Annotated in this window: 53 protein-coding genes (2 of these 53 only partly in view); 30 read left to right on the top strand and 23 right to left on the bottom strand. The window is 51.0% G+C overall.

Going from position 1 to position 57671, the window contains the following annotated elements; genetic code table 11:
* The 3 genes in view from BZG76_RS02340 to BZG76_RS02330 are tightly spaced (at most 52 nt apart) and all read right to left on the bottom strand, a layout consistent with a single transcriptional unit that may run on beyond the window.
* On the bottom strand, positions 1–605 hold the start of the coding sequence (locus BZG76_RS02340; RefSeq protein WP_077460010.1) for a glycosyl hydrolase family 18 protein. Its footprint begins 2026 nt before the window's first position; 605 of the gene's 2631 nt are visible here — the first part of the coding sequence; its start codon is at positions 603–605; its stop codon lies beyond the left edge, outside the window.
* Between the two features lie 9 nt (positions 606–614).
* Complete coding sequence (locus BZG76_RS02335; protein ID WP_077460009.1) at positions 615–1787, bottom strand: lytic polysaccharide monooxygenase; 1173 nt, start codon at positions 1785–1787, stop codon at positions 615–617.
* Positions 1788–1839: 52 nt separating this feature from the next.
* Positions 1840–4665 carry a glycosyl hydrolase family 18 protein gene (locus BZG76_RS02330; RefSeq protein ID WP_077460008.1) on the bottom strand — a complete coding sequence of 942 codons (2826 nt, stop codon included), beginning with the start codon at positions 4663–4665 and terminating at the stop codon, positions 1840–1842.
* A gap of 470 nt (positions 4666–5135) precedes the next feature.
* On the opposite strand from BZG76_RS02330, the gene rpsF reads away from it, so the two are divergent.
* The 4 genes from rpsF to rplI are packed head-to-tail and all read left to right on the top strand — an operon-like array spanning position 5136 to position 6601.
* Positions 5136–5564, top strand: coding sequence for a 30S ribosomal protein S6 (rpsF, locus tag BZG76_RS02325; protein ID WP_077460007.1), 429 nt, complete (start codon positions 5136–5138; stop codon positions 5562–5564).
* An 8-nt stretch (positions 5565–5572) separates the two neighbouring features.
* Positions 5573–5875: a primosomal replication protein N gene (gene priB, locus BZG76_RS02320; protein WP_021023492.1), complete on the top strand. Its 303-nt coding sequence runs from the start codon at positions 5573–5575 to the stop codon at positions 5873–5875.
* A gap of 16 nt (positions 5876–5891) precedes the next feature.
* The gene (rpsR, locus tag BZG76_RS02315; RefSeq protein WP_021023493.1) at positions 5892–6119 is read left to right on the top strand and encodes a 30S ribosomal protein S18; all 228 of its coding nucleotides are present in this window, start codon (positions 5892–5894) and stop codon (positions 6117–6119) included.
* Positions 6120–6151: 32 nt separating this feature from the next.
* Positions 6152–6601, top strand: coding sequence for a 50S ribosomal protein L9 (rplI, locus tag BZG76_RS02310; RefSeq protein WP_021023494.1), 450 nt, complete (start codon positions 6152–6154; stop codon positions 6599–6601).
* A gap of 60 nt (positions 6602–6661) precedes the next feature.
* Here the strand turns inward: rplI and BZG76_RS02305 are convergent, their stop codons facing one another.
* Entirely contained in the window at positions 6662–7432 is a 771-nt protein-coding gene (locus BZG76_RS02305; protein ID WP_077460006.1) for a DUF481 domain-containing protein, read from the bottom strand.
* A 169-nt stretch (positions 7433–7601) separates the two neighbouring features.
* Here BZG76_RS02305 and BZG76_RS02300 point away from each other — a divergent pair, with 169 nt between their 5' ends.
* Both BZG76_RS02300 and alr (BZG76_RS02295) read left to right on the top strand, forming a co-directional pair.
* A complete protein-coding gene (locus BZG76_RS02300) occupies positions 7602–8993 on the top strand; it encodes a replicative DNA helicase (protein WP_021023496.1) in 1392 nt (463 codons plus the stop codon).
* Positions 8983–10119, top strand: a complete 1137-nt coding sequence (alr, locus tag BZG76_RS02295; RefSeq protein ID WP_108743642.1) for an alanine racemase — start codon at positions 8983–8985, stop codon at positions 10117–10119. Before BZG76_RS02300 ends, alr (BZG76_RS02295) begins: the two co-directional genes overlap by 11 nt.
* 37 nt (positions 10120–10156) lie before the next feature.
* On the opposite strand, the gene BZG76_RS02290 is transcribed toward alr (BZG76_RS02295), so the two are convergent.
* Positions 10157–10588, bottom strand: a complete 432-nt coding sequence (locus BZG76_RS02290) for a secondary thiamine-phosphate synthase enzyme YjbQ (protein ID WP_077460004.1) — start codon at positions 10586–10588, stop codon at positions 10157–10159.
* 229 nt (positions 10589–10817) lie between these two features.
* On the opposite strand from BZG76_RS02290, the gene pgi reads away from it, so the two are divergent.
* Positions 10818–12473 carry a glucose-6-phosphate isomerase gene (gene pgi / locus BZG76_RS02285; protein WP_077460003.1) on the top strand — a complete coding sequence of 552 codons (1656 nt, stop codon included), beginning with the start codon at positions 10818–10820 and terminating at the stop codon, positions 12471–12473.
* 101 nt (positions 12474–12574) lie between these two features.
* Here the strand turns inward: pgi and BZG76_RS02280 are convergent, their stop codons facing one another.
* Positions 12575–13039, bottom strand: a complete 465-nt coding sequence (locus BZG76_RS02280; protein WP_021023500.1) for a chemotaxis protein CheX — start codon at positions 13037–13039, stop codon at positions 12575–12577.
* 29 nt (positions 13040–13068) lie between these two features.
* Positions 13069–13512 (bottom strand): zinc uptake transcriptional repressor Zur, encoded by a 444-nt coding sequence (zur, locus tag BZG76_RS02275; RefSeq protein ID WP_021023501.1) that lies wholly within the window; start codon positions 13510–13512, stop codon positions 13069–13071.
* Positions 13513–13794: 282 nt separating this feature from the next.
* Between zur and azu the strand changes: the two genes are divergently transcribed.
* From azu to alr (BZG76_RS02220), 11 genes are all read left to right on the top strand, one after another.
* A complete protein-coding gene (azu, locus tag BZG76_RS02270; RefSeq protein WP_021023502.1) occupies positions 13795–14241 on the top strand; it encodes an azurin in 447 nt (148 codons plus the stop codon).
* A gap of 97 nt (positions 14242–14338) precedes the next feature.
* Complete coding sequence (locus BZG76_RS02265) at positions 14339–15274, top strand: glycosyl transferase family 90 (protein WP_077460041.1); 936 nt, start codon at positions 14339–14341, stop codon at positions 15272–15274.
* Positions 15275–15461: 187 nt separating this feature from the next.
* Complete coding sequence (dusA, locus tag BZG76_RS02260; RefSeq protein WP_077460002.1) at positions 15462–16490, top strand: tRNA dihydrouridine(20/20a) synthase DusA; 1029 nt, start codon at positions 15462–15464, stop codon at positions 16488–16490.
* A gap of 158 nt (positions 16491–16648) precedes the next feature.
* A complete protein-coding gene (pspG, locus tag BZG76_RS02255; protein WP_077460001.1) occupies positions 16649–16912 on the top strand; it encodes an envelope stress response protein PspG in 264 nt (87 codons plus the stop codon).
* Positions 16913–17073: 161 nt separating this feature from the next.
* Positions 17074–17724 (top strand): TIGR04219 family outer membrane beta-barrel protein, encoded by a 651-nt coding sequence (locus BZG76_RS02250; protein ID WP_077460000.1) that lies wholly within the window; start codon positions 17074–17076, stop codon positions 17722–17724.
* Between the two features lie 213 nt (positions 17725–17937).
* Complete coding sequence (exaC, locus tag BZG76_RS02245; RefSeq protein ID WP_077459999.1) at positions 17938–19446, top strand: acetaldehyde dehydrogenase ExaC; 1509 nt, start codon at positions 17938–17940, stop codon at positions 19444–19446.
* A gap of 141 nt (positions 19447–19587) precedes the next feature.
* Positions 19588–19815, top strand: a complete 228-nt coding sequence (locus BZG76_RS02240) for a thymidylate kinase (protein ID WP_077460040.1) — start codon at positions 19588–19590, stop codon at positions 19813–19815.
* A 141-nt stretch (positions 19816–19956) separates the two neighbouring features.
* Complete coding sequence (locus BZG76_RS02235) at positions 19957–21765, top strand: assimilatory sulfite reductase (NADPH) flavoprotein subunit (RefSeq protein WP_077459998.1); 1809 nt, start codon at positions 19957–19959, stop codon at positions 21763–21765.
* Positions 21765–23480, top strand: a complete 1716-nt coding sequence (cysI, locus tag BZG76_RS02230; protein ID WP_077459997.1) for an assimilatory sulfite reductase (NADPH) hemoprotein subunit — start codon at positions 21765–21767, stop codon at positions 23478–23480. Before BZG76_RS02235 ends, cysI begins: the two co-directional genes overlap by 1 nt.
* Positions 23473–24252, top strand: coding sequence for a phosphoadenylyl-sulfate reductase (locus tag BZG76_RS02225; RefSeq protein ID WP_077459996.1), 780 nt, complete (start codon positions 23473–23475; stop codon positions 24250–24252). The genes cysI and BZG76_RS02225 overlap by 8 nt, the downstream gene beginning before the upstream one ends.
* 267 nt (positions 24253–24519) lie before the next feature.
* On the top strand, positions 24520–25755 hold the full coding sequence (gene alr, locus BZG76_RS02220; protein ID WP_077459995.1) for an alanine racemase: 1236 nt from the start codon (positions 24520–24522) through the stop codon (positions 25753–25755).
* A 63-nt stretch (positions 25756–25818) separates the two neighbouring features.
* Here alr (BZG76_RS02220) and BZG76_RS02215 read toward each other — a convergent pair whose 3' ends face one another.
* The gene (locus BZG76_RS02215; protein ID WP_021023517.1) at positions 25819–26439 is read right to left on the bottom strand and encodes an FKBP-type peptidyl-prolyl cis-trans isomerase; all 621 of its coding nucleotides are present in this window, start codon (positions 26437–26439) and stop codon (positions 25819–25821) included.
* Positions 26440–26564: 125 nt separating this feature from the next.
* Here BZG76_RS02215 and BZG76_RS02210 point away from each other — a divergent pair, with 125 nt between their 5' ends.
* Both BZG76_RS02210 and BZG76_RS02205 read left to right on the top strand, forming a co-directional pair.
* On the top strand, positions 26565–27221 hold the full coding sequence (locus tag BZG76_RS02210; RefSeq protein ID WP_206744402.1) for a LysM-like peptidoglycan-binding domain-containing protein: 657 nt from the start codon (positions 26565–26567) through the stop codon (positions 27219–27221).
* Positions 27222–27627: 406 nt separating this feature from the next.
* Positions 27628–29259: a methyl-accepting chemotaxis protein gene (locus BZG76_RS02205; RefSeq protein ID WP_077459993.1), complete on the top strand. Its 1632-nt coding sequence runs from the start codon at positions 27628–27630 to the stop codon at positions 29257–29259.
* Between the two features lie 56 nt (positions 29260–29315).
* Here the strand turns inward: BZG76_RS02205 and BZG76_RS02200 are convergent, their stop codons facing one another.
* Both BZG76_RS02200 and cpdB read right to left on the bottom strand, forming a co-directional pair.
* A complete protein-coding gene (locus BZG76_RS02200; RefSeq protein ID WP_077459992.1) occupies positions 29316–29783 on the bottom strand; it encodes a GNAT family N-acetyltransferase in 468 nt (155 codons plus the stop codon).
* An 84-nt stretch (positions 29784–29867) separates the two neighbouring features.
* On the bottom strand, positions 29868–31832 hold the full coding sequence (gene cpdB, locus BZG76_RS02195; RefSeq protein ID WP_077459991.1) for a 2',3'-cyclic-nucleotide 2'-phosphodiesterase: 1965 nt from the start codon (positions 31830–31832) through the stop codon (positions 29868–29870).
* A 288-nt stretch (positions 31833–32120) separates the two neighbouring features.
* Here cpdB and cysG point away from each other — a divergent pair, with 288 nt between their 5' ends.
* The 4 genes from cysG to cysC all read left to right on the top strand — a co-directional run bounded on the left by cysG (position 32121) and on the right by cysC (position 36669).
* On the top strand, positions 32121–33548 hold the full coding sequence (cysG, locus tag BZG76_RS02190) for a siroheme synthase CysG (protein WP_077459990.1): 1428 nt from the start codon (positions 32121–32123) through the stop codon (positions 33546–33548).
* 12 nt (positions 33549–33560) lie between these two features.
* Positions 33561–34469 (top strand): sulfate adenylyltransferase subunit CysD, encoded by a 909-nt coding sequence (cysD, locus tag BZG76_RS02185; protein WP_077459989.1) that lies wholly within the window; start codon positions 33561–33563, stop codon positions 34467–34469.
* A 9-nt stretch (positions 34470–34478) separates the two neighbouring features.
* Positions 34479–35903, top strand: coding sequence for a sulfate adenylyltransferase subunit CysN (gene cysN, locus BZG76_RS02180; protein WP_077459988.1), 1425 nt, complete (start codon positions 34479–34481; stop codon positions 35901–35903).
* 145 nt (positions 35904–36048) lie between these two features.
* Positions 36049–36669, top strand: coding sequence for an adenylyl-sulfate kinase (gene cysC / locus BZG76_RS02175; RefSeq protein ID WP_077459987.1), 621 nt, complete (start codon positions 36049–36051; stop codon positions 36667–36669).
* 5 nt (positions 36670–36674) lie between these two features.
* Here cysC and BZG76_RS02170 read toward each other — a convergent pair whose 3' ends face one another.
* The 7 genes from BZG76_RS02170 to BZG76_RS02140 form a co-directional block, all read right to left on the bottom strand.
* The gene (locus BZG76_RS02170) at positions 36675–37577 is read right to left on the bottom strand and encodes a TIGR03899 family protein (RefSeq protein WP_077459986.1); all 903 of its coding nucleotides are present in this window, start codon (positions 37575–37577) and stop codon (positions 36675–36677) included.
* 238 nt (positions 37578–37815) lie between these two features.
* Positions 37816–38313, bottom strand: coding sequence for a DUF3299 domain-containing protein (locus BZG76_RS02165; RefSeq protein WP_077459985.1), 498 nt, complete (start codon positions 38311–38313; stop codon positions 37816–37818).
* Between the two features lie 3 nt (positions 38314–38316).
* On the bottom strand, positions 38317–39576 hold the full coding sequence (locus BZG76_RS02160) for an ABC transporter permease (protein ID WP_077459984.1): 1260 nt from the start codon (positions 39574–39576) through the stop codon (positions 38317–38319).
* Positions 39573–40268: an ABC transporter ATP-binding protein gene (locus BZG76_RS02155; RefSeq protein ID WP_077459983.1), complete on the bottom strand. Its 696-nt coding sequence runs from the start codon at positions 40266–40268 to the stop codon at positions 39573–39575. Before BZG76_RS02155 ends, BZG76_RS02160 begins: the two co-directional genes overlap by 4 nt.
* A gap of 41 nt (positions 40269–40309) precedes the next feature.
* A complete protein-coding gene (gene zrgA, locus BZG76_RS02150) occupies positions 40310–40975 on the bottom strand; it encodes a zinc uptake protein ZrgA (protein WP_077459982.1) in 666 nt (221 codons plus the stop codon).
* A gap of 26 nt (positions 40976–41001) precedes the next feature.
* The gene (locus BZG76_RS02145; RefSeq protein ID WP_077459981.1) at positions 41002–41289 is read right to left on the bottom strand and encodes a DUF2607 family protein; all 288 of its coding nucleotides are present in this window, start codon (positions 41287–41289) and stop codon (positions 41002–41004) included.
* Positions 41290–41388: 99 nt separating this feature from the next.
* Positions 41389–41943, bottom strand: a complete 555-nt coding sequence (locus BZG76_RS02140) for a YtfJ family protein (RefSeq protein WP_077459980.1) — start codon at positions 41941–41943, stop codon at positions 41389–41391.
* Between the two features lie 372 nt (positions 41944–42315).
* On the opposite strand from BZG76_RS02140, the gene BZG76_RS02135 reads away from it, so the two are divergent.
* Positions 42316–42522 carry a DUF1107 domain-containing protein gene (locus tag BZG76_RS02135; RefSeq protein WP_077459979.1) on the top strand — a complete coding sequence of 69 codons (207 nt, stop codon included), beginning with the start codon at positions 42316–42318 and terminating at the stop codon, positions 42520–42522.
* Positions 42523–42611: 89 nt separating this feature from the next.
* On the opposite strand, the gene msrA is transcribed toward BZG76_RS02135, so the two are convergent.
* On the bottom strand, positions 42612–43244 hold the full coding sequence (gene msrA, locus BZG76_RS02130; protein WP_241824026.1) for a peptide-methionine (S)-S-oxide reductase MsrA: 633 nt from the start codon (positions 43242–43244) through the stop codon (positions 42612–42614).
* Positions 43245–43407: 163 nt separating this feature from the next.
* On the opposite strand from msrA, the gene tamA reads away from it, so the two are divergent.
* Together tamA and tamB are read left to right on the top strand one after the other, a co-directional pair.
* A complete protein-coding gene (gene tamA, locus BZG76_RS02125) occupies positions 43408–45111 on the top strand; it encodes an autotransporter assembly complex protein TamA (RefSeq protein WP_077459977.1) in 1704 nt (567 codons plus the stop codon).
* 8 nt (positions 45112–45119) lie between these two features.
* Complete coding sequence (gene tamB / locus BZG76_RS02120; protein WP_158011310.1) at positions 45120–48875, top strand: autotransporter assembly complex protein TamB; 3756 nt, start codon at positions 45120–45122, stop codon at positions 48873–48875.
* A 49-nt stretch (positions 48876–48924) separates the two neighbouring features.
* Here the strand turns inward: tamB and ppa are convergent, their stop codons facing one another.
* Together ppa and fbp are read right to left on the bottom strand one after the other, a co-directional pair.
* Positions 48925–49452, bottom strand: a complete 528-nt coding sequence (ppa, locus tag BZG76_RS02115) for an inorganic diphosphatase (RefSeq protein WP_077459975.1) — start codon at positions 49450–49452, stop codon at positions 48925–48927.
* Positions 49453–49580: 128 nt separating this feature from the next.
* The gene (gene fbp, locus BZG76_RS02110) at positions 49581–50603 is read right to left on the bottom strand and encodes a class 1 fructose-bisphosphatase (protein ID WP_077459974.1); all 1023 of its coding nucleotides are present in this window, start codon (positions 50601–50603) and stop codon (positions 49581–49583) included.
* 259 nt (positions 50604–50862) lie between these two features.
* Here fbp and mpl point away from each other — a divergent pair, with 259 nt between their 5' ends.
* Positions 50863–52236 (top strand): UDP-N-acetylmuramate:L-alanyl-gamma-D-glutamyl-meso-diaminopimelate ligase, encoded by a 1374-nt coding sequence (mpl, locus tag BZG76_RS02105; protein WP_077459973.1) that lies wholly within the window; start codon positions 50863–50865, stop codon positions 52234–52236.
* Positions 52226–52855 (top strand): flavin prenyltransferase UbiX, encoded by a 630-nt coding sequence (locus tag BZG76_RS02100; RefSeq protein WP_077459972.1) that lies wholly within the window; start codon positions 52226–52228, stop codon positions 52853–52855. Before mpl ends, BZG76_RS02100 begins: the two co-directional genes overlap by 11 nt.
* Positions 52856–52926: 71 nt before the next feature.
* On the opposite strand, the gene BZG76_RS02095 is transcribed toward BZG76_RS02100, so the two are convergent.
* From BZG76_RS02095 to argR, 3 genes are all read right to left on the bottom strand, one after another.
* Positions 52927–53358, bottom strand: a complete 432-nt coding sequence (locus tag BZG76_RS02095) for a universal stress protein (RefSeq protein WP_021023341.1) — start codon at positions 53356–53358, stop codon at positions 52927–52929.
* 61 nt (positions 53359–53419) lie between these two features.
* Entirely contained in the window at positions 53420–55990 is a 2571-nt protein-coding gene (locus BZG76_RS02090; protein WP_077459971.1) for a TRAP transporter permease, read from the bottom strand.
* 306 nt (positions 55991–56296) lie between these two features.
* A complete protein-coding gene (gene argR / locus BZG76_RS02085; RefSeq protein WP_077459970.1) occupies positions 56297–56767 on the bottom strand; it encodes a transcriptional regulator ArgR in 471 nt (156 codons plus the stop codon).
* 306 nt (positions 56768–57073) lie between these two features.
* Here argR and mdh point away from each other — a divergent pair, with 306 nt between their 5' ends.
* Positions 57074–57671, top strand: partial view of a malate dehydrogenase gene (gene mdh / locus BZG76_RS02080; RefSeq protein ID WP_077459969.1) — the 5' portion only. 341 nt of this gene lie beyond the right edge of the window; the window shows 598 of its 939 coding nt (coding positions 1–598); the start codon lies at positions 57074–57076; its stop codon lies beyond the right edge, outside the window.

Genomic DNA, 57671 nt, shown 5'->3' with positions numbered 1-57671 from the left:
TTGGGGCCACAAATGGGGATAAAGCCATACAAGATGTGGGTGAGATTCCCCGCGGGCACCTGACTGACATCGAAGTTACGACCATAAATGCCCCATTCGACAAAGTATGCCCCCACCACGGTATCAGGCTGTTTGGGATAGTCATTGTTGTTGGGGTCGACATTCATCGGCAGTGGGTCAAGATGGACGCCGTCGGTGTCTGCGATCACGATGGGTTTGGCGGCACTGGTCGCACACTGACCATCGACGCCCCCTTCACACAAGGCGAGTTTAAGCTGGTGACGACCGCCTTTGTCATAGGGGAAAGTGACTGTTCCGGATTGGGTGCCTGCCGGTAAAGTGCCTTGATTGACCACCTGATCGTCAAAGTACACCTTGTAGCTGTCACCGCCATCACCGGACCAGGCATTCCATTTAATTTCAATTTGGACTTCATCCACGCGCTGCACCAGATCTTTGTACGATCCGCGGCCATATTCATCGACTTCAACAAAAGAATAGTTTTGTGGCTTCCAGTCCAAACTTGGGGTTGAAGGGGCCGCCACGGCGTGGCTGGCGCCCAGTGCCCCAGCAATCGCCAGAGAGAGTAGGGTTATTGGCTTCATGTTTGCTCCTTATTGTGTCACGCGTTGCCAAACAAGGGCAGCGCCGGGTTGCTCGTTTCTAGTCCACCATTTTGCTTGGTAGATGTTGTCGCCGTAGCGCACGCGATCCTTGGCCACATAGACCTCAGATGCGCGCCATGCGGGCAGGTTGCTGGTGGGTTCGTCGGTAGCCGGGATCACCGACAGGTTGAAGCTATAGCTATCGTGATGGCTAAAGACTTGGTTTTGCACCACGTCATCGGCATTAAACTGGATCTCGCCGTGGCGCATCACCCCGATACGCAAGGGCTCGTTAGCTTGTTTTTCGATAAGGCTCGCCAGTGCGTGTGGCCAATTCGCCACATTTTGGTCCGTCAGGGTGAGAGTGACATCCACCACTTCTTGGCCTTGGCGGTTGTGCAAGCGGGCCCGCACGCGATCGCCCAATGCTGCCATTTGTGGATGTGGGACAAAGTATCCTAGCTCGTGCCATTGGGCGGGGGCGGTCTGACTAGGGGTGATGGTGATGTCGGCACAGTTGTAGAAGCCTTCTCCGGCCGGATCAATACGTTGCCAACGGCTATAGAGAATGGCATCACCTTGACGATCGGCGGGCAGGGTCACGGTCATCTCGTAATACCGGTTACCGTCATCGCCAACCACAATGGGCAGGTCGCCAAAGGTGTCGATCTTTTCGAGATCGTCCCACGTCAGCGCATCGGTCGCGCCGTTGTAGTCTGGCTTGGTCAGATAAATTTCCCAAAAGCTTGGGTTGTGCGGTGTGGTGGCGCGAAAACGCACGTCAATTTGCCCATTGCCATCTGGGGTGACTTCGGTCCGTTGCCAATCTGGTGAGGGCAAACTGATCCCGGCTTTATTGGGATCGCCGGCGCCACATAAGTTGCCATCGGTAACGGCCGCTTTCACCGCATCCATATTGCGATAATCCGCCACCAATTGCGCCGATTCATGGTGTTGTACAAACGGGTAGTGCCCCGACTCTAAGAACGCAGCGCGACAGGCGGCGTTAGGGATACCTGACCCATCTGAAGGCCACCAATAGCCCCCTTGCTCATGGCAAATCGCCTGGCGGGCTTTGGGGCTTTCTAAATAGCCATGTGCCATCACCTGTGTACTGCATGCCGCCAATGCAAGGGCGATGGCGGTACGGTAGGAAAGTTGAGTAAACGAAGACTTGAACATAACGACTCCTTAACGGGGGCACGAAGCCCCCGCATTCAAGACCAGAAATGGATTAGAGGCTGCAGACTTGGCGCCAAGCTTGACCACCGGGTGCCGCTTGGGTCCACCACTTGGCTTCCCACACCGCCTCTTGGTAGATAAGTTGGTCGCCACCGCTGGCATGATTGCCCCCGTTAGGCCAGTTGGGGTAGGTACTCAGGCTGGCGATATCGACGTCAGGACACTGAGACTCTCCGCCACTTTGGCTGGTGCTACCGGGGAGCGCAGGCGGAAGGCTTGGATACTCCTGCTTCACCGCATAGCGCTGGCCATTTTTTTCGATGGTGATATTGGTTGGGTTGGTGATAGGCATGTAGTACATCACCTGAGCGTCCAAGGTTTCACCCGGCTTAAAGCTTTGCTCTATACCACCCCATTCGTTAATCAAGGTGATGGCAAAGCGATGATGGGTGGCATCAAACCCGCCGATGTTGTTACCACTGGCATTGCTGCTATCACGCACGACTTCCATGCGCAGCTTTTTCTGGGCGTTCCAGTCAGATTTAAAAATGGCCGAGGTAGACACTGGCACATCAAAGCTGATGGTGGCGCCCGATAAGTCCAGATCGGAGTGGTTGGTAAAGCGGAACGTGGGGCGAATAGGGTAGTTGTCATCGCCCACTGGGAAGTTCAGCGCGTCAAACGTGACATCCACTTGCTCGCTTGGCACTTGGAAGTTGGCGTCGCCACGTTGTAGTGAGTAGTCGCTGCCCGCTTGCTTAAAGGTTTGGTACGCCAGAGAGGTCAGGGTGTCACCCATAAAGTAGGCTTGACGCTGATCATCATAGCGATAATCCCCCGCCAGCTCCCAGAACATCACCCCGCCTAGGCCCCTATTGACCACGTAGTCGACCTTTTCGGCCATCGAGGTTTCGTCTTCCATCGATAGGAATACGCGTTTTTCTTCGTTCCAAACCCACGGCGCTTTGGCGATGTCATCGTAGTAACGCTGATAACTACCAGTAAGGCGATCAGTGGGGTCTTGCTCAGGATCAAGTCCGTATTCCGCCGCATAGGCCGGTAGTTTGCCGTCGAGCAAGTTTTTCACATGCCATAAAGGGTTGGAGCCGGCAGGCACTTCGTTGCCGAGCTCGTCCACATCATGCCAAAGGTTATCTATCCCGACTGCACCGTTGCCGCATTTGTTTTTCTCACCGACACCGGTGCCGGCTGGGCACTCGCTTTGGTTTGGCAATGGCGCGCGTCCCCAAAGGCCTTTGTCGCCACCTTGCACGTCTTTAAAGCCGCGGGTGTAATACGGGATACCGATATTGATACGGCCGGGTGACATACCGCCCATAAAATAGGTGGCTGCCCAGTCGGCATTTAAATAACCAATCCCTTCAAATTCAGGGGTTTGGTAGACATTCCACTGTTTAAGCTCCGAGTCTTCGCCGGTGTCGTACAGCGGCGCTTGATGGCCAACATGATCGTTCCATGCCCCGTGCAGGTCATAGCTCATGATGTTTACGTAATCTAAGTATTGGGTGGTTTGGAAGGTTTCCATGCCGCGTAATAAGTAACCCGATGACGGTGCGGCGATGGTCAGCATATAGTGCTTGTCATCTTGCGCACTGGCTTTATCGAGTGCTTCACGCAGTGACTTCATCAGCACTTGATAGGATTTATTCAAGTGCGCACGACGTAGGTTGGAGTACTCGAAATCGTCAGGGTGGCCAGAGTCTTTCATTGATGATGGGTATTCATAATCAATGTCTAGACCATCAAAGCCATACTGGCGCAAGAAGGCGACGGCACTGTCGGTGAAAGCTTTAATGCCAGCTTGGTTGACGCTGCCATCGGCATTGGTGGTCATGGTGTAGAAGCCACCACTATCAACGCGCTCGCCGTTTTCATCGAAGTAGCCCCCGGTTTCGGCCCAGCCACCCACGGAGATCAGTGTTTTCACGTCGGGGTGCTGCTTTTTATACTTGTTGAGTAAGTTAAAGTGGCCTTTGTACGGCAGGGTTGGATCCATCTCTGCGCCGGCCACGCCCGGCCAGGTCATTTGGGTCGCGGGGTTATCGGGGGCATTGGGATCGCCGATAGACAGTTGGTTGTCCGCGTTGATGTGGGCAAAGGCGTAGTTAATGTGGGTGATCTTGTCCCAAGGAATATCGCTGACTAAATAAGCGGGCTGGCCGTTGGCGCCGTTTCGCCAGCTGGTGAAATAGCCAATGACACGGCGAGGGTGATCGGCGCCCATGTCTTCAAGGCCGTTTTCGTCATACACAGAGCAATACGGCACCTCGACATCTGGGGTGGTGTATAAACCAGCCGGACGACAGGTATACTTATCGCCGCCGGTTTGGTCATCACCCACCACCTGTTGCAATGTCTGGATGTCGGTAGCGCCTTTGTCGTCGGTCACGGTGAGAGTAAATGTAAAACGACCCGTTTGTTCGGCTTGCCAGCGAATGGCGGTTGCTTCTGCACCTTCATACAATAGGGTGTCGCCTTGTGAGAGCGCGAATGAGGTCACTGTGCCATCAGTGTCTGTCCCGGCGAGGGTGAAGATGAGTGTGTCACCAACCTCAATCGGTCCAGACGGAGAGACGGTTAAGGTTGCGGTAGGGGCTTGGTTGACGCTACCAGCGCACTGGCCGAGGATTTTCCACGCTTTCCATTCGCCAGATTGGGTGGCCGGGTCGGCTTGCGTCCACCACCTCGCTTCATAGGCGGTGTTATCTGTTTTTACTTGATCCCCTTTAGTGTAGGTATTGCCATTCTGCCAATCGGATAATGGCTGGCAATCAACTGCAGCGTGTACGCTGGGGCTACTTAATGCGAGCCCTGCCAAACCAAGTGCGACCATACGCGATGGTGTTACTATCTTCATATTTTGCTCCAAAAATTTTTGAAACGAATTTCATCAATACAGTCAGTGATTGATGAGGTCTTCCCCTACGCTTTTTGCACTAAAAACGGCTTTTCCGCTCAAGCATAGGCAWTAAAAAGATTATTTTGGGCATTAACTGCCAAGAAAAGGAGGCGGGAATGTCATAATTTGAGCGTGGGTTCATAAATTAATTATTGGTAAAAAAGAAGTGCATCCATAGCGTGATGTTGGTGGTAATTCGCACATAATTGACAGTTTGCAGGCTTGATTTCTTATTTTTTTTGAAATTGGTCATTCTTTTTCGGGGGTTCATGGAACAACCAACTGATAAAGACAAAATCCGTTTGCTTATGACGCTGCAATTCTGTACTATCTCGCGCCTGATTCTCGGTCTTTTCTTTTCCGTTCCTTGCTTCCGCTGGACGACCGAGCCAATTGTGGAAGCTGATTAATCCGTAAGGAGCAACTCAATGCGTCATTACGAAATCGTATTCATGGTGCACCCTGATCAGAGCGAGCAAGTTGCTGGCATGATCGAGCGTTACACTGCGTCTATTAAAGATGCAGGCGGTCAGATCCACCGTCTAGAAGACTGGGGCCGTCGCCAACTGGCTTACCCAATCAACAAACTGCACAAAGCACACTACGTTATGATGAACGTAGAAGCCGAGCAGGCTGTGATTGACGAGCTAGAAAGCATGTTCCGCTTCAACGACGCAGTGATCCGTAACATGATCATGCGTACTAAAGACGCTATCACTGAGCCATCTGTCATGATGAAGGCTAAAGAAGAGCGTACTGCTAAGCGTGAAGATCGCCCTGAGCGTGAAGAGCGTGCGGAAGCGAAGCCAGAAGCAAAAGCGGAAGCTGAAGCTGAAGGCGAAAACGCAGCTGAGTAATTGCTGTGATGACCAATCGGTTGGAGCTTGCTGGTGTTATCAGTAAAGGTCCGGTCCGTCGCCAAAGCCCTGCAGGCGTTCCGCACTGTCACTTTGTGTTAGAGCATCGTTCCACGCAGGTTGAAGCTGACTTCCCTCGACAAGTTTTTTGTCGTTTATCTGTGGTTGTGAGTGGGCAAGGGTCAACACAACAAACGCAAAATTTAGCTTTAGGTAGCCATATCAAGGTAAGCGGTTTTATCGCTTACCAGACCAGCCGACAAGGCGAGGGAAAATTGGTATTGCATGCCGACACTATTATAGACATTTAGATCAGGAGATAAGCCCATGGCACGTTTCTTCCGTCGTCGTAAATTCTGCCGTTTCACTGCAGAAGGCGTCACAGAGATCGATTACAAAGATGTAGCGACTCTAAAAAATTACATTACCGAATCAGGTAAAATCGTACCTAGCCGTATCACTGGTACTCGTGCTAAGTATCAGCGTCAACTGGCTCGTGCTATCAAGCGCGCTCGTTACCTGGCCCTGCTGCCGTACACTGACAAGCATCAGTAATCGGAACTGTCCAAGTTAGAGAGGATTGAAGAATGCAAGTTATTCTACTTGATAAAATCGGTAACCTGGGTGGCCTAGGTGATCAGGTAACTGTTAAATCTGGTTATGCACGTAACTTCCTTATCCCTCAGGGTAAAGCTGTTATGGCAACCAAAGCCAACATTGAACATTTTGAAGCACGTCGTGCTGAGCTAGAAGCAAAAGTTGCTGAGCAACTGGCTGCTGCTCAAGCGCGTGCTGAGAAAGTTGAAGCACTAGAAGCGGTTGAAATCGCTTCGAAAGCGGGTGATGAAGGTAAACTGTTTGGTTCTATCGGTACCCGTGATATCGCTGACGCTGTGACTGCAGCGGGCGTTGAAATCGCTAAAAACGAAGTTCGTCTACCAGAAGGCGCACTGCGTCACACTGGCGAGTACGAAATCAGCGTGCAACTGCACTATGATGTTTTCGCGACCGTCAACGTGAACGTTGTTGCTATGTAATTAGCAACAAGGTTTCGATAAAAAGCCAGCCTTCGGGTTGGCTTTTTGTTTTTCAGCGGTTTATAACCATTGATAACGAATACCGACCGTGAACATACTGTCGCGATTTTTTAGTCCCGGAGGGACATCTGTCATGTAAGTCTGTTTGCTGGTTATTTTTATCGATAACTTTTCAGTAATGGTCGATGCCAAAGTGAGTGATCCTTCGACACTGGTATTACTGCTCCCTGAAATAATAATACTTCTTCCTTCTAAACTGACATTATCGAGCATATGCCACTCTCCTCTTGCCTGTCCACGTATCACTGATTCACTGACTGAGTAAGGCATGATCAAATCGTCATCATCAATTTCATCGACGTTCGGTTGTTGGTAACGAAAACCTGGGCCTATCTCGGTGCTTAATGTGACCTTAGCGTTTTGAAGCCAGTGATAACCTAAACCCGTTGCCAGCATAAAATCGTCATAATAAGGGCCGTAACGGTCGGCGACATAAGTGGCATTGAGTAGCGCATAGCTTCTGTCACCAAGTAGCATATTAGCTTGCGACTCTAGCTCTGTTTTACGTTTGTCCTCTTCACCATCTTTTTCAACTTGCAACAGGCTAATGCTGGCTTGATAACTGTATTGCTCAACTTGATATTGACCTGTGAGCGCATTATTGATGGTTTGAGAATCTGAGTTACCACCGAGGCGCTGATAACCGAGCGAAATATCGGCTGACCAAGGTGATTCTGATGTTTTATTATCGTCACTTGCATAGGCAGGGACCCCGCATACCATCCAAATTGATAACCACACGGGCTGACAAAAAGACTTCACTACTTTCATCTCACGCAATCTAAGGCGCCGCTATGCTAAGCGCTGTTTGCATTGTGATAGTCAAATTTGGGTTAGAATTCGAGGAGGTCATTCAGCGCTTGGAAAAAAATGTCTCATGGGGCAGCGTCCCACGAGGACAGCGGGTATAATGACCTCCATTAGCAATAGGTGAGTTTTTATGGCAGACAATCGTAAACCCGCAAAAGATCAGCAAGTCGCTAACCTCAAAGTGCCACCACACTCGATAGAGGCCGAGCAGTCGGTTTTAGGTGGTTTAATGTTGGATAATGAACGCTGGGATGCGGTTGCGGAAAAAGTCGTCGGCCATGATTTTTATAGCCGACCCCATCGGTTGATTTATGAATCGACCAAATCGCTACTGGATGAGGGGAAGCCGCTTGATCTCATCACCTTGTCTGAGCATCTCGAAAAGGCGGGAACGCTCGACGATGTGGGCGGCTTTGCTTACTTGGCGGAGCTGGCGAAAAACACCCCGAGCGCCGCTAACATTGTGGCGTATGCCGACATTGTGCGTGAGCGCGCCATGGTACGGAACCTGATCGGGGTGGCCAATGAAATTGCCGATGCGGGCTATGATACCCAAGGGCGAAGCTCAGAAGATTTGCTCGATATGGCGGAGAGTAAAGTCTTCGCGATTGCTGAGTCTCGGACTAGTGAAACCGAAGGTCCACAGCACATTGACTCGGTACTGAGTCGCACCCTAGAGCGCATTGAAGAGCTGTTCAAGTCACCGCAAGACGGGGTTACCGGCGTATCGACGGGTTTTACCGATCTTAATAAGAAAACGGCAGGCTTACAGCCTTCTGATCTCGTTATCGTCGCGGCACGACCATCGATGGGTAAAACGACCTTTGCGATGAACTTGTGTGAAAACGCAGCCATGGATCAAGAAAAGCCTGTATTGATTTTCTCGCTCGAGATGCCGGCTGAGCAGCTGATGATGCGTATGTTGGCCTCGTTATCACGGGTTGACCAAACCAAGATCCGAACCGGCCAATTAGATGATGAAGATTGGGCGCGTATCTCGTCCTCGATGGGGATCTTGATGCAGAAAAAGAACATGTACATCGATGATAGTTCCGGCCTAACACCGACTGATGTGCGCTCGCGAGCCCGCCGTGTGGCGCGCGAACATGGTGGCGTGAGCATGATCATGGTCGACTATTTGCAACTGATGCGCGTGCCAGGGTTACAAGAAAACCGGACCTTGGAAATTGCTGAAATTTCGCGTTCACTGAAAGCGCTCGCGAAAGAGCTGAATGTGCCTGTAGTGGCGCTATCGCAGCTTAACCGTTCGTTGGAGCAACGTGCTGATAAGCGCCCCGTTAACTCGGACCTGCGTGAGTCGGGTGCGATTGAGCAAGATGCTGACTTGATCATGTTTATTTATCGTGACGAAGTCTACAACCCAGAAAGTGCCATGAAAGGGATTGCAGAAATCCTGATTGGTAAACAGCGTAACGGCCCGATTGGTAGTGTGCGCTTGACCTTCCAAGGCCAATACTCACGTTTTGATAATTATGCAGGACCCGCGTTTGATGATGAGTGATCTGTCTACCATGACCAATGCGGCTCGCGCCTTCATTGATCCCGAGGCCATGGTGCACAACATCCAAGTGATGCGTCGCAAAGCCCCCGATAGCAAAGTGATGACAGTGGTCAAATCGGACGGTTACGGTCATGGGCTAACATCCGTTGCGACGACGTTGGCGCCTTATAGCGATGCCTTTGGGGTGGCGCGGATAGAAGAAGCTCTGACGCTGCGTCAAGCGGGCATTACCTTACCCATTGTGCTACTCGAGGGTTTCTACGAAGCGGATGAGCTGCCGTTATTGGTTGAGCACCAACTGACCGCCACGGTGCACTGTGATGAGCAAGTGGCAATGCTGACACAAGCGACCCTGCCTTCGCCTTTGTCGGTATGGCTAAAAGTGGACTCAGGCATGCATCGGCTAGGCTTTGAACCGGATCAGGTGCCTGGTGCACTTTTTGCCCTGCATGCTTGCGACAATGTAGCGCCTGAGATTGGTTACTTGAGTCATTTTGGCTGCGCGGACGAAATGGATAATCCGATCACCCAAGCGCAAATTGACACCTTCTCGCGCGTTACGGAAGGGCTGCCCGGTGAACGCTCATTGGCTGCATCTTCCGGCACGTTATTTTGGCCGCAAAGTCATTTTGATTGGGTGCGCCCAGGTATTTGCCTGTATGGCATTTCCTCTCGTATTGAATTAACAGGCGACGCACTTGGTTTGAAGCCGGCAATGCGCCTGACATCGCGGGTCATGGCTGTGCGTCGTCTCAAAGCTGGCGAGCCGGTAGGTTATGGCGCGCGTTGGCGCAGTTCGCGCGATACCTTGATTGGTGTGATTGCGATCGGCTATGGCGACGGCTATCCGCGTTCTGCACCTGACGGCACGCCCGTATGGCTCAATGGTCGAGAAGTACCGCTGGCTGGACGCGTCTCAATGGATATGATCACCGTTGATCTGGGTCCAGATGCGACCGATAAGGTGGGTGATGAAGCGGTGTTGTGGGGACCCGAGCTTCCGGTTGAGCGCATCGCGCGCTTGGTTGATACGATTGGTTATGAACTTGTCTGCCAGGTGACAGGCCGTGTCCCACGTCAATATCTAACCAATCCCTCCCCGAGGGGGATGAGCGAAACGCAGTGATACGCTAAACGCCTCGGGGCTGCTTTGTCTCGGTTGATTAGCCTGCGGTAGGCGCGCCTTGAAGTGTGACGACCAGCGTACGTGAACCGCCCTGATCACGGTGTTCGCCTAGATAAATCCCTTGCCACGTACCGAGATTGAGGTGTCCTTGAGTGATAGGGATAGTGACACTTGCCCCCAGTAAAGACGCCTTAATATGTGCCGGCATATCATCATCCCCCTCATAGGTATGACGGTAATAGGGCGCACGCTCGGGCACTGAGTGATTAAAATGGGACTCCATATCTTGACGCACAGTGGGGTCCGCATTTTCATTGAGGGTTAAACTGGCTGAGGTATGTTTGATAAATACCTGCACCATCCCCATCTCAATATCATGCAATACAGGTAGTGCGTCGACGATCTCGTCGGTCACAAGATGAAAGCCTCGAGAGCGCGGGCGTAAGCGAATTTCAGTTTGGTACCACATAAGCAATCCTTGTTGTGATCTCTATCGTGATCAGTTAGCCCAAAGGCGATCCAACTATTCTATGATTAATCGCAACCTACTCACAGCGATTGCATGTGAGAATCGAGCCATGATTATGTAATATTACACCAATAACCGCTGCGTACAGCATGGTGGTGCTGACGTTATACAGGACTCCAGCCTGCTGTGATACCCACAGCAGCACTCACAACGCGATTTGGATGACATGATGCTAAAGACAACGAACCCCACACAAACCGTGGCGTGGCAATCACTGACCGCCCACTTTGAAGAAGCACAGGACTATACACTGGCGGATCTGTTTGCGGATAATCCAGACCGATTTGCCCATTTCTCAACGCAATTTGAAGACAGCATTCTGTTGGATTATTCCAAAAACCTGATCAGCGAAGAAACCCTGACCAAGTTATTGGCATTGGCAGACGAAACGGGCGTCTCAGACGCGATTACGTCGATGTTTAATGGTGAGAAAATCAACCGTACAGAAGACCGAGCCGTGCTTCATACTGCGTTGCGTAACCGTAGCAACCAGCCTGTTATGGTGGATGGCGAAGATGTCATGCCGCACGTCAACGCAGTACTCGCGCAAATGCAATCATTCTCTGAGCGTGTGATCAGCGGTGAGTGGAAAGGCTATACCGGTAAAGCAATTACCGATGTGGTGAACATTGGTATCGGTGGCTCAGATCTTGGCCCTTACATGGTCACTGAAGCGCTGGCAGCCTACAAAAACCACCTCAATTTACACTTTGTTTCTAACGTTGATGGCACCCACATGGCCGAAACGCTAAAAGCCCTTAACCCTGAAACGACGTTGTTCTTGGTGGCTTCAAAAACCTTTACCACCCAAGAAACCATGACCAATGCGCACACGGCGCGTGACTGGTTTATGAAGGCTGCTGGAGATGAAAGCCAGGTGGCGAAGCATTTTGCGGCGCTTTCAACCAATGCCGATGCTGTTGCGAACTTTGGGATTGATACGGCCAACATGTTCGAGTTCTGGGACTGGGTTGGTGGCCGTTATTCACTGTGGTCGGCGATTGGTCTATCGATTTGCTTAGGCGTCGGCTTTGACAATTTTGTCACCTTACTCGATGGCGCACATCAAATGGATAACCACTTTAAAACCGCACCCATGGCGCAAAACATGCCGGTGTTGTTGGCGTTAATTGGTATCTGGTACAACAACTTCCACGGTGCTGAATCAGAAGCTATCCTACCGTATGATCAGTATATGCATCGCTTTGCCGCTTATTTCCAGCAAGGCAACATGGAATCAAACGGTAAGTATGTCGACCGTCACGGTAATCCGGTCGATTATCAAACGGGCCCAATTATCTGGGGTGAACCTGGTACAAACGGCCAACATGCTTTCTATCAGCTTATCCACCAAGGCACTAAGTTAATCCCGTGTGACTTTATTGCCCCCGTGCATAGTCACAACGCGATTGGCGATCACCACGCTAAACTGATGGCGAACTTTTTCGCTCAGACCGAAGCATTAGCCTTTGGTAAGAGCCGTGAGCAAGTCGAAGCCGAGCTAGTGAAAGCGGGCAAATCGGCCGAAGACGTGGCCGCGATCGCACCCTTTAAAGTGTTTGAAGGTAACCGTCCAACCAACTCTATTTTGGTTGAGAAAATCACGCCTTATACACTCGGGGCTTTGATTGCAATGTATGAGCATAAAATCTTCACTCAGGGTGTGATTTGGAACATTTTCAGCTTTGATCAGTGGGGTGTTGAGCTGGGTAAGCAACTGGCAAGCAACATTTTGCCTGAGCTGAGTGATGATCAGCAGGTTGAGAGCCATGATAGCTCGACCAATGGACTGATCAATGCATTCAAGCAGTGGCGCCAAGCGTAAGCTGACCGACTACTATTAATTGAGAAAGCTAAACGCCGCGATGCTTATCGCGGCGTTTTTTATCTTAATATACGTGGGTTGACTAAGCTGCGCATCGTTATTTAATGATCGAAGCAGATCTCGATAAACGCTGTGCCATGTGGGGACTTAAACGGCATGATAATTACTGGGCCATCACTTTTGTGGTTGATGGTATGGCCTTTGCCTGAGACAACCACTGGGGTCGCCATTTCAAACTCAAAGCCTTTTTCGGATAGGATCCGCTTAGCGCCGCCTGTCACCATATTAGTAATTTCACCGACCATGTCGGTCACTTCTTCATCAATGGATTCTGAACGCTCGCCCAGCATGCGTTGCATGATTTCCAGTGCCATATCTTCATCAAATGTGACTGAAAATGATCCTTTGGTTTGTGGGCCAACCATGCCTATTAACCCAGAGACGTCACCTTTTGCGATCTCTGACTTTTTTAAATGAGGCTTCTCTGGCTGGATGTCCAGCTGTGCCATGGTTTGTAGCACATTAATCAGTGAAGTAAGAAATGGGTTGACGAATTGTGCTTCCATAAAGAGTGTCCGTCCTAATCAAATCAGTGTTAGTGAGCCAAGCATTGTGCACAAGTGCCATGGGTTTCAATCACATGATGTTGCACATCAAACCCCATTTTACGCGCTTTCTCACGCAATGCCTCTGATAGCTCTTCAGTGTGACACTCTTCCACGGTGCCGCATTGATCACAAATCAGCAGTTGAGAGCAGTGCCCCTGATGCCCTAAGTGGCAGCAGGCAATATAGCTATTGGTCGACTCTACCTTGTGCACAAACCCCTGTGCTAATAGAAAGTCTAGCGCACGATACACCGTTGGGGGTTTCGCTTGTGGCTCGGTTTCACGCAATATATCGAGCAGCTCGTACGCGGTAATCGCCCTTGAGTTATTGGCGATAATTTCATAAACGCGGGTTCGTTGCGGCGTTAATCTCACACCACGTTGCTCACACAGCTGCTGTGCGCGGTGCAGTAAACCAGTGATCTGGGTCATAGCGCCTCAAAGTACTAACAGTCAGACAGTTATCTTATCATAGCTGTATACCAACGCACCCTGCGTATCTTTATCCTATGCGCTTTGCCACAAGTGTAAATAGATAGTCTATGACCACTTGATCGCGATCAGCTACCTTTAGGTAATGATAGAAGTAAAAACAATAAACAATCAGTCGATTTTTGAATCGGCTAACTGTTTTGCGCTGTTATGTCAGTATGATGGCAGTGTGCCACAGGCATAAAAAACATACCTTTACATCCATAACAGGAGTATGTACCGATGAAAAAACTGTTAGCCCTCGCCGCTTTGGCATTCGCGTCTGTGTCTACGCAAGCGGCTGCCAATGAGTGTGAGTTAACTGTCACCACCGGCGATAAAATGGCCTACGACCAGTCATCGTTGTCCGTACCAGCAAGCTGTAGTGAAGTGACGCTCACGCTGGAGCATCAAGGCTCAATGCCTGTGACCTCGATGGGCCACAACTGGGTGCTGTCGGAAACGTCTAACTTGCAAGATATCGCCATGAAAGGCGCGGGTGCGGGTGCCGATAACGATTACCTACCACAAGGTGATGATCGTATCTTGGCACATACCAAGTTGGTTGGCGGCGGCGAAAGCACCACCATCACCTTCTCAACCGATGGGTTGCAAGGCAAAGACTTAACTTATTTCTGCTCTTTCCCCGGCCATTGGACGGTAATGAAAGGCAAATTCACTATCGAATAAGTCTTGTTGCGAGAGAGCGCATCGTTCGGCTCTCTCGCTTGCCAAGGTCTTTGTGATTTGGCATTCTACCCGTAACCTTTCTGATAAGTCATTAAACGTGAAGAAGTTTCAATACTACGGCTATAATATTGCGATAAATACTATCCCTAAGTTTTTATATCGTAAGATAGTAGACAGAGACTTCGATGAGCTTTATCGCCAACACAAAGATTATATTGATGATCGTGTCGCGTATTATAATCGCATGGCCCAACCATTCTCCTTTGTTCCTTCGCTCATTAAACACCAAACAGGTAACTTGAAACGAGACTGTGGCTCAGCCTACTTTTTCGATATGTTACGAGTCATGCGCCGTTTTCCAGATGGGTTATTTTTGCACTATATAGGTGGAGATGTCATCAATGTACCTGTATGTCCTGCGTTCGTGAAAAGTCGCCCGATTCATGGCGATAACCAAAATGCTGTCCTACTGAAACTCAATGCTATCCGTCATTTTCAATTTATGGATGATCCTGTGCCTTTTTTGCAAAAGCGGGATAGTGTGGTGTGGCGAGGACGATGCTTTAATGATAAGCGTCGTCAGCTCCTTAAGCGCTTTTACGCTCATTCCACGATTGATGTAGGGGATACGCGTCCTGTGAGTACTGATGATCAGTTTTATCGAAAAGCCCCGCTTACACATCAAGAGCAGCTTCAACATAAGTTTATCCTCAGTGTGGAAGGGAAAGATGTCGCGACCAACTTAAAATGGGTCATGTCATCTAACTCGCTTTGTTTATCACCACCAATGGAGTATGAAACTTGGTTTATGGAGGGCCGATTGATTCCCGGTGTTCACTATGCCGAGGTTAATGCGGATTTCTCTAACCTCGAGGCGGTGATGGACCACTACCTTGCTCACCCTCACGAAGCACAGGCGATTATTAACAACGCCCATCAATGGGTAAGTCAATTTTTTGATCACCAACGAGAAAGTGTGATTAGCTATCTTGTCGCAGAAAAATATTTCCGGTTATCGCAGCAGTCACCTTAAAGCTAACCGTTCAACTTTCTTTTTAGCAATCCCTATAACGGTCTCCATACTGTTATCTTACCGATTTCTTTCTCTAAGCCTGCTGGTGAACCGGTTCTGCTTAAATCTTACCGATGCAATGTGTATAATCCGCGTCCGCCTGTCGAAAACGACTGTCGTTTAACGTAATTTGCAGAGATTCGAGACCATGACTATCCCCAGCAAAACCGCCGCCAGCCCTGATGTGACGCCAAAAACGGTGATGCAGCGTTTCTCTGTTGCACCCATGCTCGATTGGACGGACCGACACTGCCGTTACTTTCATCGTTTATTATCTGGGCAAACCTTGCTGTTTACCGAGATGGTGACCACGGGGGCGATCATTCATGGTAAAGCGGATTACCTTGCTTACAACGAGCAGGAGCATCCGGTGGCGTTGCAGCTGGGGGGATCGGATCCGGCGGATTTGGCAATGTGCGCCAAGCTGGCGGCCGAGCGTGGCTATGATGAAATTAACCTCAACGTAGGTTGCCCGTCGGATCGGGTGCAAAACGGGCGCTTTGGGGCGTGTTTAATGGCGGAGCCTGAGCTGGTGGCGCAGTGTGTGGCTGCCATGCGTGAAGTGACCGATGTGCCTATTACGGTGAAAACGCGCATTGGTATTGATGAGCAAGATAGCTATAAATTTTTAACCGACTTTGTTGAGACAGTCAGCGAAAAAGGTGGCTGTGATATGTTCACGATTCATGCGCGCAAAGCGTGGTTAAACGGTTTGAGCCCAAAAGAGAACCGCGATATCCCGCCACTGGATTACCCACGCGTGTATCAGCTCAAAAAAGACTTTCCGCACCTGACGCTTGCTATCAATGGCGGGGTGAAAAGTCTTGAGGAAGCGGAGCAGCATCTTGAGCATCTTGATGGGGTGATGGTTGGTCGCCAAGCTTATCAGAGTCCTTTTATGTTGGCCGAGGCCGATCAGCGTTTATTTGGTATGACAACGCCTCGCATTACACGTCGTCAAGCGGTTGAAGCCATGTTCCCATATATCGAAAAACAGCTCTCTCAAGGGGCGCAACTGAACCATATCAGTCGCCATATGTTAGGTCTGTTCCAAAATATGCCTGGCGCGCGGCAGTGGCGTCGCTATATCAGCGAGAATGCGCACAAGCCGGGAGCAAGTATTGAAGTACTGACCACGGCGATGAGCCACATTCCTGACGATTGGCTTGATGCGTAATTGAGTGAAAATGACTAAATTTAGGTTTACATTTAACCACCACGTTGACATCGACCGGAAAGCCAATCCTAATGTACTGAAATAATGAGAATATATAGAGTGACAAATTGGCTTAAAACCTGCAGAGTCTGTCTCGCTATCAAGACAAGGAGATCGTAATGATCGAACTACTTTTTCTGATTGGCTTTGCGGTGGTGTTATTCATGACCGGAGTCAGCATTATGGGCATGGTATTGGCGATGCTCGCGGGTTTTGCTGTGATGATGTTGGCCGGGATGATCGGTACGCTGCTCAAGCTACTGCCATGGCTTTTAGTCATTGCTTTGGTAGTTTGGTTAGTCAAACGTCAACGTCGCAGCCGTAAACGTGAGCCTGAAGTGATCATCAATGAAAAGCGCTGGGCACGATTCCGTCGCCGCTAGAGCGTGAAAACTTGCGCGTGTGCACAGCAAACGGACAGCATAAGTTGTTTTTGGCTTCTTCTCGGCACAAAGCTTGCTATCATTATCAGTTACCGGCGACAAGGCATGGCTTTGCCGCCTCCGCGTGACGACACTTTTTTATCGACAATGTGGAGACTTTCATGAAAACCACTTCAATGACGCTTGCCGCCGCAGCGTTTACCGCGCTACTGGCCATGCCCTCTCAAGCAGCAACCCTTGCCGGGGGAAAAGTCGGCGCCGATGCCTGGTTTATGGATGCTGATGTCAACAATGTAGAAGCCGATGATGCCAGCACAGCGGGTTCTTATTATGCGGCACTCGAGCACCCGCTTCCGTTAATCCCGAATGCCAAGATCCGTCAAACCTCGGTGAGTGTTGATGGCACTCGCTCGGGCAACGTTGATTTTGACCAAATCGACTTCGTGGCGTATTACGAGTTTCTCGATAACGATCTTGTATCTGTGGATGCTGGCGTTAATTTACAGCGTTTTCAATCTGGTAAGTTCCAAGGGCAGAGCTTCGACGAATGGCAGCCAAACCTGTATGTCGATGCGCGCGTTGGTTTGGTAGGCACGCCGTTAAATGTGTTTGCCACCGTAAGCAAAGGCGAATTTGATGGCACCAGCACCCTAGATGCCGAGGCGGGCCTTATTTATCAACTGGGCTTGATCGCCGCAGATTTGAATGTGCGTGGCGGCTATCGGATGATTGACCACGATTTCGATTATTTTAATAAAAAAGCTGAGCTTGATCTGACCGGTTTCTTTGTCGGTGCTGAATTAGACTTTTAATCTTGCTTTTTATCAGCCTTATGCCCTAAACCGCGCGTCTGCGCGGTTTTTTAATGCCTTCCTGCTTTTTCCCAACTCTGTTGCATATGTCTCACTGCGACTTTCGCCTAATATCCAGCAATAAAAAACTCTGCCACGATTTTTGAGTCATAACGGCAAGGAGAGGGCAGTACGTGCTCCGCCATCGACTCAAACACGGAATAAGGAAAGAGTATGATTTACGCAAAGCCAGGAACAGAAGGGTCAGTGGTAAGTTTTAAATCACGCTATCAAAATTTTATTGGAGGTGAATGGGTTCCACCCGTGAAAGGGCAGTATTTTGCTAATACCTCGCCCTGTACCGGCGAAACCCTAGCAGAGATACCGCGCTCGAGCGCCGAAGACGTGGATCTGGCATTGGATGCTGCCCATGGCGCGAAAGACGCGTGGGGAAAAACCTCCGTCACTGACCGTGCGAATGTTTTGTTAAAAATTGCCGACCGGATTGAAGCTAATCTTGAGATGCTCGCGGTGGCAGAAACATGGGAAAACGGAAAAGCCGTACGTGAGACCTTGGCGGCTGATATTCCGCTTTGTGCTGATCACTTCCGTTACTTTGCCGGTTGTATTCGCGCCCAAGAAGGCACTGCGGCGGAGCTGGATGCAGGGACCGTTGCTTATCATATTCATGAACCACTGGGTGTGGTGGGGCAAATTATTCCGTGGAACTTCCCTTTGCTGATGGCGTCATGGAAACTCGCACCAGCACTGGCGGCGGGAAACTGTGTGGTGCTCAAGCCGGCGGAGCAAACGCCGACGACCATCTTGCTGCTGATGGAGTTGATTGGTGATCTGCTACCGGCCGGGGTCGTTAACGTAGTCAATGGTTATGGCGCTGAAGCCGGGCAAGCTCTCGCCACGTCACCAAGGATTGCCAAGTTAGCGTTTACTGGCTCCACTCCGGTGGGACACCATATTCTGCGCTGTGCGGCAGAAAACCTGATCCCTTCAACCGTTGAGCTTGGTGGTAAATCGCCCAATATCTATTTTGAAGATGTGATGCAGCAAGAGGAGGCCTATATCAATAAAGCGGTCGAAGGCTTGTTGTTAGGCTTTTTCAACCAAGGCGAGGTCTGCACCTGTCCATCACGCGCATTGATTCAAGAGAGCATTTACGATGCGTTTATTGAAAAAGTGATTGAGCGCGCCGGGATGATCAAACAAGGAAATCCGCTCGATACCGAGACCCAGGTGGGCGCCCAAGCGTCTGACGAGCAGTTCGATAAGATCATGAATTATTTGAAAGTTGGACAGGAAGAGGGAGCCAAAGTATTAATCGGGGGCAGCCATAAAGACCTGGGTGGCGGCTATTACGTGCAGCCGACATTACTGCAAGGGCACAATGACATGCGTGTGTTCCAAGAAGAGATTTTTGGCCCTGTGATAGGGGTGACCACCTTTAAAGATGAAGCCGAAGCCTTGGCGATTGCCAACCACACCGAGTATGGCTTAGGGGCGGGGTTGTGGACGCGAGATATGAACCGCGCCTATCGGGTCGGTCGCGCGATTGAGGCGGGACGTGTGTGGACCAACTGCTATCACCTCTATCCGGCGCATGCGGCGTTTGGTGGCTATAAAAAATCGGGAATTGGCCGTGAAAATCATAAAATGATGTTGGGTCATTACCAACAAACAAAAAATTTATTGGTGAGCTATGACATTAATCCTTTAGGCTTTTTCTAAGCTAGCATATCTTGATATCCGGTGCGGCGACTATGCCGCACCACGCTAACTCCGTTTTACGTTAAGGCCATGCATGGCACCCTCGTCTATCTGATCCTAAGCTCAATTCAAGATGTGGATTTTATCGATAGGCAAATGACGATGACAGCCGAACAACTCCGTGCGTTATACCGCCAACAGCTTTTGATTGAAGCGCTTGTTGAGCCGTCGTTAGATAATGAAGGATGGGTGGTTGAATGCCGCCATGCTGCGGGAGGCTTGATGGCATTGACGAATGCCGACGGCGTTGAGCAGTGTTTTCTCGATATCGATCAAGCGACCTTGAATGCATTAGAGATTGGTTTTCAGCAAGTGCGCATTGTCGACTAATCTCGCGATCCCGTTTAAGCACTCCTTTCTACACATGGTATCTTACAAAAAGTTATAAAACATTCACATCTATTCTTTATTGTTATTAACTGGTGAGGTTACGCTAGCATTTACGCAATGTTAGCAAGGAATGTCGTCACCATGTTACTCAAGGATCTCTCCGGGTTAACCAGCCCGCTTAATGATCAGCAAATCGGCCAGTTGCAACAAGCGGTGGCGGAGTTGTCACCGCAGCAGCTGGCCTGGATCAGTGGTTATTTTTGGGGGTTAAGCCAAACACCTGCCGGTGAAGCGGTGGCACCCAAGACCATGCCACAAACCAGTGCCGCGCCCAACCACACCCTGACTATTCTGTATGCCTCGCAAACGGGTAATGCCAAAGGCGTGGCGGAGGCGTTGCATCAAGAGGCCGAGGCAGCAGGGATCCCAGCCAAGTTGGTTGCGACCGATAACTATAAAGGCAAGCAGCTGGGCAAAGAAACCCACTTGGTGATAGTGGCTTCCACCAATGGTGAAGGCGAGCCGCCTGATAATGCCATTGAGCTGCATGAATTTTTACAATCTAAAAAAGCGCCTAAGCTTGACCATCTTCACTACGCCGTTTTGAGCTTAGGAGACTCGAGTTACGAGTACTTTTGCCAAACAGGTAAAGATTTTGACGCCTTTTTACAAAAACTCGGTGCTAAGCCCATGGTCGCCCGTCTTGATTGCGATGTGGATTATGAAGCCACAGCCAGTGCCTGGCGCGAGCAAACCTTAGCCGAGGTCAAGCAACAATTTCAGGCCAGCGGGGACGCGCAAGTGGTGCCACTCCATCAAGCCACCTCGCACGCTAAATATACTAAGAAGTCTCCTTACACAGCCGAACTACTCACCTGTCAGCGTATTACTGGACGTGGGTCAGACAAAGCGGTTTACCACATTGAATTTGATCTGGATGAGTCCGGCATTCAATACCAACCGGGCGATGCCTTGGGGGTGTGGTATCAAAACGATCCTGTATTAGCCGATGCCATTTTAGCCCAAGTAGGACTGAGTGGTGACGAGTCGGTAGCGGTGGATGGCAGTGCCGTTTCGTTGCGCGAGGCGCTGATCACTGACTATGAAATCACCGCTTCTAACCCGCAGCAGATCACTGCGCTGGCGGCGTTGTCGGAAAGCGACACACTCACCGCCTTGACGGAAGACAAAGCTGCACTGCGTGAGTTTGCCAATCGCACTCAGCTCATTGATGCATTGACGCTGGCCGATGTCACTCTCAATGTCGAGCAATTTCAATCGATATTGCGCCGGCTTACCCCGCGTTTGTACTCAATTGCTTCCAGCCAGGCAGAAGTAGAAGACGAAGTGCACCTCACCGTCGGGCTGGTGGAGTATCAGCATGAGAGTGGAGCGTCACGCCAAGGCGGCGCATCGAGCTTTCTCGCCCACCGCGCGGCGAAAGCGGAGACAGTAAAAGTGTTTGTTGAGCATAACGATAACTTTAAGCTTCCTGATAACGATGCCACCCCGATCATTATGATTGGTCCAGGCACCGGTATTGCGCCATTCCGCGCCTTCTTGCAAGAGCGAGAGCAACGGGAAGCACAAGGTGACAACTGGTTGTTCTTTGGTGATCGCACATTTACTGATGATTTTCTCTATCAGGTTGAATGGCAGCAATACCTTAAATCTGGCCTACTCACGCGGATGGATGTGGCCTTTAGCCGTGATCAGGCAGAGAAAGTGTATGTCCAGCATCGGTTACGCGAACGCGCTGAAGCGGTATGGCAATGGCTATCAAACGGTGCCTACCTCTATGTGTGTGGCGATGCTAACCAAATGGCGAAAGATGTCCATGAAGCGTTAATCGAGATTGCCCAAACACAGGGTCAGCAAAGCCGTGAGCAAGCCGAAGCCTTTATTAACGAATTGCGCAAAGATAAGCGCTATCAAAGGGATGTGTACTAATGAGTGAGCAGAAATTTGCGGGCGATACACTGGGCCCACTGGCCGATAATGAACGGCTAAAAAAAGACAGTGATTATTTGCGTGGCACCATTGATCACGACTTGCAGGATCCGATCACGGGTGGTTTTACCGATGATAATTTCCAGCTGATCCGTTTTCACGGCATGTATCAGCAAGATGATCGCGATATTCGCGCGGAGCGGCAAAAACAAAAATTGGAGCCACTGCATAACGTGATGTTACGCGCGCGGATGCCGGGCGGGATCATTACCCCTGAGCAATGGTTAGCGATTGACAAGTTTGCCCGCGAAAGCTCGCTCTATGGCAGCATTCGCCTGACCACGCGACAAACTTTTCAGTTTCATGGTGTCCTAAAGCCTAACATCAAGCTCATGCATCAGACCTTGCATGAATATGGTATTGACTCGATTGCTACTGCTGGGGATGTGAACCGTAATGTGTTGTGTACCTCTAACCCAGTGGAGTCCGAGCTCCATCAGCAAGCCTATGATTGGGCAAAACGCATCAGCGAGCACTTGCTGCCTAAAACTCGCGCTTACGCAGAGATTTGGCTCGATGGTGAAAAAGTCGAAGGCAGCCAAGATAAAGAGCCGATTTTGGGTGAGCGTTACTTGCCGCGTAAGTTCAAAACCACGGTGGTGATCCCGCCACAAAACGACGTGGATGTGCACGCCAACGACCTTAACTTTGTCGCCATCGCCGAACAAGGACAGCTGATCGGCTTTAACGTCTTAGTCGGGGGTGGGCTGGCGATGACCCATGGTGACACCAACACCTACCCGCGCCGCGCAGATGATTTTGGTTTTATTCCGCTTGAACATACGTTGAAGATTGCTGAGGCCGTGGTCACCACCCAACGTGATTGGGGAAACCGTTCGAACCGTAAAAATGCGAAAACCAAGTACACCCTTGATCGTGTTGGCGCGGATGTATTCAAAGCGGAAGTGGAAAAGCGTGCTGGTGTAATATTTGCGCCAAGCCGGCCTTATAGCTTTACTGGTCGCGGTGATCGCTTGGGCTGGACCAAAGGGATTGACGGTAAATACCACCTCGCCTTATTTATCGAAAATGGCCGCTTGCGTGATACACCAGAAAAGCCGCTCAAAACCGGCATGGCAGAGATCGCCAAGGTACACCAAGGCGATTTTCGAATGACCGCCAACCAAAACCTGATCATTGCCGGGATCCCTGAAGCGCAAAAAGACGAGATTGAGGCGTTAGCGCGTCGTTATCGGTTAATTGATGATGCGCACAGTGTACAGCGCACGAATTCGATGGCGTGTGTTTCCTTCCCAACCTGTCCACTTGCCATGGCAGAAGCGGAGCGCTTTCTTCCCGATTTTGTCACCGAAGTGGAAGCGATTCAGAAAAAACACCAAGTAGAAAACGATCCGATTGTTTTACGGGTAACCGGCTGTCCCAATGGTTGCGGCCGCGCGATGCTGGCAGAAGTGGGTTTGGTCGGCAAAGCGCCAGGGCGCTATAACCTGCATTTAGGCGGAAATTGGGAAGGTACCCGAATCCCCAAAATGTACAAAGAGAACATCACCGATCGTCAGATCCTTGACGAGTTGGATCAGTTGATTGGTCGCTGGGCAACGGAGCGTGAAGTGGGTGAGCACTTTGGTGATTTCTTGATCCGCCGCGAGGTGATTGCCCCCGTGCATGTATCTAAGAGGGATTTTTATGCTTGAAACCGTTCAACCTAATGCGACGTTAGCCTTGGCTGACATTGCCGCAATGAATAAAAGCCAGCAAGCCTTGGCATTGGCGGAGGTCAATGCCACCTTGGAGTCACTTTCGGCGCCTGAGCGTGTGGCCTGGGCACTGGAGCATCTCGAGGGGCAATGTGTTCTGTCGTCCAGCTTTGGTGTACAGGCAGCGCTTATGCTTCATTTAGTGAGTCAGGTTAAATCGGAGATTCCGGTGATCTTAACCGACACGGGCTACTTATTTGCCGAGACTTACCGGTTTATCGATACCTTAACTGCACGGCTTAATTTGGATTTGCGCGTCTATCGTGCTGAGCTTTCCCCCGCGTGGCAAGAAGCGCGTTACGGCCAACTCTGGGAGCAAGGTGTGGAGGGGATCAGCCGATATAATCAAATCAACAAAGTTGAGCCGATGAAGCGTGCGCTGCGAGAGCTAAAAGCCGGGACCTGGTTTTCTGGGCTCCGCCGAGGTCAATCTGACTCGCGTGCCAATTTGCCGATACTCAGTGTCCAGCATGGGGTGTTTAAGTTCTTGCCTGTGATTGATTGGTCGAACCAACAGGTCGATGATTATCTGCGCGAGCACGACTTGCCTTATCATCCATTGCGCGAAAAAGGCTATGTGTCGGTGGGGGATGTCCATACCACCCAGCGGTTAGAGCCGGGCATGCGTGAAGAGCAAACGCGGTTTTTTGGTCTCAAACGCGAGTGCGGCTTGCATGAGGACGACTTAAATGATGGTTCGGGGATATAGCCTCGTCGAGAATAGCCTCGTCGAGAATAGCCCCCGCCGAGAAAGAATGTAACCAACCCGCGGTCTTTAAACAGTGTCACCTTGTGGTGGCATTTTTTTTGTTCAATTTCACTGAGTTTGTCTACTCTTTAACTGAGTAACTCATCAGCCGTGGCGTGTTTTGTGCTATACATAGCGGGTAAAGCTAGGAGGCAGTGAATAAGAGCCTAATACTTTTATTCGCAACGTGTCACGGAAGCACCATTAATGTGACCAACAGTGAAGCTTATGAACAAAAAATTATCTTTAGTCGCGCTTGCCGTCGCCGGTGTCGTTGCCATTGGCGCCCCGGCGGTCATTGACTATACATCAGCAGCTCCCTCCACGTCTGATACTAACCAGCGTTATATGGGGCACGGCAACGGCTGGCTGGAAGTGAACACGGCCACTTTTGCTAACAATATTCAACGTGTTCAACAGCAAGTCAGTGAAGGGACGAAAATCTGTGCCGTCATGAAAGCGGATGCCTATGGCAATGGCATTGCAGGCTTATTGCCCACCGTGATTGCAAGTGGTATTGACTGTGTTGGTATTGCCAGTAATGAAGAAGCTCGGACGTTGCGCGAAGGCGGCTTTACCGGCGAGATCATGCGTGTACGGACCGCGACAATGCAGGAAATGGAAAGTGCATTAGCATTGAACATGCAAGAGCTCATTGGCTCGGCAGAGCAAGCCGAGCAAATGCGTGAGTTAGCCGACAAGCATGATATTACCATTCCGGTCCATATGGCCTTTAATGCCGGTGGTATGGGGCGTAATGGTATTGAGATGAACGAGGAATCTGGCAAACAAGTTGCGATGGATATCGCTACTGACCCACGCTTTAACGTCGTCGGTATCATGACTCACTTTCCTAACTATGAAGCGGAGTATGTTCGTAGCAAGTTAGGACAGTTTACTGCGAACAGCGAATGGCTAATAGAGGAAGCTGGGCTTCAACGTGAAGACGTATTACTGCACGTAGCGAACTCTTTTGTGACCCTGAATGTTCCTGAAGGCCATCTTGATATGGTTCGTCCGGGTGGCGCCTTGTATGGCGATCAGCCCACTAACCGTGAACTGCCACCGATCATGAGCTTTAAAACTAAAGTGGCCTCTGTGCATCACTTGCCTGAAGGCAGCACCGTGGGGTATGACAGTACCTATACGTTAAAGCGTGATTCGGTGTTGGCGAACCTGCCGGTGGGGTATTCGGATGGTGTGCCACGTAAAATGGGCAACAACGCTGATGTCTTGATTCAAGGTCACCGAGCCCCCGTGGTCGGTGTGTCATCGATGAACACCATTATGGTCGATATTACCGAGATTGCGGATCAAGTGATGCCAAACGATGAAGTGGTGCTCTTTGGTCAGCAAGGGGAGGAGACCATTGGCGCTGAAGAATATGAATCGAGTGCGGATGTGATCTTCCCTGAGATATACAGCTGGTGGGGCGCGGTCAACCCACGTGAATACGTGCAGTAATCAGTACAAAAAAAGCGATGCCGATTGGCATCGCTTTGCTTGTTATTCAAGCGCTGATCCGTTTTACAGGATATCAAGCAACTCTACTTCAAATACTAATGCAGCAAATGGCGGGATTGCTGCGCCAGCACCACGCTCGCCGTAGGCCAGATCTTGTGGTACATACAGCTTCCACTTAGAGCCAACCGGCATCATTTGCAGGGCTTCTACCCAACCTTTAATCACGCCAGTCACTGGGAACTCGACCGGTTCGCCACGCGTAACTGAGCTATCAAAAACGCTGCCATCGATCAGTTGGCCATGATAGTGCACACGTACCTGCTTATCGCTGGTTGGGATGTCACCGTCGCCTTGTACCAGCACTTCGTACTGTAGGCCTGATTCGGTTACCGTCACTTCATCACGTTTGGCATTATCAGCCAAGAAAGTATCGCCTTCTGCGGCTTGTGCTTTTGCAGCTTCTTGACGAACTTCTTCCGCTTTTGTGTGAAGCTCACGCAATGCGTTATTAATGTCATCAATTTCGATCTCTGGCATTTCGCCAGCTAAGGCCGTGCTGATGCCTTTGGCGATCGCATCGACGTTTAGACCTTCAAGGCCACTGCCCGCAAGTTGTTGGCCCATTTGTAGGCCGATGCCATAGCTGGCCTTCTGTTCGACGGTTTCCAGTTGTACGTCAGACATAACGTCTCTCTTTTGTGGGTCAATAAAGTGTGAAAGGATAACAGGTGATGGTTTCGTGGGTAAACTTTTGTGCCAAAAAGGCGTCCAATATGAGGACAAAACAACAATATATGCGCGGAGTGGCAATGAAGTTAACAGCAATACGAGCGCTCTGGGATAAACTGCGTGCGAAAGGTGGAGACAAACTCACCACTGTTTTAGAGCAAGCGGCGACGTTAAGTCGTCACAGTGCGATGCTAACGCGAATACAACACGCGTGGCGCCACCTGCCTCGTCTCCACCGGCGACTGTTGATGATCCTGGTTCCCGTCGTTGTGGTATTGGCCTTACTTCCTAGTCCCACGCCGCCTGAGTCGTCATCGGATAAACCTGTGCGCCAGGCGCGACAGCCGGTTGCGATCAATCCAGATGCGAGCCGTTCGTTATCATCGTCAGCGGCTCCATCGTCAACAGCGTCACAAAACGCATCGTCAGTGGCTGACTCTGCGACGTCACAGGAGGCCTCAACCGCAGAAGAGAGCGCTTGGACACGTCATCAAATTGAGTCTGGCGATACCTTGGCCAAAGTGTTCCGACGCTACGATCTCGCCTTAACGGATTTGTATTCGATTGCCAATATTGAAGGTGAAGGCAAACCTATCAGCCGCATTCAGCCTGGCCAATGGATTCGTTTTAAACGGACACCCAGTGGCGCGCTAGATATATTGCAGATCGAAACGGAGAAAGGTCAATCCGCACTGTATTTTCGCCTTTCTGATGGCGGTTTTGCCCGTCAACGTTAGTTTCTTGAAACCGTCAATCTAACCGAAGGCATTGATAGGTGGTGCTTTCGGTCTCTTCCCTGTCTTTTATAGTCCTTACTCTGTCTGTTTTTTGCGCAATTTTGTGATTAAAGTCGCTGCAGCACGATTTTTAAGCTATTTTTTATAAATCAGTCAATACGGCTGGATACATTGCATCATTGAGGCGGAAAAGGGACAAATTGCGGTTAAGGGTGTGAATGCCTGCCAAACAAGCCAGTGTTGTATGACATACTTTTTACGAAAATAATGAGTCTTTCATCACACTTTGGTTATTTTTTGTGCTAGTATTTGCGCCGCTGTGTAGGACAGACACGCAAGCCCGCCTCAACATGGATGTCTAGGCATTAACACGCTAATCACTAATTTGTTGAGGACTCGCTTTTCCATGTTGAAAAATCTATCTATTGGCAAAAAGTTTACCGCGGCTTTTTCCCTCATTGGTATTGCTGTCGTGATCTTTGGGTTTTACATCTTCACCCAAGTCAGCGGCATGCGCGATAATATGCTGAACTTTACTGACGATACCCTTCCCGCGGTGCTTGAGATCGAACGACTCAATGAAGAGATGATACGGATTCGTCAGGATCAGTATGCGGTTCTTACCTTTAGTGATCCGGCAGAACGACGTGAAATCTTGGGCGAGATAGATGTTATGAAGCGCGATTATAGCCGTGCTCTCGACGCCTACCAAGAAAGCCTTTGGTACGATGATGAAAAAGCAATTTTCAGTCGTATCCAGAACAATTGGGACAAATATAATCAAGAGCTAAGTGCTTTTCCTGACCGTGTTGAAGACGGGCAACTGACCGCAGCACAACAAATTTTATCTAAGTCGTTTGGTACCTTCGGACAGTTAGATAAGTCCTTAACGGAAATGTCTGAGTTGATGCAAGGCTTTATTGGTAAAAACCGCGCCTCCATGCTAAGCCAAGTTTCTACTGTGAGTATGACCATTATTGGGGTACTGCTTGCAGTGATCGCCTTTATGATTGTGGTGGCAGTGGTGTTCACTCGAGCGATCATCAGTCCGTTGCGCTTAGTGATGGAGCAGTCTTCTGCAATCGCCAAAGGAGATTTAAGTTATCAATTGGATCGCAGCCAGATTGGTAATGATGAAATGGGTAAATTGGCGGACTCGAGCATGGCGATGCAAGACAGTCTGCGCACGCTGATTGAAGAAGTGATTGCCGCGGTCACCCAATTGAGCAGTGCAGTCGAAGAGGTCAGTGCCGTATCGAGCCAAACCTCGACTGGGATGCAAAACCAGCAACATGAGGTGTCGCAAGTGGCGACCGCGATGGCACAAATGAAAGCCACCGTGGCGGATGTGGCGCAGAATACCGAAAGCTCATCCACCGCAGCCAACGAAGCGAGCGAGCAGTCTCGTATGGGGGCGCAAGATATTGATGGGATGGTGGCATCGATTCGCAAAGTAGCAGAGGACATGCGTCAAACGGGCAATACCGTGAGTGAGCTCGATCAGCAGTCGAAACAAATCAACATGGTGGTGGATGTTATTCGTGATATTGCCGAGCAAACCAACTTACTGGCGTTGAACGCGGCGATTGAAGCAGCGCGTGCCGGTGAATCGGGCCGTGGCTTTGCGGTGGTGGCCGATGAAGTGCGTACCTTAGCGGGCCGTACCCAAGACTCAACGGGCGAAATCACCACCATCATCGAAAAACTGCAGCAACACGCCACGCAAGCGCGCAATGCCACCACGCAAAGCTGTGAGAGCATTGAGCAATGCGTAGAGCAGGGCGACCAGGCTCAACAGCTGGTGCGTGGGATTGAAACCTCGGTTGAAAACATCGCTGATATGGGCATGCAAATTGCCAGTGCCTGTGGCGAGCAAGACTCGGTAGCGGATGAGCTAAGCCGTAACATCGAGCGCATCAATGATTCGTCACAAGAAGTCGCTGGCGGTGCTGATCAAACCGCACAAGCCTGTAGCGAGCTCAGCCAGTTGGCGCAATCACTGCAAACGACCATGCAGCGCTTCCGTCTAACCAAATAGGTCTTACCGCCAATAGATGAAAACAAAATCCCGCTGATTCAGCGGGATTTTTTGCTTTAAACGGCGGATGCGTCACTCACCGATAAACGCATATCAATATGGGGGATCCCATCTTCTAAGTAGGCGTCGGAAAACGCCGAAAAGCCATGGGTTTGATAAAACCGCTGTAAATGTGTTTGTGCGCCAATCTCAATATCATCATGTGGCCAATGTTGCTGGCAAGCCTGAATCGCGTGGCGAACCAATTGATGCCCCCATTGACCGTTTCGGTGAGCGGGCGCAACGATCACACGGCCAATGCTGGCGCCTGAGTAACTTGCACCTGGTGCCAGCACACGGGCATAAGCCGCCAGCTCGCCATTCAGCCAGCCCATTAAATGCAGCGTCTCTGGCGCGGTGTCGAGCGCATCAAGCTCTGGGTAGGCACAGGCTTGTTCCACTACAAACACATCTACCCGTAATTTCATCAGTGTGAATAAGGTGCGCGTATCAAGCGCGTCAAATGTCACGATTTGCCAATCCATACCAAAACTCCAAAGGGGAAAGTAAAAAAATACCGCAGACAGGCTGCGGTATTCAAAAGCTATTTAGTGGGTGTCGTTAACCAGCTACTGACGAGGCTGGCTTAAATCAACATGATAAACGCCAAATCCCACTTCATCAGTGCCTTGGCGGCGCATTGACCATTGGCCTTTTTGCTCGATAAATTGCGCCGCTTTCTCGCTTGGTGAGGTTTCAAAGCTGACCACAGCGTCGCCTTCGATAGGCGCGATGGACCAGTTGTTATCCGCACTCACTGTGACTTGGCCTTCTTCTTGACTCACACGGCTGATGTAGTTGGCGACCACGGTACGGTTTTCATCCGGCGCGGCAAAGGCGATATGGTCGCTGCCGGTGCCTGGGAACTTACCACTATAAGCACGGTAATTGTTGGTCGCTATCAGGAAGGTTTGCTCAGGGTCAACCGGCTCACCTTGATAGGTCAGGTTGATGATTCGCGACGCGTCTGGATTGACCTCATTGCAATCTCCGTCGTAGCGGGCAGGCTTGGTGATATCAATCTGATACTCGACACCGTCAATGACATCAAAGTTATAGGTGCGGAATCCATCCCAGTTCACCAGTGACTGGGGCTGCTCTGTGTTGGGATCGATTTGGTTAAACTGGCCGGCACTGCACTCTAGCCATTGGGTAAGCTCGGCACCAGAGACTTTCAGTGCCACCAAGGTATTCGGGTACAGATAAAGATCGGCGGCGTTACGGAACGTCAGTTGGCCCGCCTCCACTTCGGTAAAGTTGCTCGGATCGTTTTTGCGACCACCGGCTTTAAAAGGCGCGGCGGCAGACAGCACCGGCAGATCGGCTAAGTCAGGGTCCCCTTGAATCATGCGCTCGACATAGTCTTGCTGTGCGAGGTTAACGATTTGTACGGTCGGATCGTCTTGAAGCAGGGCCAAGTAGGAATACATCACATCATTAGCTTGACCAATTGGCTGATTGACGAAATCTTGTGTGGCTTTATGGTCTGACTCCACAGCCTTAAGCAAAGCTTCATCGGCCTCGACTAAGGCCTTGTTATTCGCCTGATCAAAAATCGGACGCGCCTGAGCCTGACTGTCGGTGACTTGCCATTGACCATCGACTTGCTCGAGCGCCAGATCTATCACTCCGACATGGCTGCCCCAGCGGCCGGCCATCACACTGGCCACACCATTGATCGTGCCTTTATCGATATCCGCACCGGGAATATTGGCGAAGTCTTCTCCAGGGAAGACGGCATGTGAATGACCAAAGGCAATGGCATCAATGCCGTCGACATCCGTGAGGTAATACACAGAATCTTCTGCCATCGCTTTATAAGGCGCTTGTGAAATACCTGAGTGAGGAATAGCCACGACCACATCGGCCCCTTTGGCTTTCATTTCCGGCACTAACTTTTCTGCGGTTTGTTTAATGTCTTTGGCGATCACCTTTCCTTCGAGATTGGCTTTATCCCAAGTCATTATCTGCGGCGGGACAAAGCCGATGTAACCGACTTTGATGGTGTGGCTATCACCGTCTTCATCTTTGAGTTGGTATTCTTTAATTAAATACGGGTCGAAGTAGTGCTCGCCGCTATCGGCATCAAACACGTTGGCGTTGATGTACGGGAAGTTAGCGTCGTTGATTGACTCTTTTAAAAAGGCCAAGCCATAGTTGAATTCATGGTTACCGATGTTTCCCACTTCATAATTGAGCAAGTTCATCGCTTTGTACACTGGGTGCACTTCGCCAGGTTGGATACCTTTGCTCGCCATGTAATCGCCCATTGGACTGCCTTGGATCAGGTCACCGTTATCGACCAATAGCGCGTTTTGTGCTTCATCGCGAGCTTGTTTGACCACGGTCGCGGCGCGGACCAAACCGATTTTTTGTGACGGCTTGTTTTTGTAGTAGTCGTAATCCATCACATTAGTATGAATATCGGTGGTTTCAATCACACGCAGGTTGATGGTATCGGCAAAGGCACTGCCAGATGCGGCAAACAGACCGGCAACCACCGCGGTGGCGACAGCAGAAGGGAGCAAACGCATAACAGGATCTCCAAGTGAAAAGTGTGCGTTAGTTATCAAGCAATTGAATTATGCCGTTTATCATTCATATGAAGCTGTGCGCTTGATCGGCTTTATCGAACCGTTTCAAGGCTCTGAGGCGGCAATTGAGCGCTTTGCGATCGCAGTCATTGTTTTATTGACCCGATGCCTTACCCATTCCACTCCCTCCTAAAGCACTAAAAAGAATAAAAAATGAATTTATAGAATTTCAGGTAATAGTTGTGGGGCGATATAGTGGCGGTATTGTCATCAAGGAAATGCGCGATCATGGATTATCTTCCTCTTTTTGCTCAGCTGAAACATCGTCCTTGCCTCGTGGTGGGCGGCGGCGAAGTGGCATGGCGAAAAACCCGCATGCTACTCAAAGTCGGGGCGGCGGTCACCTTAGTGGCCCCTGAGGTCGACCGTGAAATTGAAGAGGCGCAAGCGCAAGGAAAGTTGAGGGTGTTGCGCGAGGCGTTTCGTCCCGAACACCTGGATGGAAACATGCTGGCAATTGCGGCGACCGATAATGCCCTCGTCAACGAGCTGGTCTCCACGGCCGCTGACAGCCGCAATATTTTGGTCAATGTCGTCGATGACACCCCTAAATGTAGCTTTATTGTCCCTTCTTTGGTTGATCGCTCCCCCATTATCATTGCTATCTCGTCGGGCGGTAAAGCACCGGTATTGGCACGGATGCTACGTGAAAAAATTGAAACCTTGGTCCCCCAACATATCGGCAAAATGGCAGCGATGGCGGGCGCGTTTCGCGACAAACTGAAAGCACGCATTCCGACCTTAACGGGGCGGCGTAAATTCTGGGAAGCCGCTTTTAGTGGCCGGTTTGCTGATTTAGTCGCGGCGGGCAAACACCAGCAAGCCGAGCAGGCGCTTGAACAGCTTAGTGGACAAATCACCACCCAAGGCGAAGTGGCCTTGATTGGCGCTGGGCCAGGGGATCCTGGGCTATTGACCTTGCGCGCGTTGCAATTGATGCAGCAAGCCGATGTGGTGTTATACGACTACTTAGTCGCTGAGCCGATTATGGAGTTGTGTCGCCGAGATGCAGAGCTGGTTTGCGTGGGCAAACGGGCGAGCTACCACAGTGTTAGCCAAGACGACATCAATCGTCTATTGGTGGAGCATGCCCAAGCGGGAAAACGGGTGGTGCGCTTAAAAGGAGGCGATCCGTTTATGTTTGGCCGTGGTGGCGAGGAGTTACAAACACTGGCCAACGCCGGAGTCTCGTTTCAAGTGGTGCCTGGTATCACCGCCGCTGCAGGGGCAACGGCGTATGCCGGTATTCCGCTAACCCATCGCGATCACGCCCAAACGGCGCTGTTTATTACCGGCCATTTGAAAAAAGAACAAGACACGCTGGAATGGGCCACCTTGGCACGCGCGCAGCAAACCTTGGTGATCTACATGGGGCTAATGAAGTCGGCCCATATTCAAAGCCAGCTTTTGGCTCATGGCCGTTCACCGGAGACGCCAGTGGCGGTGATTGAAAACGGCACCCGTCCAGAGCAAAAAGTCTTTACCGGTCAACTCAATAATTTACCGTCGCTGGCTGAGCAAGCGGCGTCGCCAGCCCTAATCGTAGTGGGCGAAGTCGCGGCCCTCGCCGGTCAGTTGACTTGGTTTGGTGATGATAATGTGGCAACCGATGCTGATCCCACGCAAGCGCCAACCGCCGTGGTTAACTTCGCTTAAAGGATAATGAAGATGGACGCAAAAACACTGACTCACCTCCAGCAGTTGGAAGCCGAGAGCATTCATATACTGCGGGAAGTCGCAGCGGAGTTTGATAACCCCGTGATGCTGTATTCAATTGGTAAAGATTCGTCGGTGATGCTGCATTTAGCACGCAAAGCCTTTTACCCCGGCAAGATCCCGTTTCCGCTGTTGCATGTCGATACCGATTGGAAGTTTCGCGACATGATTACCTTTCGCGATCGCACCGCTAAAGAGCTGGGGCTAGATCTGATTGTGCACAAAAATCCAGAAGGAATAGCACAGGGGATTAATCCTTTTGATCACGGCTCCGACAAGCACACCGACATCATGAAAACCCAAGCGCTGAAGCAGGCGCTGGATCAACATAAGTTTGATGCGGCGTTTGGCGGCGCGCGTCGAGATGAAGAAAAATCCCGCGCCAAAGAGCGCGTCTATTCGTTTCGCGATAAGAACCACCGCTGGGATCCGAAAAATCAACGGCCAGAGCTGTGGCGCAACTACAACGGCCAAGTGAACCCGGGCGAGAGCATTCGTGTGTTTCCGCTCTCTAACTGGACCGAGCTCGATATCTGGCAATACATCTATCTGGAAAATATCGATATTGTCCCGCTTTACTTGGCGGCTGAACACCCGGTGGTGGAGCGTGAGGGCACCTTGTACATGGTCGATGATGCGCGGATGCCGATTGGACCCGAGGAAACCGTGATGCATAAATCGGTACGTTTCCGCACGCTGGGCTGCTACCCGCTCACGGGGGCGATTGAATCCACCGCGACCACTTTGCCAGAGATCATCGAAGAGATGTTGGTCGCTACCTCAAGTGAACGCCAAGGGCGGGCGATCGACCACGATCAGTCCGGATCCATGGAGCGCAAAAAGCGTCAGGGTTATTTCTAAGGAGCAGTCATGAATCCAGCAATTCAACAACAGGTGGCCGATCTGGGTATTGAGGGTTATCTGCAACAGCACCAACACAAAAGTTTATTGCGCTTTTTGACCTGTGGCTCGGTCGATGACGGTAAATCGACCTTGATTGGCCGCTTGCTGCACGACTCGCAACAGATCTATGAAGATCAGCTGGCTGCTGTCCATGCCGATAGCCAGCGTGTCGGTACCACGGGGGAGAAACCGGATCTGGCGCTACTGGTAGACGGCCTGCAAGCCGAGCGCGAGCAGGGGATCACCATTGATGTGGCGTACCGGTATTTCTCCACCGCCAAGCGTAAGTTTATTATCGCCGATACCCCAGGCCATGAGCAGTACACCCGTAATATGGCCACCGGCGCGTCGACCTGTGATGTAGCGGTGATCTTAATCGACGCCCGTCACGGCATCTTGGATCAGACCCGCCGTCATTCGTACATTGCTAACTTGCTGGGTATTCAGCATTTTGTGGTAGCGGTGAACAAGATGGATTTGGTGGCATATAGTCAAGCTCGGTTTGATGAAATTCAACAGCAATATCTGGCGTTTGCCGATCAGCTCAATCCCGGCTTGTCAGTGTCTATGGTGCCCTTGTCGGCGCTGGAAGGCGACAATGTGGTCAATGCCAGTGACGCGATGGCGTGGTATCAAGGCGAGCCGCTACTCAGCCAGCTAGAAGCCATCGACATTGAAAAATCGCGCGGGACGGGCGCGTTCCGTTTTCCGGTGCAGTATGTCAATCGACCGGATCTGAACTTCCGTGGCTACGCAGGTACCCTTGCCAGTGGCGAGTTGCATGTGGGCGATGAGGTTAAGGTACTCCCTTCTGGGCTTACCGCGAAGATCGCGCGCATCGTCACCTTTGACGGTGATCGTGAATTTGCCTTTAGCGGTCAAGCGGTCACCCTCACTTTAGATAGAGAAATTGATATCTCGCGTGGCGATCTCTTGGTGCGAGCGGATGATGACGTGGCGGTGGGTCAACGATTTGACGCCGACGTGGTGTGGATGACGCAAACCCCACTGGCACCGGGGCGCGAATACGATATTCAGTTGGCCAGCAAGAAAACCTCAGCGCAGGTTGAGGCGCTGTCGTATGGGGTCGATGTTAATACGCTTAACACTCATGACGCAGACACCTTGCCGCTCAATGGCATTGGTCGTTGCACCTTGACCCTAAGCGAAGCGGTGCCGCTGGATACCTATCACGACAGTCCGAATACCGGTGGCTTTATCCTGATTGATCGTCTCACCAATGTGACGGTCGGCGCGGGGATGATTCGTCATGTCGCTGAGACGCAGCCGCAAACCACCTCGTCGTTCTCAGCGTTTGAGCTTGAATTAAACCAGCTTATCCGCAAGCACTTTCCGCATTGGCAAGCGCGGGATCTTGGTCAGCTGGGATAGATAATACCTGAGTGTTAATAAGCCCTATATCGGGCTAGCCACATCATTCGCTAGCCCGATACGAGGCCTCATCAAGGCAATGATAAGAGAATAGGTGAATCGTGATAACACACGTATTTTGGCATGGCGGACGGAGAGACTATTTATGACGCAATCTTTTATATCGTCTTCCGATCCCAACGTGATCTGGCATGCACATAGTGTTGATCAAGCAACGCGCAGTGAACAAAAGCAGCAGCAGCCCGTGGTGCTTTGGTTTACTGGCTTGTCTGGCTCGGGAAAATCGACCATTGCTGGCGCGCTAGAGGCGGCCTTGGTAGCCGAAGGGCACCATACCTATTTGATGGATGGCGATAATATTCGCCATGGCCTATGTCGCGATCTGGGTTTTTCCGATCAGGACAGAGCCGAGAACATTCGCCGAATTGGCGAGGTGGCTAAGTTGATGACCGATGCTGGTCTGATTGTCCTCAGTGCTTTTATCTCACCATTCCGCGCGGAGCGAGAGAGGGTGCGTGAGCGTTTGCCTGAGGGGCAGTTTATCGAAGTCTTTGTCGATACGCCGCTGGCGGTGTGCGAGCAGCGCGATCCAAAAGGGCTGTACAAAAAAGCGCGTGCTGGCGAGATCCCAGCGTTTACCGGCATATCGTCAGATTATGAACCACCGCACGCACCGGCGATTCATTTAACTGGCGATCAGCGTGTTGCTGAGCATGTGGCGGTCTGCCTTGATGTGTTGCGCGATCGGGGAGTGCTGCGCACCTAAAGGTATCACGCATGGGTGTTGACGGTATCGCCAATGTCGCTGTGCATCTCAAAGCCTTCGGCGAGCAACGCACAAATGGCGTGGTGGTAATCGGGATGCACGCGTTTACCGACCAGTTTTGCTAGCTCATGGCCAGTGGGGCTAAAGCGGTAATAATAAAGACGCATCCCTTTGTGGAGCGGAGTGAGCATATACTGGGTGTCTTGCAGTGTAAATGGCATGGCAGGATGCATTTCAATCACGCCGGATTCGAGCTCAGTGCGCAGGATCAGCCCCAAGTCCATCAACAGCATTAAGTCGGTGTAAGACAGTTGATAGTGACCCAGAGAGAGCTTATGGGGCGGCTCTGGGCGTAGCAGTTGCACCAAGCCTTGACGACGACGAAAACCGGTGACTAGCTTTTTGGTGCTGTCTTGGCCAAAGGTGCTGGACAATGCACAGGCGCGTTGCAGTGCTTGCGCTTCGCGTTGGGTCATGGTTTCTAAAAGGGTGAGTGCTTTGATCGAGGTGCTTCCCGGACGCAATATTTCCTGTTTAAGGATCTTGGCCCAAAGCTGTTGCATCGCATAGCCGTGAATATTGCGGGCTAAGTCGAAAAAGCGTACCAGCCAATCCGGATCGGGGGTTTGTGCCGTTTCACTGTGACAACTTTCATAGGTATGAGCAATGATCGCTTCGAGGTTGGCTTGTTGCTTTTGCATCACCTGGCGTTGGCGGTTTGCGCTGCGATGGGCGAGATCCTCTTGCTCCACGTCTTGTAAGCGAGCATCAACTTGATACTCGCTCGCAATCGCTTTTAGTCGCCCTTTACTGCCGCGTAGATCGGCATCTTCTTTATAGCTGTGATCTTGGTGTTGCCGTTTCTCTGGGTGGGCGTCGACGACCACGGGTTTGTCTTGCTCTGCCATGCGGTTCTCACACTGATTGTCAGCAAAATTTTATGCTGGCAAATATGTTAATTAATGATTAAATTTGTTAACATTATGGTGTTATCTATTAAGCGTAGGGATGCGTGTGCGAAGGCAAAAACCTAACTCCATCAATTTACTGTTGATCGCCATTTATATCGGCGCACTGGCGATATTGTCTCATTATATTGTCTGACAATGGTGTCGGCGCCGATCAAGCTCACTGATTGATAGAAATCTATCCGTCGTCGTAGGCGCTTAGCGTTGTACCTTGCAGTACATATCCCACCTCTGCCAAGTCATGACTGACATGCTCAGTATTGAGTGTCCCTTCGACATAAACCACATCCCATAGTTCTTGAATCGGCGCGCCATCGGCAAACTTTACGTAAATAATTTGATTGGGCGGTGGGGGTGGCACATGGATGCAGGCGCCAAGAAAAGGGACCAGCAAGAATTCGGTCACCCGTTGATCGTCACCTTCTAACGGGATCACAAAGCCGGGGATTTTAACTTGGCTATTATTGAGTTCAGGGCGAACCGATCCGACCAAGCTTTGCGGGTTATCACCGTCGTGGCTAATGTCTGGCATGCCGCGGCTATCAAACTGTGCCCGTTCGTGCTCAGGAATCAAATCTATCCAATCGAGCATGAGTGGTTCACTGCTTGCCCAAGCAAGCGAACTCAAAAGGCCGCTAAGCAAGGCGATAAGATGGAGCGTTATCCGTTTTTTCATGGGTTATACCTTCATTGTCATGCCGTCGGACAGTGTTTGTCGGTACGCGCGCCAAGCGGGAATTAAGCCGACCACGAGACCAGCGATAAACACGCCGACCATTAACAAACATTCATAATAAGAGGGCCAGTCGAGCGGTAAGAACAGGCCAAATTCACTGATAATATAGGGCTGGGTGAGCGCAAGACCGCCATAAAGCAGTAGCACACCTAAGATGATACCCGCCAGGGTGATGGCAACCGCCTCACTGACCAACAGCAGAATAATATGTACCGGACGTGCGCCCATTGCCCGTAAAATTGCCATTTCTCGTCGACGCTCGTTCAGGCTGGTGAGCAGACTGGAGAGCATGCCTAATAATCCAGCAACGACGACAAATCCAGCGATCACTAATAGCGCTTGCTCGCCCACGCGCATCATGTCCCATAGCTCATGCAAGGCAATACCGGGCATGATGGCAGTCAATGGCTCGCGTGGATAAGTATTGACCCAACGCTGGACGGCAAACGTTTTGATTTTACTGTTCAGACCCACCATGACTGCAGTGAGTTGCTCGGGCTGTAATTCACGCTGCTGTGCTTGGGCTTGAGTGAGGCCTTGGCCAAGTCGTGCGCCACTTTCCCAGCCGACATGAATCGCTTCTATGGCTTCGAGCGACACATGCACACTGCGGTCGACGGGCGTGCCGGTGGGCGCCAAAATACCGGTGACAGTAAATGGCAAATTGTCGTGTTGATTAAAGCTTTTATCGGCCAGTCCATGAGCAATCACTAGGTTATCGCCCATTTTGTATCCCAGATCTTTCGCCACTTGGGCGCCAATCACGGTATCAAATAGACCGGAAAATGGGCCGCCTTGGCGAAAGACGAGTGGTTGTTTTTGACCATATTGATAATGGGAAAAGTAATCATTGCTGGTGCCGAGTACGCGAAAGCCACGGTGAGAATCCCCGAGTGAAATGGGGATGGTCCAACTCACATCTGAGTGCTCGCGAAGGCGCTGATAACTTTCCCAGCCGATATTGTTGGTGGCGTTACCAATTCGAAACACGGAATAGAGCAGCAAATTAATGGAGCCAGAACGGGCGCCCACAATTAAATCGGTGTTGGAAATGGTGTTGGCAAAGCTGGCCTTCGCTTGCGTGCGCACCTTTTCGACGCCGAGTAACAGCACCACGGCGATGGTGACGGTCAGCAAAGAAAGCAATGCGGTGGCGCGGCGATTTTTCAGGCTTTTCCCCGCAAGTCCCAATAGCGAAATCATTGCTGATCCTCCTTGCGACGCATGGCGCGATTCAGCGCGGGAAGCGAGACATCACGGTCAAACAAGGGCGCTAATTGACTGTCATGGCTGACAAACAATAAGCTGCTGTTGGCTTCTCGGCAGCGGTCTTGAAGCAACTGAATAAAGGTGTTGCGGGTGTCAGCGTCGAGCGCAGAAGTCGGCTCGTCAGCGATAATTAACGCCGGCGCACCAATCAGCGCCCGCGCCGCCGCGACCCGTTGTTGCTGGCCGATACTCAGCGCGGTGACCGGCTGGTGGTGGCAGTTTGTGGGTAAGCCCAATTGGTCGAGCAAGGTGGCGGCCTCTTGATGAGGCGATCGTGTCAACGCCTGACGACGCAGGTGAGAAAAGCGCAGCGGCACGGTGACATTATCGATCACCGATAAATAAGGCAGCAGATTAAATTGCTGAAAAATATAACCAATGTGGTTAGCACGGAATTGATCACGCTCGCGATCATTCAGTGCCGTTAGCGCTTGATGATTGACCGTCAGCGTACCCGTCTGGGGGATATGAATACCCGCAATCAGGCTTAGCAGGGTGGATTTACCACTGCCGCTGGGACCTTGTAAAAATATATGCTCGCCAGCATTGACCGCAAAACTGTCGATATCAAGGATCGGTTGCGGCTGGCCCGGCCACGTAAAACCTAGTTGTTTGATGGTTATCATGCCTGACAGGGGCACTGGATGCGCCCCGCCTCCTTTTTTCACTACCACTGGATGTGCGACTTAGCACGAATCAAGGTATCAACCCAGACCTTATCATCGGTAACGGCCTGAATTTTGATGGCTTCTGTGTTGGGGAACAGGCTAAACCAATCCGTTTTCAATTCGGTGAAGGCTTGTGGGTTTTGGCAAACGAATTGGTAGTTCACGGATAAAGTGTTGTGGTTACCCTGATCATGCTCGTCATGGCCGTAGTGCTCGTCGTGGTTATGGTGCTCGTCATGACCGTGGTGTTCATTGTGGCCGTGATGTTCGTCGTGGTCATGGTGTTCATCGTGACCATGATGCTCCTCATGGTTGTGATGCTCGTCGTAGTCGTCAAAACTGCTAGTGACTTTGGTCTCGGCAAGCTGGCAATTCGCTGCTTCAGCAAGTTGGAAGCGTTTCCCACCATCACGCAGAAGCGCATAGGCATCTTCGACCGCTTGCTGGTCGGCGGCGTTTTTAGGCTGGTGTTCAAAGCCGACCACATCATTGCCGGGGGCCGTTAACTCAATGAATACGCGCTCACCGTCTTGGGCGAGGCTCAGTGCTACCTCCCCGTGGACGTGGGCATCGAACGACTGATAGCTGGCTTCATCGGCTAATGTTGCTGCAGAGGTGGTCGCGATGGCCATAGTGATAACGCTGGGTAATAAACGAGCTTTCATGTGGTTTCTCCTCGTGAATAAATGAATTAGATAATGAAGGCATTTATTTCACTCGGTGGGGCGCGCGCCGAAAAGGCTATAGCGGTACGATAAGCTCGCTGAGGTTTTGACCAAACGATGAGGGTATTGGCAGCATAGGTGGGCGTCGGTGTCACGATACTGGAAGCCAGTATTGCTGGTGGGATGAGATGACAGACACCACAATGCTCACTGTGATGGCTCGGAGCTAAGGTGTCGACTTGATGGTGCGCCCACAGTCCGGCTTGGCTAAGCACCAATACAAATAGCAGGTTGACGAGCACTCGCCGAGTCATCCAGACGTCCATGAGGTTATTAAGTAATGTGATAACATAACAATTGTAGCCTTGAACGCCAAGTCTGAAATGAAAGCGCGGGCCTTGCCCGCGATATGATTATTGGTTTACCAGCTCTGTCACCAAGCTGACAACTTGATTCACTTCATCCTCGTTTAGCTTGCCTTCTTTTACAAAACGCACCATGCCTTTGTCATCCAGTACGGCAATCAACGAGCTCTCTTCTTTTAAGCGCCATGCCTCTGCGACTCTGCCATTTTCGTCGAGCACAATCGATGACCAGCTAAATTCGCGTTTACTGTCTTCGGCTGACGATTTTACAAAGCCGCCAGTTCCCCACATGGCATCATCTTGATTGATGATGGTGGTGGTTTGATAGCGTGCATCGTCAAAATCCGCGGCGGTAATTGCCGCCATGAGGGGGGCGTTCATTTCTTTGGCGCTACTGCGTCCAGCAATAGCTTGGATCACGCGTACTTTTTCCTGCAACTGTTCGGTTTGCCAAGCTTGATAAACGATATCGTCGCCATTCAAGGTTAGTTCGCCGTGCTCGGCGACCTTGGCTGACGGTAAAGGTGCACCGTTTTGGATCGTGTGCGCCCAACTGGTGCCTGTGAATAACGCAAAAGTGAGAGCAAGTAGGGTTTTGTTCATTCTTTATCATCCATGTCTGTGGTCATTATTTGGCATTCGGTGCCAAGTTATCTATGGTTACGCCAGACAGTGCGTTGTGCCAAGTGCCAAGGGTTAATCCGTGCGCAAGATCGGACTTTTCTTCGTCGATCGAACTTGTGCACCAAAACGTATTTTTCTAAAGCGGGAACTTCTATTGGTAAGCAGGCTCTAATACTGTGATTGTCATCAGAATAAGATGGCACTTTGCTTGCTTAGCTTTGTACGTGGAGATTGCCAGATAATATTCGGTGCTCCAAGGTGGTAACACATAATTTACCGAGAAACGGTGAAAGTGCGTTGTTACTGTTTCGGTCTGTTCATCAGACTTGGTTGAGAAATAAAGGGATCCCTATGCTTCGCATCTTTCGTCAATATCGACCAACCCAGATTGCGCGATATGTGAAACGATTTTTTAAGGGCCGACTTTATATTGAAGGTGTCGGCGCGTTTGAGTTTGATGGTGGGCGTTTGCTACCTCCAGGACACAGTGATAAACGTGCACTCTCGGTCATGACCGAAGTAAATAAAGAAATTAAATCGATGGCCATCACCGCATAAAAAACGTGCGATGCAGAAAAAACACGTCTAATGACGTGTTTTTTTTATCTCTGAGTTTGCGTGTCTTCAGACTTTTGCGTGCCTTCAGACTATTGTGGCGGGAAGCAAACGCCGGTGCCACCCAAGCCGCAGTAGCCTTGGGGGTTTTTGTGCAGATACTGCTGATGGTCTGTTTCTGCTAAGAAATAAGTACCTGCGGGGGCGATCTCTGTGGTGACGGCATCCGACTTGCCCGCTGCTTTTAAAGCGGCTTGATAGGCGGCAAAGCTGGCTTCTACCGTCGCGCGATCGGCAGGATCACAGTAATAAATGGCTGAACGGTACTGTGGGCCCACGTCATTACCTTGGCGCAACCCTTGAGTTGGATCGTGGTTTTCCCAAAAGATCGTCAATAAAGCGTCCAGACTGGTGACACTCGGGTCAAAAATGACATTAACCACTTCGGCGTGGCCAGTTTGACCCGTACAAACATCTTGATAGCGCGGGTGTTGTGTTACCCCACCGCAGTAGCCAACAGAGGTCATGACTACTCCTGGCTGTTGCCAGAGTTTGCGTTCCGCTCCCCAAAAACAGCCCATCCCTAAAATGACCTGTTTCTGACCGTTCGCTGGGGCCGTTGTGATAGGTTGCCCAAATACGGCATGTGGCTCGGTGGGCGTGATGGCATCAGCACGATCCGCAATCGCATTATCGGGTTGGCTGAACGAAGATTGCATCGACATAGGCATCCTTTTACTGCTGTGATGAAAAGCGTTATGTGTTATATGAAACCGCTTTGGGTGTGGACTGATGTGAATGGCGCTAGCATCAAGCCCAGCTCAACGCGTAATATGGCAAGATATCATCAATTTTGTTGAGCGGCACCCTAGTAATGGTTCTCATTGCATGAAGATACGTAAACTCTCCCTTATTGCGATCGCTTTTTTACTGCTACCTAGCTGGGTACGCGCGAGCCTTGACGTTGAGCTCCAAGGACTCGAGGGGGAGGCGCAACAAAATGTAGCAACCTATTTGGCAGCGATCGCGCCCGAAGAACGCGATGGGTCGTATCGGTTTAAGGCGCGTGTCGAGCGCGATGTCCGACAAGCACTCCAGGCAGTAGGCTACTATCAGCCAAAAATCACGCTGAACGAGCCAGAGGGCGATACCCTGGTTGTCTCCGTTAATCCTGGCCCCCCGGTCAACGTGGCGCAAGTCGATGTCGTCTTTTCCGGTGAAGCTGCGATGGATGATGACTTTCATTCGCTTAAAGCGAAAGGACCGCAACCTGGTCATCGGCTCAATCACGGTGATTATGAGTCACTCAAAAGTCAGATCCAGAACTTAGCCGTGAAAAAGGGCTATTTTGATGGTCGTTTTACGCAAGCCCGGCTCGAAGTTGCGCCTGACCGCCAGCAAGCCTTTATTCGTCTGCATTTTGCCAGTGGCAAGCGTTATCATTTTGGTGCGATCGATTATCAAGGCTCGCAAATCCAGCATAAGCGACTTGATACACTGCGAGATTTTTCACCAGGTGATCTCTATCAAGTTACTGACTTAGGCGAGTTTAACCAAGCGTTAGCAAATACGGGCTGGTTTGCCAGTGCGTTAGTCCAAGCGGATATGGAAGACGCCGAGGGCAATGAAGTGCCGATCAAGGTGACGTTGACGCCGGAAGCACGCAACAAGTTTGAAACTGGGGTGGGGTATTCCACCGACATTGGTCCGCGTCTTAAGCTTAATTGGCGTAAGCCTTGGTATAATTCAAGGGGGCATAGCCTGAGCACATCACTGGCGGTTTCTCAGCCAGAGCAAACCCTTACTTCTACCTATAAAGTGCCGCTTCACGATGTTTCACGGCAATATTATCAAGTTCAGCTGGGGTTAAAAAATACAGACCAACGCGATACCACCAGTTTTGAAGCGACGACCTCTGTCTCCCGACACTGGCTTTATGATACCGGCTGGCAGCGCAGTGTATCGCTGCGCTGGCTGTACGAAAACTATAGCCAAGGGCAAGATGAAGATATCGTCAGCGTGGTGCTGCCGGGCGTCAACGTTACCCGAACGCGCGTGCGTGGTGGTCTGATGCCGCATTGGGGAGACAAGCAATCACTGACGCTGGAGGCAGCCGATCCCGCGTGGCTGTCGGATATTAGCTTGCTGCGACTTCAAGGTCGTAGTGCTTGGATTCGCAGTTTAAATAAGAATCATCGTGGCTTACTCCGGGTCGATGGTGGCGCCCTGATTTCCGAGGAGTTTCGTGAAGCACCACCATCATTACGCTTTTTCGCTGGGGGGGATAACAGCATTCGTGGTTATGGCTATGAAACCGTCTCGCCTGTCGATGACAGCGGTCAGTTAAGTGGTGCACGCTATATGTTAACCGGGACTTTAGAATATCAGTATCGTCTTGGTGGCAATTGGTGGTGGGCGTTGTTTGCTGACGGCGGCGATGCATGGACCAACCATTTGTCATGGAAGCGCGCAGCCGGGACAGGCATTCGTTGGTCATCACCGGTGGGCCCGATTCGCCTTGATGTCGCCCATGGTTTTGATAATGACGATGACGACTTTCGTGTGCACCTGACGTTGGGGCCTGAATTATGAGCCGGTGGTTGGTTAAATTAACTTTGATTCTGTTAATCACGATATTTGCGCTGGTAGGTTTGGTGTCCACCACCTTATTTACGCCGATCGGGTTACAAATTGGAGTGTGGGGGGCACAGAAAGCTGTACCTGCATTATCGCTTGATCAAGCCGAGGGCACTTTGCTGACCGGCTTTGAGCTTCGTGGTCTGCAATATCAGGATGAGCAAATCCAATTGGTCGCTAATAAGCTGGGGATTGAGATAAAAGGTAAGTGCTTACTTACTCCATCAATCTGTGTCGAACAACTGGCGGCTGAAGGGGTAACGCTTGCACTTAATTTCCCGCCAAGCGATGACAACACCGCCGCCGAGCCGTCTACCGCGAGGATCCAATCGCCGCTACCGATACATATTAACGCGTTTGCATTCAATGATGTGGCGATTCAGGTGGCGGGACAGGCGATTGACTGGCAGCAGCTCCAAGGCGGTGTGCATGTCGAGGGAGACACCTTAACCTTATCGCCCACAGAGTGGCAGCAGCTGGTGGTTACCCTGCCCACCAACGACAGTGATCAAGAAAACACCGACCGTGCGGTTGGTAAACCTGATAGCGACGCCTCGAGTGCCCCTTTTCATTATCCAGGGCTCCGCTTGCCGTCTATTCATGTGCCGCTAAATATCAATGTTGAGCAATTTAGCCTACGCGATACTCGTATAGACGCCGGTACAGTCCATACCTTTTCTTCGTTAGATCTCGTCGGCGCCGTCAAGGGCAGTGCAGTGACGATTGACCATTTTTCGGTGGCCGCCCCTCAGGGCACGGCTAAGCTTTCTGGCGATATTCTGTTGGAAGGTGAGTACCCACTGACCTTAGAAACACAGTTGACCACGAACTTGGCATCGCTCCAAGGCCAAGCTTTATCGCTGTCGGCCTCAGGAAGTCTTGCCGCGCTTAAGCTAAACGCGAGCGCGCGCGGCCCGGTGACGGCGACGCTTGAGGGAGAAGCAAACGTGCTGGCACCGAACTTACCTTTTGCCGTGCAATTGGATAGCGAGGCATTGGCGTGGCCGCTGACGGGGAAAGCGATCGCGGCATTACGCGAGCTACACTTTCACGCCGATGGTGACTTATCTGACTATCAGCTGGGGCTACAAAGTGACGTCGACGGTCCTGAGGTGCCGAAAACACAACTAAACCTTGCCGGGCAAGGTAGCCTCTCGGCGCTCAAGCTCTCGCAATTTGAGGCACAAACACTCGGTGGTACTGTTGCTGGGCGCGCCAGCGTGGATTGGTCCAGCGTGCCTTTTTGGCAAGCCGAGTTAGGCTTTGCCCATATTCAGCCTCAGCGGCAATGGCCTGAGGTGAATGGTGATCTCACCGGCGCCGTGAGTCATCGTGGGCGCTTAACGCCACAGGGTGGCTGGGATGTATCTATGCCAACCTTGGTTGTTCATGGTGAGCTTGAGCAACTCCCCCTTTCGGTATCTGGCGCGCTCAATGCCCATGATCGTGATGGCGATGGACAACCTAGCGTTTCTACCTCCGGTCTGACGTTTTCCCACGGCCCTAACCGTATTACTGCACAAGGACAAGTGCGTGACGAGTGGCAAATGGGGCTATCGGTGGATATTGCTGACCTGTCTCAATCATTACCGATGTTAACTGGTGTGATTCGTGGCGATGCGCGTCTGAGCGGGCCCTTTGCCCATCCCAATGCCAAACTGGCCGTCGATGCCAAGCAGTTGCGCTGGCAAGATCTTCGCATCAATCAGCTTACCTTAGACGGCGCCCTGGCCTTCAAGGATACCTTAGGTGGCAACCTGAATGTGTCTGTACTGGGAGGGCGCTATCAAACGCTGCGTTTAGAGAACTTAGATCTTACCGTCCGCGGTGATGAAGCCGAGCATCAGCTGGATTTACGCTGGCAAGGCGTTCCTACCTCTGGCGTGCTGAGTATTCAAGGTGCGCTGGCGCGCGAGTCCGGTTGGCAAGGGCAACTGCTCGATACGCGGGTGAATGTAGAAGACATTGGCGACATCGTGCAGCAAACCGCGGCGCCCATTGCGTTTACTTTCGCCGATAAGCAAACCCAGGTCGGCGAGCATTGCTGGCAGTGGCAAGCCACTTCTTTATGCTTATCACAACCGGCCTATATTGGTGAGCAAGGAGAGGTCGTTGCCAATATTGAAGGGTTTGATGCGAAGCAAATTGSGGCGTTCATGCCGCCGGAATGGCAAGTTGAAACACGTGCCAATGCAGCCGTTCACGCTCGATGGCAGCCTGACGCCTCGCCAGATGTACGCGCCTCGATTGATATCACCGACGGTGCACTGCGTCAGCAAGCAGAAAGGCCACTAGTCATTGACTGGCAACACGCGAACATGGATGCACGCTGGCACAATGACCAATTACAAGGGGCGCTTGCTCTGACGTTGGATGATGGTGGCACCCTTGCGTCTGGCTTTACCCTAACCGATTTATTGGCCCCTACACCTACGATTACTGGCGACCTTACCGTGACTGCTGTGCAATTGGCCAAGCTTGAGCCCTTGCTCGGAAACGATAAACAAGCGGATATGAATGGTGAAGTGAATGCGAATTTACGTCTTGAAGGCCCACTAACGTTACCGCAAGTGTATGGCGGCATGACGGTCAGTGGGCTGCGGATGAAAGGCTTATCGTCACCGGTGGATGTAGATAACGGGCAATTGGCTCTGACGGTTGATGGGCAACAAGGGCAACTGGATGGGCAGTTAATCACGCCTGAGGGTCCGCTAACACTAAAAGGCGATGGCCAATGGCCCCGCATTGATGATTGGCAATTTGGCTTGAATGTATCGGGTGATACGTTACGTGTTAACCTTCCCCCAATGGTAAAGCTCGATGTCGCGCCAGATCTTACCGTCTCTGCGACGCCTGACCAGGTCGCGATTCGTGGTGATATTCATGTGCCTTGGGGACGGATAGAAGTCGAAAACTTACCTGCGTCAGCGGTGACGGTGTCAGACGATACGGTGCTGTTAAACCAAGACTATACGCCAAAAAGTGCAGAACAAGACGAGCCGATGCCGTTTAACCTAGTCACCGATGTAAAGTTAGCACTGGGGGATGACGTTAGTCTCGCAGCCTTTGGTTTAAAGTCGCGCTTATCCGGTGAACTGAATATCAAAAACAACCCGCAAGGTGTATTAATTGTCGGGAATGTCAGCTTACTAGACGGAACGTATCGCTCGTTCGGACAAGACTTGATTATCCGCAAAGGGGAAATCTTGTTTAATGGCCCTGCCGACCAACCCTACCTGCAAGTGGAAGCGATTCGTAACCCAGAGCGAATAGAGGGGGATGTGATCGCAGGTATTCGCTTGAGTGGCCCGGCCGATGATCCGGTTGCGGATATATTTATGGATCCGGCTGGCTCGCAGGCGAATGCCTTATCTTATCTATTGCGTGGCCGAGCGCTGGATGCTGGCGCCGGCGATGCCAATATGACCTCGATGCTGATTGGTATTGGGTTAGCGCAAAGCGGAAAATTGGTAGGAGAGATCGGCCAAGCCTTTGGTGTTGAGGATCTCACCTTAGATACCGCGGGTGCCGGCGACGAACAAAAGGTCGAAGTGTCAGGCTATATTTTACCGGATTTGGAAGTGAAATATGGGGTCGGGATCTTCGATGCGATTGGGGTATTTACTGTGCGCTATCGTTTAATGAAAGACCTTTACCTAGAAGCGGTGTCGGGTGTTGACCAAGCGGTCGATGTGCTTTATCAGTTTGAGATTAAATAAAAAAGCCCGCTGATAGAGCGGGCCTTTACTGTCTCAGTTACACGCTCGATTATTTCTGTGCGCGCTCAAAAGAAGACAGGATTTCGTCTTTTGCGGCTTGTGCATCGGCCCAGCCATCGACTTTGACCCACTTGCCGGCTTCAAGCTCTTTGTAACGCTCGAAGAAATGCGTGATTTGTGCTTTGAGTAGCTCAGGCAGATCGTTCACGTCTTTCACGTGATCGTACTCTTTGGTCAGCTTGCTATGAGGCACTGCGACAACTTTGGCATCTTCACCAGACTCGTCGGTCATTTTTAGCACACCCACTGGACGGCAGCGGATTACTGAACCGGGTACGAGAGGGAATGGGGTTGGAACCAGTACGTCTACCGGGTCACCGTCAAGTGACAAGGTATGGTTTACATAACCATAGTTACATGGGTAAAACATTGGGGTAGACATAAAGCGATCGACAAATACCGCACCGCTATCTTTGTCCACTTCGTACTTGATTGGATCAGCATTCGCTGGGATCTCAATCACCACATAAATATCTTCAGGCAGATCTTTGCCCGCAGGGACCTGGTTCAGGCTCATGGAATGTCCTTTTGTTAAATCAAACAGTGTGTGCCAATTATAACCGCCAAGCGTGAAAATAACAGAGGCGACCTACCAGGTCGCCTCGTCATCATAAAAAAGCGCGGCATTCTTTTTGCTAATACGCGTTAATTGTCTTCATGATCAGGATAGGTTTCCAGGTATTCGCCGACTTTATCCACCATATTACTAGAGCCAACGAAGAAGGGAACGCGCTGATGAAGTTCTTTGGGTTCAATGTCCATCACTCGCTGCATCCCATCCGTGGCTTTACCGCCGGCCTGTTCGATAATAAACGCCATGGGGTTGCACTCATACAGCAACCGCAATTTACCATTTGGATAAGCTAGGGTACTCGGGTACAAGTAAATGCCACCTTTTAGCAGATTACGGTGAAAATCGGCCACCAAAGAGCCAATGTAGCGTGACGTATACGGCCGTTTCTCGTCAGGGACGTTTTCTTGACAGTATTTGATGTATTTTTTGACGCCCTGCGGGAACTTGATGTAGTTGCCTTCGTTAATCGAGTAAATCGTTCCCTCTTTAGGAACGGTCATATTCTCGTGAGAGAGGCAAAACAGACCCAGCGATGGATCATAGGTAAAACCATGCACACCATCACCTGTGGTGTAAACCAACATGGTGGATGAGCCGTAAATGATATAGCCGGCAGCCACTTGGCGATGACCCGGTTGCAGGAAGTCGTCTTCGGTAGGGGGGGTGCCGACCGGTGAAACACGGTGATAAATGGAGAAAATGGTGCCGACGGAGACATTGACATCAATGTTTGATGAGCCATCAAGCGGGTCAATCAATACCACATATTTAGCATTACGATTCAGTTGCTTGTTGAAGATGACCGCTTCATCTTCTTCCTCACTCGCGACACCGCAAACGTGGTCGCGAGCCTCCATCGCAGCTTTAAACTTTTCGTTGGCGTAAACGTCGAGCTTTTGTTGTTCTTCACCTTGTGCGTTTTCTGTGCCGATAGCGCCGGCGATGTCGACCAAGCCCGCTTTGTTGATCTCACGGTTGACAATTTTGGCGGCGAGACGAATCGAGGCAAGCAAAGAAGATAAGTCGCCGCTGGCATGCGGGAACGCGTGTTGCTTCTCAACAATATATTCGCCGAGGGTCTTAATGTCGGGCATTCTCAATCCTTAGTGATGATGAACTGTCTTTCTAATTCAATGGCATTTAAGTGGGCAGTGGTCTGCCTCTTGAAATCGTTGTCATTCTAGCGCTCGTGACTTTTTAATCGTACTGAAGAAATGGATGAGGCCAGGGAAGTGTGATCGCGACATAAAAAACCATGTCATATGCGCGCAAGCGATAAGACCCAAGCGTTAATCCAAGGCATAATAATGGCCCGCGTCCAACGGCTGGGTAACCAACAATACAGTGAAGGCCATGCATATTCATATTTTAGGCATTTGCGGCACCTTTATGGGTGGAGCCGCCATGCTGGCAAAACAATTGGGGCACAAAGTGACAGGCTCAGATAGCCAGGTTTATCCCCCAATGAGTACCTTACTCGAATCCCAAGGGGTTGCCATCATTGAAGGCTATGATCCTGCGCAGCTTACACCTAAGCCGGATTTAGTGGTGATTGGTAATGCCATGAGCCGCGGGAATCCCTGTGTTGAAGCCGTACTCAATCAAGGTTTGCCTTACACGTCTGGTCCGCAATGGCTGCATGATTTTTTACTCCAAGACTGCTGGGTGTTAGCGGTTTCAGGGACACACGGAAAAACCACCACCGCCAGCATGCTAGCGTGGATTTTAGAAGACTGTGGTTATCAGCCTGGATTTTTAATCGGTGGCGTGGCCAGCAATTTTAATGCGTCAGCCCGTTTGGGGGATAGCCCGTTTTTTGTGGTCGAGGCCGATGAATACGACAGTGCATTTTTTGATAAGCGCTCCAAGTTTATTCACTACCAACCGAAAACCTTGGTTATTAACAACCTTGAGTTCGATCATGCCGACATTTTTGATGATCTAGCCGCTATTCAAAAGCAATTCCATCATGTGATACGCACCGTACCTGGGATTGGCCAGATTATTGCGCCGTCCGATGATCCCAACGTAGCTGAAACACTCGCAATGGGGTGTTGGAGTGAGTGTGTGTATGCGGGGCCTGATGGCCAGTGGCAAAGCGTGAAAAAAGACGCAGCTGGCAGCCAATTTGATGTGTACTTTGCCGGTGATCTCGTGGGATCGGTTAACTGGGATTTGGTCGGTGATCATAACGTGCGTAATGCCTTGATGGCGTTATCAGCGGCGCGTCATGTGGGAGTGACCCCGGGTCTGGCTTGTCAATCGCTCGAGAGATTTATCAATACTAAGCGTCGGCTTGAGTGGCGTGGCGAGCGGGCTGGCGTCACGGTATATGACGATTTTGCCCATCATCCGACCGCTATTCGACTGACCTTGGAGGGCTTGCGAGCCAAGGTCGGCGCAGGGCGTATTCTCGCCGTATTAGAACCGCGCTCGAACACCATGAAACAAGGGGTCCATAAAGACACGCTTGCCGCGTCGCTGGCGAGTGCGGACAGTGTGTTTTTATATCAGCCTCAAGGGCTCGATTGGTCGCTCGATGCGGTGGCGGATCGTTGTGCTCAACCTACGCAAATTCACACTGATATAGGCACACTGGTTGTCGCGTTGAGTGAGCAAGCCTTGCCGGGCGATACCGTGTTGATCATGAGTAATGGGGGTTTTGGTGGTATTCACGATAAGTTGCTCAGTGCGTTGAGTCACAAAGGAGAAAAGCATGACGGATAAGCGTATCACGCTGGCATGGACAGGAGCGTCAGGCGCGCCATACGGCCTACGGTTACTGGAGTGCCTGCTTGCGCAAGATTATCAGGTCTTTTTACTGATATCCTCGGCCGCTCGCGTGGTGCTGGCGACCGAACACGGGTTGAAACTCCCGTCAGGCCCGCAAGCGGCACAGAAAATATTAGCCGAACATCTGCAATGTGATAGCAATAAACTGATCGTTTGCGGTAAAGAAGATTGGTTTTCGCCGGTCGCCTCGGGCTCGGCAGCGCCGAAGAAAATGGTTGTTTGTCCCTGCTCGGCCGGATCCTTGTCTTCGATTGCCCATGGTCTATCCGATAACTTGATTGAACGGGCGGCGGATGTGGTGCTCAAAGAACGGGGGCAATTGTTACTGGTCGTTCGCGAGACGCCGTTTTCAACGCTGCATTTAGAAAACATGCACAAGCTATCGCAGATGGGCGTCACCATTATGCCTGCTGCGCCGGGTTTTTATCACCAACCCCAGTCTATTGACGACTTGGTCGATTTTATGGTGGCGCGCATTCTCGACCACTTAGGGGCGGCGCAAACCTTGGTGCCGCGCTGGGGGTATGACCAACGCCCTCGCGATAAAGCATAATCAATCAGGTTCAGGCAAGGCCTGAACCTTCACTTTACGAGGGAGGCCCTAAACGAGCAGCCAGATATCGGCTAAGGTTTGAGTACCATCACATGCATGGTGGCGCCTTCAAGCACTTTCGCGGCCACCGATCCTAACATCATCTTGTTGACGCGAGAACGCTTATGACTTGGCATGACGATCAAGTCGCACCCTAAGCGCTCGGCGGTTTTGATAATCCCTTTGTAAGGCTTGCCTTCTTCAACAGACACCTGGCAGGCCACGTTTTTCGGAACATATTTATCCGCAAATCCTTGCAGATTTCGCTTCATATCACGTTTCATTTTATTGGCAGCTTCTTCAGGGAAATAAGAGGCCACCATGGAGTTATGAATCCCCGGCAGTACCGTCAGTAGGTGGAGCTTAGCGCCGGATTGACTGGCCAGCCATGCAGCGTGATCGACCGCCTTATCCGCGAAGCTCTCATCATTTAAATCGACCGGAACCAGAATGTGTTTATACATAGCGATATCCTTTGCTATCAAAAAAAGAAAAGGGCACGCGCCGCGCACGTGCCCCCTGTCATTAGGCTTGGCGGATACGACGGCGTTGATTCCAGCCTAGCAATGCCAAGAGTAATAGTGTCGGCACAAAGACCCATTCTTTCCACGGGCGAATGTTATCCACCGTGACGGTTTTAATTTGCCAATCAAAGTCGATCCCCGCCTTATCGGCATCGCTTCCAAATTGAACTCTATCAACCAGTAATGAGTCATCCTCTTCGCGCAGTATCAAACCGGTATCACGTACCCGTGCATCGCCGCTTTCGAGGCGACTATCTACCGACAAAACCACATGTTTGGAAATCTGATCGCCAAAGAAGTCTTCCCCTTCCACAACCAGTTGCAGCGGTTTTCCTTCAGGCAGTTGCTCGGCTACGCGCATAATTTCTGTTCCTGGGTAGCTGGTGGTGGGTGGATAGACTTCATCCCACCAAAAACCAGGTCGAAATAGAGAGAAGGTGATAAGCAACAGCAACACGGTTTCCCACCATTTATTTTTGGTCATCCACCACCCTTGGGTTGCGGCAGAAAAAGCCAGCATCGCAATGGTCGCGGAAATAATGGTCAATATCAGGTGGAAAGGACCGTCGAGGTCGAGCAACAACAACTGAGTGTTGAAGATAAACATGAAAGGTAAAATGGCGGTACGAATATCGTAGGTAAAGCCTTGTACACCGGTACGAATCGGATCCGATTTAGCAATGGCCGCGGCCGCGAAAGCGGCGAGACCGACCGGTGGCGTGTCATCGGCGAGAATACCGAAGTAGAACACAAAAAGGTGCACGGCAATAAGCGGAATAATCAGCCCTTGTTGTGCCCCCAAGGTCACAATGACAGGGGCCATCAGTGTAGAAACCACAATATAGTTTGCCGTGGTCGGTAGCCCCATGCCTAACAGTAAGCTGATCACTGCCGTAAAGAGCAACATCAAGAAGATATTACCGCCAGAAATTAGCTCGACAAAATCAGTCATGACCAAACCAATGCCGGTTAGAGTCACGGTGCCGACAACGATCCCGGCAGCCGCCGTGGCGACACCGATGCCAATCATGTTGCGCGCGCCAGTGACAAAGGCTTCGAGCAGATCAACGCCCCCTTCTCGAAGTTCTTCTTTGAAGTTGGTGCGTTGATTAAAGTAGGCGATCAGTGGACGCTGGGTCACTATGATAAAAATCATAAAGATAGTTGCCCAGAACGCCGATAGGCCGGGTGAAAAACGCTCGACGGTCAAACACCAAACCAGCACGCCAATTGGCAGCAAGTAATACAACCCGGAGCGAACGGTAGGGCCTGGCTCTGGCACCTCTGATAAATCCGTGGCCGCTGGATCTTCGGCGGCTTCAGACTTGTAGCGGGCGGAATAGCGCACCAGAAGAACATACGCAATTAGGGTCAGTATGCCGATCACCACGGTGGCCATGACGCCAAATACGTCCTTGGTCCAGCCAATGCCGTAATAGACTGCTGCGCTGAGCACTAATAGCCCAACAAATACCGTCATAAAGGAAAAGAGCTTTTGCAATACCGTACTAGAGTGGCGGCGCGGCAAGCCTTCCATACCCGCTTTACAAGCTTCCAAATGAACGATGTAAATCAGCGCAATGTAGGAAATCAACGCCGGGAGCAGGGCAGCTTTGATCACTTCGACATAAGAAATCCCTACGTACTCCACCATCAAGAAGGCGGCGGCCCCCATTATCGGCGGTGTGAGCTGACCGTTGGTGGACGCGGCCACTTCTACTGCCCCCGCTTTGTGGCTTGGGAAACCAACCCGCTTCATCAGTGAAATGGTAAAGGTGCCGGTGGTCACCACGTTAGCAATCGAGGAGCCTGAGACTAACCCGGACAGGCCCGAGGCGACCACTGCGGCTTTCGCGGGACCGCCGCGCATGTGGCCCAGTAAAGAGAACGCCACTTTGATGAAATAGCCCCCAGCGCCCGCGCGATCGAGTAAGGCACCAAAGAGTACAAACAGGAAAACGAATGAGGTAGAGACGCCCAATGCGACCCCGAACACCCCTTCAGTGGTTAGCCACAGATGCGACATCGCCTTATTAAGGCTGGCGCCTTTGTGGGCAATGACATCGGGCATGTGAGGGCCAGCAAAGGTGTAAAGCAAGAAAACGGCGGCTACCACCATTAATGGTGGCCCTAAAGCGCGTCGTGTTGCCTCGAGCATCAATACCATGCCGATCGCGGCAACACTAATATCGAAGGCAGTATAGGCGCCGGCACGATCGGCCAGTTGATTGTAAAATAAGAATAAATACCCGGCGGCTAGGCTGCCGATAAGGGCAAAAATCCAATCTAGAAGAGGTACACGGTCGCGAGGCGATGTTTTACGTGCGGGGTAGGCAGTGAAGGCCAAAAACATCGCGAACGCTAAGTGGAGTGAGCGTGCTTGTGTATTATTGAGGACGCCAAAATCGAGCGCAAAGGGAAGTGGCGACGCATACCAAAGCTGAAAAAGGGACCAGATAAGTGGTACCAGCCAAAGAATACGTCCTGATAGTCCATGTGGTGAGCGCGCACCCGTATCTGCTTGCGCCACCATGTCTTGCACATCAGGAGACGGTTGATGTGTCTTCGTCATGCAGTTTGTCCTTATTATCATATGCACCGCTGATGCGGCGGCAGTGTCCCGAGAAAAGCCTACTTGGCCTATTTCACTGGTGTGGTGATTGGCCAGTCTGCAGCTCACTGCTCCCCGCGTTTTCATTGACCCTCAACGAAAGCGTGGACAGTGTGTTAGCAGCTAAAAACAGATAGTACTAAAAACCGATAGTAACAGAGCGGTACAGAAAAATTAAAAAGATGTTATCGCTTTTGTCTTAGGGAGGGCGCTTCAAATATGAGACAAGGCAGACAGGCAGCGGTGTCACGCTGCCTGATAAAAAAATCAATAATGGTATTCGAACAAGTCACAAATCGCTTCAAATAGCGCTTCTGTGCTGGTACCTCGGGTGGGGGTGATAAAGATCGTATCGTCCCCGGCGACAGCGCCTAAAATGCCTTCGGCCTTACCGAGTGAGTCGAGTAGACGCGCAATTAATTGGGCGGCACCTGGACCGGTATGAATCACGACCACGGCCTCGTTGTAGTCGATTTCCATCACCAGCTCTCGCAACGCGCTGCCAGTGGTCGGAACACCGAGCTCAATCGGCAAGCAATAGACCATCTCCATTTTGGCGTTACGGGTACGTACAGCGCCGAATTTGGTCAACATGCGCGAGACTTTCGATTGATTGATGCCCTCAAATCCTTGAGCACGTAGGGCTTCGACTATTTCGCCTTGAGAACTGAATTTTTCTTCTTTGAGGATCGCTTTAAACGCTCGAACTAATTGGTCTTGTTTTTCTGAGTTACGCATGACGGCAGACTCGTAATGACAAACGAGTAGCTATTTTGCATATACATGCAATCAGGAGCAATCATTGCGCGCCTAAAATGGCGACAATATCACTGTTGTTACGTCTCGGCTAAGCCTTGAACGCACACCGGTTTCGAGGGTGAGCGAAAAAATGAGAGCTTAGGCTGATCATCACCGCCCGAAGCTTGAGTGGGGGTATACCCGGGCATATGATGAAGCAACAGTTCGCACCATTGATGGGCGATTTGTGCCCGAACAGAAGCCGGACCGGATCCGGACAATAAGAAATATCGAAAGGAGAACGACATGAAAGTTGCTGTGATTGGCGCTGCGGGAGGCATTGGTCAAGCCTTAGCCCTACTACTTAAAAATAACCTGCCAGCCGGTTCCGACTTGGCGTTATATGATATCGCACCGGTGACGCCCGGTGTGGCCGTCGATTTGAGCCATATTCCGACCCCCGTGAGCATTAAAGGGTTTAGCGGTGAAGATCCAACCCCGGCGCTAGAAGGGGCCGATGTTGTGCTGATCTCTGCAGGGGTAGCACGTAAGCCGGGCATGGATCGCTCTGACTTGTTCAATGTCAATGCAGGTATTGTTAAGTCATTGGCGGAAAAAATCGCCGATGTGTGTCCAAAAGCCTGTGTTGGTATTATTACTAATCCAGTCAATACCACGGTAGCGATTGCTGCGGATGTCTTAAAAGCGAAAGGCGTCTATGACAAAAACAAACTGTTTGGTRTGACGACGCTGGATGTGATTCGTTCTGAAGCTTTCATCGGCGAGCTTAAAGGAATGGATCCTCGTGACGTCTCCATTCCCGTGATCGGTGGCCACTCAGGTGTGACGATCTTGCCTCTATTATCGCAAGTTAAAGGCGTTACCTTCAGTCAAGAAGAAGTGG

This window comes from Salinivibrio sp. AR647, assembly GCF_001995415.1.
Classification (GTDB): Bacteria; Pseudomonadota; Gammaproteobacteria; order Enterobacterales; family Vibrionaceae; genus Salinivibrio; species Salinivibrio costicola.
Note: the sequence above shows the minus strand (reverse complement) of the source record. Positions and strands in the feature narration are given on the sequence as shown.

Excerpts from the sequence above, each read along its gene's own strand:
- BZG76_RS02335 (WP_077460009.1), bottom strand. The coding sequence starts at position 1,787 with ATGTTCAAGTCTTCGTTTACTCAACTTTCCTACCGTACCGCCATCGCC.
- BZG76_RS02330 (WP_077460008.1), bottom strand. The coding sequence starts at position 4,665 with ATGAAGATAGTAACACCATCGCGTATGGTCGCACTTGGTTTGGCAGGG.
- rpsF (WP_077460007.1), top strand. The coding sequence starts at position 5,136 with ATGCGTCATTACGAAATCGTATTCATGGTGCACCCTGATCAGAGCGAG.
- priB (WP_021023492.1), top strand. The coding sequence starts at position 5,573 with ATGACCAATCGGTTGGAGCTTGCTGGTGTTATCAGTAAAGGTCCGGTC.
- rpsR (WP_021023493.1), top strand. The coding sequence starts at position 5,892 with ATGGCACGTTTCTTCCGTCGTCGTAAATTCTGCCGTTTCACTGCAGAA.
- rplI (WP_021023494.1), top strand. The coding sequence starts at position 6,152 with ATGCAAGTTATTCTACTTGATAAAATCGGTAACCTGGGTGGCCTAGGT.
- BZG76_RS02305 (WP_077460006.1), bottom strand. The coding sequence starts at position 7,432 with ATGAAAGTAGTGAAGTCTTTTTGTCAGCCCGTGTGGTTATCAATTTGG.
- BZG76_RS02300 (WP_021023496.1), top strand. The coding sequence starts at position 7,602 with ATGGCAGACAATCGTAAACCCGCAAAAGATCAGCAAGTCGCTAACCTC.
- alr (WP_108743642.1), top strand. The coding sequence starts at position 8,983 with ATGATGAGTGATCTGTCTACCATGACCAATGCGGCTCGCGCCTTCATT.
- BZG76_RS02290 (WP_077460004.1), bottom strand. The coding sequence starts at position 10,588 with ATGTGGTACCAAACTGAAATTCGCTTACGCCCGCGCTCTCGAGGCTTT.
- pgi (WP_077460003.1), top strand. The coding sequence starts at position 10,818 with ATGCTAAAGACAACGAACCCCACACAAACCGTGGCGTGGCAATCACTG.
- BZG76_RS02280 (WP_021023500.1), bottom strand. The coding sequence starts at position 13,039 with ATGGAAGCACAATTCGTCAACCCATTTCTTACTTCACTGATTAATGTG.
- zur (WP_021023501.1), bottom strand. The coding sequence starts at position 13,512 with ATGACCCAGATCACTGGTTTACTGCACCGCGCACAGCAGCTGTGTGAG.
- azu (WP_021023502.1), top strand. The coding sequence starts at position 13,795 with ATGAAAAAACTGTTAGCCCTCGCCGCTTTGGCATTCGCGTCTGTGTCT.
- dusA (WP_077460002.1), top strand. The coding sequence starts at position 15,462 with ATGACTATCCCCAGCAAAACCGCCGCCAGCCCTGATGTGACGCCAAAA.
- pspG (WP_077460001.1), top strand. The coding sequence starts at position 16,649 with ATGATCGAACTACTTTTTCTGATTGGCTTTGCGGTGGTGTTATTCATG.
- BZG76_RS02250 (WP_077460000.1), top strand. The coding sequence starts at position 17,074 with ATGAAAACCACTTCAATGACGCTTGCCGCCGCAGCGTTTACCGCGCTA.
- exaC (WP_077459999.1), top strand. The coding sequence starts at position 17,938 with ATGATTTACGCAAAGCCAGGAACAGAAGGGTCAGTGGTAAGTTTTAAA.
- BZG76_RS02240 (WP_077460040.1), top strand. The coding sequence starts at position 19,588 with ATGACAGCCGAACAACTCCGTGCGTTATACCGCCAACAGCTTTTGATT.
- BZG76_RS02235 (WP_077459998.1), top strand. The coding sequence starts at position 19,957 with ATGTTACTCAAGGATCTCTCCGGGTTAACCAGCCCGCTTAATGATCAG.
- cysI (WP_077459997.1), top strand. The coding sequence starts at position 21,765 with ATGAGTGAGCAGAAATTTGCGGGCGATACACTGGGCCCACTGGCCGAT.
- BZG76_RS02225 (WP_077459996.1), top strand. The coding sequence starts at position 23,473 with ATGCTTGAAACCGTTCAACCTAATGCGACGTTAGCCTTGGCTGACATT.
- alr (WP_077459995.1), top strand. The coding sequence starts at position 24,520 with ATGAACAAAAAATTATCTTTAGTCGCGCTTGCCGTCGCCGGTGTCGTT.
- BZG76_RS02215 (WP_021023517.1), bottom strand. The coding sequence starts at position 26,439 with ATGTCTGACGTACAACTGGAAACCGTCGAACAGAAGGCCAGCTATGGC.
- BZG76_RS02210 (WP_206744402.1), top strand. The coding sequence starts at position 26,565 with ATGAAGTTAACAGCAATACGAGCGCTCTGGGATAAACTGCGTGCGAAA.
- BZG76_RS02205 (WP_077459993.1), top strand. The coding sequence starts at position 27,628 with ATGTTGAAAAATCTATCTATTGGCAAAAAGTTTACCGCGGCTTTTTCC.
- BZG76_RS02200 (WP_077459992.1), bottom strand. The coding sequence starts at position 29,783 with ATGGATTGGCAAATCGTGACATTTGACGCGCTTGATACGCGCACCTTA.
- cpdB (WP_077459991.1), bottom strand. The coding sequence starts at position 31,832 with ATGCGTTTGCTCCCTTCTGCTGTCGCCACCGCGGTGGTTGCCGGTCTG.
- cysG (WP_077459990.1), top strand. The coding sequence starts at position 32,121 with ATGGATTATCTTCCTCTTTTTGCTCAGCTGAAACATCGTCCTTGCCTC.
- cysD (WP_077459989.1), top strand. The coding sequence starts at position 33,561 with ATGGACGCAAAAACACTGACTCACCTCCAGCAGTTGGAAGCCGAGAGC.
- cysN (WP_077459988.1), top strand. The coding sequence starts at position 34,479 with ATGAATCCAGCAATTCAACAACAGGTGGCCGATCTGGGTATTGAGGGT.
- cysC (WP_077459987.1), top strand. The coding sequence starts at position 36,049 with ATGACGCAATCTTTTATATCGTCTTCCGATCCCAACGTGATCTGGCAT.
- BZG76_RS02170 (WP_077459986.1), bottom strand. The coding sequence starts at position 37,577 with ATGGCAGAGCAAGACAAACCCGTGGTCGTCGACGCCCACCCAGAGAAA.
- BZG76_RS02165 (WP_077459985.1), bottom strand. The coding sequence starts at position 38,313 with ATGAAAAAACGGATAACGCTCCATCTTATCGCCTTGCTTAGCGGCCTT.
- BZG76_RS02160 (WP_077459984.1), bottom strand. The coding sequence starts at position 39,576 with ATGATTTCGCTATTGGGACTTGCGGGGAAAAGCCTGAAAAATCGCCGC.
- BZG76_RS02155 (WP_077459983.1), bottom strand. The coding sequence starts at position 40,268 with ATGATAACCATCAAACAACTAGGTTTTACGTGGCCGGGCCAGCCGCAA.
- zrgA (WP_077459982.1), bottom strand. The coding sequence starts at position 40,975 with ATGAAAGCTCGTTTATTACCCAGCGTTATCACTATGGCCATCGCGACC.
- BZG76_RS02145 (WP_077459981.1), bottom strand. The coding sequence starts at position 41,289 with ATGACTCGGCGAGTGCTCGTCAACCTGCTATTTGTATTGGTGCTTAGC.
- BZG76_RS02140 (WP_077459980.1), bottom strand. The coding sequence starts at position 41,943 with ATGAACAAAACCCTACTTGCTCTCACTTTTGCGTTATTCACAGGCACC.
- BZG76_RS02135 (WP_077459979.1), top strand. The coding sequence starts at position 42,316 with ATGCTTCGCATCTTTCGTCAATATCGACCAACCCAGATTGCGCGATAT.
- msrA (WP_241824026.1), bottom strand. The coding sequence starts at position 43,244 with ATGTCGATGCAATCTTCGTTCAGCCAACCCGATAATGCGATTGCGGAT.
- tamA (WP_077459977.1), top strand. The coding sequence starts at position 43,408 with ATGAAGATACGTAAACTCTCCCTTATTGCGATCGCTTTTTTACTGCTA.
- ppa (WP_077459975.1), bottom strand. The coding sequence starts at position 49,452 with ATGAGCCTGAACCAGGTCCCTGCGGGCAAAGATCTGCCTGAAGATATT.
- fbp (WP_077459974.1), bottom strand. The coding sequence starts at position 50,603 with ATGCCCGACATTAAGACCCTCGGCGAATATATTGTTGAGAAGCAACAC.
- mpl (WP_077459973.1), top strand. The coding sequence starts at position 50,863 with ATGCATATTCATATTTTAGGCATTTGCGGCACCTTTATGGGTGGAGCC.
- BZG76_RS02100 (WP_077459972.1), top strand. The coding sequence starts at position 52,226 with ATGACGGATAAGCGTATCACGCTGGCATGGACAGGAGCGTCAGGCGCG.
- BZG76_RS02095 (WP_021023341.1), bottom strand. The coding sequence starts at position 53,358 with ATGTATAAACACATTCTGGTTCCGGTCGATTTAAATGATGAGAGCTTC.
- BZG76_RS02090 (WP_077459971.1), bottom strand. The coding sequence starts at position 55,990 with ATGACGAAGACACATCAACCGTCTCCTGATGTGCAAGACATGGTGGCG.
- argR (WP_077459970.1), bottom strand. The coding sequence starts at position 56,767 with ATGCGTAACTCAGAAAAACAAGACCAATTAGTTCGAGCGTTTAAAGCG.